The 57671-nt window shown below is 45.2% G+C and carries 39 protein-coding genes (1 of these 39 running past the window's edge); 22 read left to right on the forward strand and 17 right to left on the reverse strand.

Annotated features, from left to right (window positions below; all coding sequences use genetic code 11):
* The 5 genes from ONB37_15210 to ONB37_15230 all read left to right on the forward strand — a co-directional run.
* Nucleotides 1-529, forward strand: a 529-nt coding sequence (locus ONB37_15210; protein MDZ7401503.1) for an NPCBM/NEW2 domain-containing protein, incomplete at its 5' end; no start/stop codon positions are given.
* Nucleotides 530-987: 458 nt separating this feature from the next.
* A complete protein-coding gene (locus ONB37_15215) occupies nucleotides 988-2034 on the forward strand; it encodes a uroporphyrinogen decarboxylase family protein (protein ID MDZ7401504.1) in 1047 nt (348 codons plus the stop codon).
* 111 nt (nucleotides 2035-2145) lie between these two features.
* Entirely contained in the window at nucleotides 2146-2457 is a 312-nt protein-coding gene (locus ONB37_15220; GenBank protein MDZ7401505.1) for a thioredoxin family protein, read from the forward strand.
* Nucleotides 2458-2547: 90 nt separating this feature from the next.
* Nucleotides 2548-3402, forward strand: coding sequence for a T9SS type A sorting domain-containing protein (locus ONB37_15225; GenBank protein ID MDZ7401506.1), 855 nt, complete (start codon nucleotides 2548-2550; stop codon nucleotides 3400-3402).
* A gap of 449 nt (nucleotides 3403-3851) precedes the next feature.
* The gene (locus ONB37_15230) at nucleotides 3852-4814 is read left to right on the forward strand and encodes a sigma 54-interacting transcriptional regulator (GenBank protein MDZ7401507.1); all 963 of its coding nucleotides are present in this window, start codon (nucleotides 3852-3854) and stop codon (nucleotides 4812-4814) included.
* Between the two features lie 414 nt (nucleotides 4815-5228).
* On the opposite strand, the gene ONB37_15235 is transcribed toward ONB37_15230, so the two are convergent.
* Nucleotides 5229-6635: an MBL fold metallo-hydrolase gene (locus tag ONB37_15235; protein ID MDZ7401508.1), complete on the reverse strand. Its 1407-nt coding sequence runs from the start codon at nucleotides 6633-6635 to the stop codon at nucleotides 5229-5231.
* A 518-nt stretch (nucleotides 6636-7153) separates the two neighbouring features.
* On the opposite strand from ONB37_15235, the gene ONB37_15240 reads away from it, so the two are divergent.
* The 3 genes from ONB37_15240 to ONB37_15250 all read left to right on the forward strand — a co-directional run bounded on the left by ONB37_15240 (nucleotide 7154) and on the right by ONB37_15250 (nucleotide 13926).
* Nucleotides 7154-8626, forward strand: a complete 1473-nt coding sequence (locus tag ONB37_15240) for a sodium/proline symporter (protein ID MDZ7401509.1) — start codon at nucleotides 7154-7156, stop codon at nucleotides 8624-8626.
* Between the two features lie 53 nt (nucleotides 8627-8679).
* Nucleotides 8680-10692: a cellulase family glycosylhydrolase gene (locus ONB37_15245; protein ID MDZ7401510.1), complete on the forward strand. Its 2013-nt coding sequence runs from the start codon at nucleotides 8680-8682 to the stop codon at nucleotides 10690-10692.
* Between the two features lie 150 nt (nucleotides 10693-10842).
* Entirely contained in the window at nucleotides 10843-13926 is a 3084-nt protein-coding gene (locus ONB37_15250) for a CotH kinase family protein (GenBank protein MDZ7401511.1), read from the forward strand.
* 176 nt (nucleotides 13927-14102) lie between these two features.
* On the opposite strand, the gene ONB37_15255 is transcribed toward ONB37_15250, so the two are convergent.
* Nucleotides 14103-15131 (reverse strand): hypothetical protein, encoded by a 1029-nt coding sequence (locus tag ONB37_15255; GenBank protein ID MDZ7401512.1) that lies wholly within the window; start codon nucleotides 15129-15131, stop codon nucleotides 14103-14105.
* Between the two features lie 990 nt (nucleotides 15132-16121).
* On the opposite strand from ONB37_15255, the gene ONB37_15260 reads away from it, so the two are divergent.
* The 10 genes from ONB37_15260 to ONB37_15305 all read left to right on the forward strand — a co-directional run bounded on the left by ONB37_15260 (nucleotide 16122) and on the right by ONB37_15305 (nucleotide 34925).
* Nucleotides 16122-19046, forward strand: coding sequence for a PEGA domain-containing protein (locus ONB37_15260; GenBank protein MDZ7401513.1), 2925 nt, complete (start codon nucleotides 16122-16124; stop codon nucleotides 19044-19046).
* 24 nt (nucleotides 19047-19070) lie between these two features.
* Nucleotides 19071-21515, forward strand: coding sequence for an FHA domain-containing protein (locus ONB37_15265; protein ID MDZ7401514.1), 2445 nt, complete (start codon nucleotides 19071-19073; stop codon nucleotides 21513-21515).
* A gap of 130 nt (nucleotides 21516-21645) precedes the next feature.
* The gene (locus tag ONB37_15270; protein MDZ7401515.1) at nucleotides 21646-23166 is read left to right on the forward strand and encodes a protein phosphatase 2C domain-containing protein; all 1521 of its coding nucleotides are present in this window, start codon (nucleotides 21646-21648) and stop codon (nucleotides 23164-23166) included.
* 64 nt (nucleotides 23167-23230) lie between these two features.
* Nucleotides 23231-23809: a hypothetical protein gene (locus ONB37_15275; protein MDZ7401516.1), complete on the forward strand. Its 579-nt coding sequence runs from the start codon at nucleotides 23231-23233 to the stop codon at nucleotides 23807-23809.
* A gap of 230 nt (nucleotides 23810-24039) precedes the next feature.
* Nucleotides 24040-25836, forward strand: coding sequence for a tetratricopeptide repeat protein (locus ONB37_15280; GenBank protein ID MDZ7401517.1), 1797 nt, complete (start codon nucleotides 24040-24042; stop codon nucleotides 25834-25836).
* A gap of 12 nt (nucleotides 25837-25848) precedes the next feature.
* The gene (locus tag ONB37_15285; GenBank protein ID MDZ7401518.1) at nucleotides 25849-28188 is read left to right on the forward strand and encodes a protein kinase; all 2340 of its coding nucleotides are present in this window, start codon (nucleotides 25849-25851) and stop codon (nucleotides 28186-28188) included.
* 803 nt (nucleotides 28189-28991) lie between these two features.
* Nucleotides 28992-30740 (forward strand): ABC transporter ATP-binding protein/permease, encoded by a 1749-nt coding sequence (locus ONB37_15290; protein ID MDZ7401519.1) that lies wholly within the window; start codon nucleotides 28992-28994, stop codon nucleotides 30738-30740.
* 187 nt (nucleotides 30741-30927) lie between these two features.
* Nucleotides 30928-32733: an ABC transporter ATP-binding protein/permease gene (locus ONB37_15295; GenBank protein ID MDZ7401520.1), complete on the forward strand. Its 1806-nt coding sequence runs from the start codon at nucleotides 30928-30930 to the stop codon at nucleotides 32731-32733.
* Nucleotides 32734-32827: 94 nt separating this feature from the next.
* A complete protein-coding gene (locus tag ONB37_15300) occupies nucleotides 32828-33487 on the forward strand; it encodes a hypothetical protein (protein ID MDZ7401521.1) in 660 nt (219 codons plus the stop codon).
* Between the two features lie 289 nt (nucleotides 33488-33776).
* The gene (locus tag ONB37_15305) at nucleotides 33777-34925 is read left to right on the forward strand and encodes a hypothetical protein (GenBank protein MDZ7401522.1); all 1149 of its coding nucleotides are present in this window, start codon (nucleotides 33777-33779) and stop codon (nucleotides 34923-34925) included.
* A 351-nt stretch (nucleotides 34926-35276) separates the two neighbouring features.
* Here ONB37_15305 and ONB37_15310 read toward each other — a convergent pair whose 3' ends face one another.
* Nucleotides 35277-36596, reverse strand: coding sequence for a DUF4876 domain-containing protein (locus ONB37_15310; protein ID MDZ7401523.1), 1320 nt, complete (start codon nucleotides 36594-36596; stop codon nucleotides 35277-35279).
* On the reverse strand, nucleotides 36593-39277 hold the full coding sequence (locus ONB37_15315; GenBank protein MDZ7401524.1) for a TonB-dependent receptor: 2685 nt from the start codon (nucleotides 39275-39277) through the stop codon (nucleotides 36593-36595). Before ONB37_15315 ends, ONB37_15310 begins: the two co-directional genes overlap by 4 nt.
* Before the next feature lie 259 nt (nucleotides 39278-39536).
* On the opposite strand from ONB37_15315, the gene ONB37_15320 reads away from it, so the two are divergent.
* Nucleotides 39537-40523, forward strand: coding sequence for a threonine/serine dehydratase (locus tag ONB37_15320; protein ID MDZ7401525.1), 987 nt, complete (start codon nucleotides 39537-39539; stop codon nucleotides 40521-40523).
* 2 nt (nucleotides 40524-40525) lie between these two features.
* Here ONB37_15320 and ONB37_15325 read toward each other — a convergent pair whose 3' ends face one another.
* The 5 genes from ONB37_15325 to ONB37_15345 all read right to left on the reverse strand — a co-directional run bounded on the left by ONB37_15325 (nucleotide 40526) and on the right by ONB37_15345 (nucleotide 48787).
* The gene (locus ONB37_15325) at nucleotides 40526-41197 is read right to left on the reverse strand and encodes a DUF4390 domain-containing protein (protein MDZ7401526.1); all 672 of its coding nucleotides are present in this window, start codon (nucleotides 41195-41197) and stop codon (nucleotides 40526-40528) included.
* Between the two features lie 417 nt (nucleotides 41198-41614).
* The gene (gene prmA, locus ONB37_15330) at nucleotides 41615-42481 is read right to left on the reverse strand and encodes a 50S ribosomal protein L11 methyltransferase (GenBank protein MDZ7401527.1); all 867 of its coding nucleotides are present in this window, start codon (nucleotides 42479-42481) and stop codon (nucleotides 41615-41617) included.
* Between the two features lie 387 nt (nucleotides 42482-42868).
* A complete protein-coding gene (locus ONB37_15335) occupies nucleotides 42869-44569 on the reverse strand; it encodes a hypothetical protein (GenBank protein MDZ7401528.1) in 1701 nt (566 codons plus the stop codon).
* Nucleotides 44570-47584 carry a tetratricopeptide repeat protein gene (locus ONB37_15340; protein MDZ7401529.1) on the reverse strand — a complete coding sequence of 1005 codons (3015 nt, stop codon included), beginning with the start codon at nucleotides 47582-47584 and terminating at the stop codon, nucleotides 44570-44572.
* Nucleotides 47585-47890: 306 nt separating this feature from the next.
* The gene (locus ONB37_15345) at nucleotides 47891-48787 is read right to left on the reverse strand and encodes a diacylglycerol kinase family lipid kinase (GenBank protein ID MDZ7401530.1); all 897 of its coding nucleotides are present in this window, start codon (nucleotides 48785-48787) and stop codon (nucleotides 47891-47893) included.
* 244 nt (nucleotides 48788-49031) lie between these two features.
* Between ONB37_15345 and ONB37_15350 the strand changes: the two genes are divergently transcribed.
* Entirely contained in the window at nucleotides 49032-49319 is a 288-nt protein-coding gene (locus tag ONB37_15350; protein ID MDZ7401531.1) for a hypothetical protein, read from the forward strand.
* A gap of 52 nt (nucleotides 49320-49371) precedes the next feature.
* Here ONB37_15350 and ONB37_15355 read toward each other — a convergent pair whose 3' ends face one another.
* The 8 genes from ONB37_15355 to phoU all read right to left on the reverse strand — a co-directional run bounded on the left by ONB37_15355 (nucleotide 49372) and on the right by phoU (nucleotide 56679).
* On the reverse strand, nucleotides 49372-49746 hold the full coding sequence (locus ONB37_15355) for a DUF1893 domain-containing protein (GenBank protein MDZ7401532.1): 375 nt from the start codon (nucleotides 49744-49746) through the stop codon (nucleotides 49372-49374).
* 164 nt (nucleotides 49747-49910) lie between these two features.
* The gene (locus tag ONB37_15360) at nucleotides 49911-50636 is read right to left on the reverse strand and encodes a DUF169 domain-containing protein (GenBank protein MDZ7401533.1); all 726 of its coding nucleotides are present in this window, start codon (nucleotides 50634-50636) and stop codon (nucleotides 49911-49913) included.
* Nucleotides 50637-50714: 78 nt separating this feature from the next.
* Nucleotides 50715-51488, reverse strand: a complete 774-nt coding sequence (locus ONB37_15365; GenBank protein MDZ7401534.1) for a phosphate ABC transporter ATP-binding protein — start codon at nucleotides 51486-51488, stop codon at nucleotides 50715-50717.
* A complete protein-coding gene (locus ONB37_15370) occupies nucleotides 51485-52249 on the reverse strand; it encodes a phosphate ABC transporter ATP-binding protein (GenBank protein MDZ7401535.1) in 765 nt (254 codons plus the stop codon). The genes ONB37_15365 and ONB37_15370 overlap by 4 nt, the downstream gene beginning before the upstream one ends.
* The gene (pstA, locus tag ONB37_15375; GenBank protein MDZ7401536.1) at nucleotides 52243-53127 is read right to left on the reverse strand and encodes a phosphate ABC transporter permease PstA; all 885 of its coding nucleotides are present in this window, start codon (nucleotides 53125-53127) and stop codon (nucleotides 52243-52245) included. Before pstA ends, ONB37_15370 begins: the two co-directional genes overlap by 7 nt.
* 563 nt (nucleotides 53128-53690) lie before the next feature.
* Complete coding sequence (pstC, locus tag ONB37_15380; GenBank protein MDZ7401537.1) at nucleotides 53691-54584, reverse strand: phosphate ABC transporter permease subunit PstC; 894 nt, start codon at nucleotides 54582-54584, stop codon at nucleotides 53691-53693.
* Nucleotides 54585-54593: 9 nt separating this feature from the next.
* Nucleotides 54594-55565 carry a phosphate ABC transporter substrate-binding protein gene (locus ONB37_15385; GenBank protein MDZ7401538.1) on the reverse strand — a complete coding sequence of 324 codons (972 nt, stop codon included), beginning with the start codon at nucleotides 55563-55565 and terminating at the stop codon, nucleotides 54594-54596.
* Nucleotides 55546-56679: a phosphate signaling complex protein PhoU gene (gene phoU / locus ONB37_15390; protein ID MDZ7401539.1), complete on the reverse strand. Its 1134-nt coding sequence runs from the start codon at nucleotides 56677-56679 to the stop codon at nucleotides 55546-55548. Before phoU ends, ONB37_15385 begins: the two co-directional genes overlap by 20 nt.
* A gap of 391 nt (nucleotides 56680-57070) precedes the next feature.
* Between phoU and rpsU the strand changes: the two genes are divergently transcribed.
* A complete protein-coding gene (gene rpsU / locus ONB37_15395; protein ID MDZ7401540.1) occupies nucleotides 57071-57268 on the forward strand; it encodes a 30S ribosomal protein S21 in 198 nt (65 codons plus the stop codon).
* Between the two features lie 78 nt (nucleotides 57269-57346).
* Nucleotides 57347-57671: the 5' portion of a GatB/YqeY domain-containing protein gene (locus ONB37_15400; protein MDZ7401541.1), read on the forward strand. It continues 119 nt past the right edge of the window; only the first 325 of its 444 coding nucleotides appear in the window; its start codon is at nucleotides 57347-57349; its stop codon lies beyond the right edge, outside the window.

The following is a 57671-nucleotide window of genomic DNA, read 5'->3' on the forward strand; positions in this document are numbered from 1 at the left end:
ATACCAATGGGCGGTAGATCAGCGGGTGAGGGATAAAATCAAGCCTCGCCAGCTATCGCAACAGGCCTTGTCTGAAGCAAAAGATGCCTCGGTCTATTTGAGTGACTTCCAGCCCGATTCAGTGAATCAGTGGACGGGCGTTCCCGAGCTGGATCGAAATTTCTGGGGACGGCCATTTCGAATCCAAGGGAAAGAGTTCAAAAAAGGGATCGGCGTTTTCCCCAATTCTGAATTGATCTATCGGCTCGATGGCCAATGGAAAATGTTTTCCGCTATCGTTTCAGCGGATTTGAATCCCTATTGCAATTTGAAAAAGGGAGATTATCGAGGCGGGAAAATCCAATTTGGCGTTTACGGTGATGGCGATGAACTTTTCGCCAGTCGGGTCATTGATGCGAATTCCGAGCCCCAGGAAATTGAAATTCCCGTTGCGGGGATTCAGACTTTGAAATTGGTGGTCCGCACGCAGGACTGGCTGCCCTATTTTGGGCAGTGTGGGAATTGGGTTCGAGCGAAGGCGGTTAGGTAACTGGCATCTGAACACGAAAAGTCTTGCTCAGTAGGCAAAAATATTTTGACCGCTAATTTCACGAATTTTCCAAATTGCGCCAATTTATACAAATTTGGCCAACTGATCAAACGGGTCATTTCGATCCGCCTAGATTTGTGCAAGATGACCTGCCTTATTAAAATGCAAAAGATACGGCCTATGGCACAAACTATGATAGCGACCTATGCCATTTTTCATTTTTTTCTCATGCCTTATGGCGGTATCAAGTGGCGGAGAGAAATCTTTCTTGTGAACATCTTATATGATTCGGCGGTCTTTTGCGAGCAAAGATTCCTCTCCATCAACTGGCGTGGCGGAATGACAGAATCTCGCTCAGAAGGCTAAATTTTTGCGCTAATAACAAATTAGCGCAATTGGCTTAATTAGCGAAATTAGCGGTCTGGGTTTTTGTTGATGGTCTGAAATAATGGTATTACATGAAATCAAAAGAACGAATTTTACGGACGCTGGAACTACAGCCGATCGATCGGGTTGGCTGGGTGCCGTGGGTAGGCGCTCATGCGGCGCATTTATTGGGGGTGAATGCGAAGCGGCTGTTCACTGAAGCCGATGTGCTGGTCGAAGGAGTTTTGAAGGGCTACGAGCTGTATCAGCCCGACGGCCTGCCGACGCTGTTCGATGTGCAATTGGAAGCCGAGGCACTGGGCTGTGACATCGCCTGGTCCGATGAAAATCCCCCCGCTGTCGTGGGGCATGTGCTGGAAAAAGTCGAACTGAGCGAGCTGAAAATTCCTACTCCTGATCAAGGCCGATATCCGATGGCGCTGGGGGCGGCTCGAAGGATCGTTCGGGAATTGGGCGATCGCATCGCCATTTTTGCGCTAATCACGGGCCCGTTCACGCTGACGCTGCATCTGGCGGGGGTGAAGATTTTCACCGACATGTACGACCATCCCGATGAGGTCAAGAAGATTTTATCCTTTGCCAGCCAGGTCTGCGAGGCCACGGCTCGCTATTACGCCGAGACAGGCGTGGATGTGATCACCGTGGTGGATTCCTTGACCTCCCAGATTTCCGCCGAACATTTCAAGACATTCGTCACCCCGTTTCATCAGCCCATTCTGGAGACGATTCACCGCCTGGGCAAAAAATCGGGCTTCTTTGCCTGCGGCGATGCCACTCGGAATGTGGAGCAGATGGCGGCCATCGGCGCTCATTATTTCGGCGTTGATGAGAATGTCGATCTCCATTTCGCCCGAGAGGTCGCATTGAAACACAACGTGGCATTCGCTGGCAATTTGCCACTGGCATCGGTAATGCTGTTCGGCACGCCTGAGGATAATTATCAAGCCGCTCTGGACTGTCTCAAAGCAGGTGGGAAAAAGGGGTTCTTCCTCTGCCCTGGTTGCGATATTCCCTTTGCCACGCCGATCGAGAATGTGCAGGCGATTACTCGTGCGGTTCGTTCTAACGAGGTAGAAAGGCTGAAAGGGAATCAGTGGTCAGTGATCAGTGATCAGTGATCAGTGATCAGTGGGCAATGAGTTTCTTTTGCCATTTGGCGTTTTAGCGAAATTGGGATAATTAGCGGAATTAGCGGTTCATAGAGAAGCTATCAAAAAGAAGTCAGATTTATGTCAAAAAAAATATTCATTGAGATTGTAACGCTGGATTCGAGGGCGTGTTCGCCCTGTCAGTATATGGTCGAAATGGTCAAGAAGGTGGCGCTGCTGTTTCCTGGCCAGATTGAATGGAAGGAAAGCTTGATTAAAACGAAGGAAGGGATGCAGCGGATGAAGGAACTGGGGGTAAGCAAATTACCGACGATTTTGATCAACGATGTTCCCGAGTTTGTCAGCATCATTCCATCGGAGCATCAGTTGAAAGCGGCGATTGAAAAATATTTGCCCAGCAATCCAAGTTCGGAGGAGGTGATCGGAACATAACCATCAAATAAAAATAATTAAACTCACCAATTAAACCCTTTGATGCACAGCTAAAATGAACCAATGATTTTCAAAATTAGGAGATCAGAAATGAATCGAATTTCTACAAAATGGAGTCTTGTAACTTTTTTTGCCATTATGCTGCCATTGTTGAGCGCTTGTTTTACAATATTGGAAGTCGATCAACCTATAACAGTAGCGGTAAACGCACCGATAGAGGTGACGTTACAGGTTCGCACTGAAGGTACGGATGCCAACGCGCATTATGGGATTTTGGGGCTGCTAATACCCAACGATTGGAAGGTAGAATTGGTTACCTACTCGGGCGATTTTGGTCCAGATACTTGTAGCTTCCTCCACCCAGATAGTGTTGATGGTGATCCAGGCGGTCAAGTCGATTTTTGGACCGATTCGCTTGAAACTCGCTTTCCCAGCGGAGAAGATATGATGTGGGTGGTTTATCAAGCTAATACTCCATACGCCTCTAATCTTGACACTGGGTATGTGGACGTCGTCATTAAAATGACCACTGGTGCAACTACGGGAAATTTTAATCTCGGCTACTTTGTGACCAATGCCGCGCTTGACTTCACGGATACTACTTATTATGATGTTAAACTCGATAATCCCATTCAAGTTGGCGGCACAGGGGTAGCAAATCGCTCCGATGACATGATTCCCCAGTCGTTCCAATTGAAGCAGAACTTTCCGAATCCATTCAACGCTGCGACTCAGATCAAATTCGATCTGCCGCAAGCTGGCTGGACTGAGCTAAAGATATACAATCTGCTCGGTGACGAGGTTAAGACAATTTTAAGCGAGCCAATGAATGTCGGATCTCATGTGATTCATTTTAGCGCTGGAGAACTGGAATCTGGAATTTATTATTATCGGCTCAGATCAGGAAAGTTCTCTGCCGTCAAAAAAATGGTTTTGATCAAATGACGGCTTAGTTGAAATTCCAGAGCTATTTCATAAATTCAGCGCCTCAGCGCTCTGACATTTTTGATATTGAGTGCCCGAATACCAAAGTGAAGCTGTCGAGTTTTCTCTGAAGCTATCTGAATTACGATCATCGTTTCCGAATTAATCAGCGAATCAAAATAGAACCAAAAATTGTCATTCAAAAGTATGCGGTCAAATAAGTAATAAACCCGCCCATGTTCACCAGGTGGATGTGGGCGGATACCCTTGATATTTCGCCTAGCGTTTTCGCATTGCCAGTTTACGTCTCTTATTCATCGCAAATTATGCGGAATCGATTGAATAGGCTATTTCAATAAAAATTTATTTTAAATAAAAAAAATGTTTGACTTTTATTTTTATTTGTGTATATTATCATAACTAAAATTGCGAACATTAACTTTCGAATCAAATAATCAAGGGTGATTAAGATGGCTGAAAAAAAGTTGAATTCTATAAAAACAGAACCGATCCTAGGCACAAGCCCAATGGCGAAAAGTTTGAATCGGGCTGTTGCAAAGTTAGCGGAAAATGATAATAACATTTTTATTTTTGGAGAGAAAGGTACAGGAAAAGAATTTGTAGCTCGGCAGATTTATTTGCAAAGTGCACGTCGCAAGCATGAGTTTGTTGTAATTGACTGCGCCGCCTTAGGCAAAACAATTGCCAGCAAAGAACTCTACGGCGTTGCAGGACAAGTAAATGAAGCTGGAGAACCAGTCGTTGGTTTGCTCGAACAAGCAGATCATGGGGTTCTTTTTCTCAAGAATCTTGATCACATGAGCTCTGAATATCAGGAAGAATTTCTGAGGATCATTCGTGATAAGACGATACGACGCCTAAATAGCGAAGAGAATATCACTCTGGATCTCAGAATTTTCGCTGCCTCCGATCGAGAATTGAAGCACGATATGGAAATGGGTCGATTTAAAAAAGAGCTGTATTATTTGCTCAACACATTCACATTATATATTCCTCCGCTTCGGGAGCGGAAACAGGACATCCCAGAGCTATTTGCCTACTTCATGAAAAAGACATGCGCCGAACTGGGACGAGAGGAACCAGCCGTGCCTTCGGAGATTTTCGAATCACTGCTCGATTATGAATGGAAGGGAAACATTGGTGAATTAGAGAGCACGGTCCAAACGCTGGTGCAAATGTCACCGAAAGATCGGCTTTCCCCAGAATTTTTGCCCTTCCGAATTCGTAAGCACCCGTTGGATATCCTGGAGCCGATTAATCTTAAAGGAATTATCTCTGACATTGAGACATTCTTAATCAAAAAAGCTTTGCGCAAATTTGACGGCAACCAGGTTAAAGCTGCTAAATTGCTCGGCGTTCCAGAAGCTACATTGCGCTTTAAAATGAAGAAACATTCTATTTCAAGCCGCTAGCTCGTACTCGGTTCATGTTTGAAGATGGTTAACACCAGTTATACGAGGTAGTGATTAGCTGATTTGGTTTCCGAAATTATCGAATTTTTATAAAACAGGCGATCTGAAATGATCGCCTATTTTTTTATTTCATTTTTAGTATCTACACGCACACTTCAAATGAGAGTCATCAGCATATCCCAAGCTCACAAACTTTTGCTTGACACGGTACGAATCGATTACTGCACATGCAGAACCAATTCACAGAATAATACTGCGTGATAATTTTTTTAAAAAAGGTGTACACTGGTCATTGCGCGGATGGTAAGGAATGAAGCATCGTTACATTTTTCAGATGGACATTTTGAAAGAAAGCAGAATCTACCTATTAAAAAATTGATTCAATTTCCCATGAGCATAACAGATTTGCGACAATTATGTTAGCACGACTCTGGTTTGGTATTCGGGGACTGAGACGTTCCATCCTTTTTGTTGTCTGATCAAATCAGCGAATTGTTGGGCGACTTCGGGCTCACCATGAGTCACAAACAGTTGTCTCGGAGCGTTTTGAAATCCAGCAAGCCATCGAAGTAGTTCATCCCGATCTGCGTGGGCAGAAAAGCCAGTGATCTGAGCGATTCTGGCGCGAACGCGATAAAATTGCCCCAAGATCCGAACTTCCTCATTGCCGTCAACGATCTGACGGCCTAAAGTACCCATTGCTTGATACCCGACAAACAGCACCGTGCTTTCGTAGCGCTCAATATTTTTGGTCAAATGATGCTTTATTCGGCCTGCCGTGCACATACCCGATCCAGCAATGATGATGACCGTGCCGCGAATATGATTGATTGCCTTGGACTCATCGATGGTTTCGATCATTTTCAACCCTTTAAAAGCAAATGGGGACTCGTTCCGATGCAATAGTCGCAGCATGTCATTGTCAAATAGCTCGGGATGCATTTGAAACACCTGGGTCACGCGAATCGCCATTGGGCTATCCATGAAAACAGCCAAATGTGGAATACGATCACGGATCAGTAATTGATTGAGATAGTAGAGCACCTCCTGTGCACGCTCTACCGCGAAACTCGGAATGAGAAGATTCCCACCAGCTTTGTAGGTCGAAAGAATGATCTCCTCTAATTGATCAGCAATGTGATCCCTATTCCCGTGCAAACGATCCCCGTAAGTCGACTCCATGATTACATAATCTGCCTCATTGAAAATTGTTGGATCCAAAAGGATGGGCGTTTCCCATCTCCCGATATCGCCCGAAAAAAGAATAGTTCGGCTTTCACCGTCCTGCTGAACTCGAAATATCACATTGGAAGAGCCGAGGATGTGCCCAGCCTCATAAAAACAAGCTTCGATCCCATCCGCGATCGTTATCGGATTTTTGTATGCGACTGGCTGAAAAAACGGTAAAGTTGCCTCGGCATCGGCAATGGTATAGAGCGGCTTGACGGGTCGCGGCCCAGTCCGACCTTCCCGCTGATGACGTCTGATTTTAAAAGCGGCATCTTCTTCTTGAATTTTTGCGGCATCCAATAGAACGATTTTGGCGATCTCACTGGTGGCTTGCGTGCAATAAATTTTCCCTTTAAAACCTTCTCTGACCAATTTGGGCAATAAGCCGCAGTGATCCAGATGGGCATGGGTAAGCAAGACACCGTCCAATGTTTCTGGAGGGACATAGAATGAGTCCCAATTTCGCGTCAGGTAAGGTCGTTCTTGATACAAACCACAATCGATCAAAAACCGACTGCCATTGGCTTCAAGCAAATAACAAGAACCAGTGACGTTTTGAGCGGCACCAAGAAATGTGATCGCTATGTTCATTGTGCGTTCCTAATATCCTCTTTCATGCGCTTCATTTTTGAACAACCATTTTCAACTCATCTTCATCGAAATTCGATGATGATCGTCAATTCAAATATATCAAATTTAATTTTGTTTTACAAGCAATTTTTGAGAAGTACTACTCCTTCATTTTTTGTTGCACTTTAAGAGCAGATAAAAGCGATGCTACCAATGAAGTCAACGACTAGTTTTTCATTCAAATTTTTGCAATATTGTTCAGATGAAAAGCGCAATGGATCAATCAAAGTACTTTGCGCCGCCAAACTTTATTTCTCGATAGAATTTTATTGAAACTTTAATTAAAAAAGTTTATCTTTTCCCGTCGTTGGGGAATCATCGATTCAAAATTAGACCGATTTATGCGAGCCACTGAACCTGAATGGAAGTTTTCAGGGGCATAATGACTCTCTGCCTCGTGGGTAGAGGGTAGCCAACGGATATGATCAGTTCAATTTAGGCGGTAGAAGCGCAGAGATAGATTTCGAATGGAGGGAAGAATGGCACATCAAACCCAGATTCTGATTGTGGTCGTTGGTTATTTAACCCTGCTGATTGGCTGGGGAATCTATCAAGGTCGAAAGGTCAAAACTGATGTGGATTTCACGATCGCGAGTCGCAAGCTGCCAGGATGGGCGGCAGCACTATCTGAGCGAGCAACTGGAGAGTCATCCTGGTGTTTGTTGGGTTTGCCCGGAGCTGCCTATGCCACAGGCTTAACCGAAATCTGGACAGCGATCGGATGTGTCGTTGGCATCATCACTGCTTGGGCTCTAATTGCCTGGCGGCTGCGCGATGAAGCTGAGAAATATAACGCTACCACCTTTATTGATTATTTGGCAAAAAGGCATGGCGAGCTCGGTCGATCTATTCAAATTGTAGCAAGCTTCATCATCGTGTTCTTTTTCTTCTTTTATGTTGGCGCCCAATTCATCGGCGGCGGCAAGACGCTCTTCACCATGTTTAGAATTGATCCAATCCATGGAATGTTTTTGACCGCCCTGATCATCATCCCTTATACGATTTACGGCGGTTTTCGAAGCGTTGTTTATACCGATGTGATCCAGGCGATCTTAATGATTACCACTTTGATTGTTGCGCCGATAGTCGGTATCTTTTACTTAGCCAGCCACAATCCCGCTGACCTATTCGCCACAAGCATCCCTACTGCCCTGCACAAGGCTGGATCGCAATATGCCTCACTCACTGGTGCTGCATCTGGTTTTTCTGCTGGACTCATCATGATGACTGGTTTTTCTTGGTTTTTCGGCTATCTTGGTGGGCAGCCGCAATTGAGCATGCGGTTCATGGCGATCCGGAATCCAGCTCAGGCTAAGAAAGGCCGCAATATTGGCATCGCCTGGACCGTGGCTGCCTATATCGGTGCCTTATCTATTGGCTGGATCGGGCTTGCCATTTTTGGCCCTAATGGCCTTGCAGATCGTGAATATGTAATGCCATCGGTCATGCTAAAAGTGTTTCCACCTGCTATCGCGGCGGTTCTCATAACTGGCGCCATTGCTGCCATGATTTCCACAGCAGATTCGTTGTTGATCCTCTCTGCCTCAGAACTTTGGGAGAATCTGATTAAGCCACTGATCAAGCTTGACCAATCATCGGAAAAAGTCAATCTCTATCTGTCACGAATCCTAACAGCGCTTTTGGCGAGCGTCGCTCTCAATTTGGCATTTATCTCCCCAACGAAATTAATTTTCACCATCGTTGGTTATGTGTGGGCTGGCGTCGGAGGCACGTTCTCCGTAGTGATTCTGGCAACTTTGTTCTGGAAAAAATTTCACAGCAAAGCCGCACTTATCACCATGATCTTCGGAATGCTATTCACAATTGTTTGGATCAGCACTGGCCTCGACGCCAAACTGATGACCGCCCGCGTGATGACTTTCGTTGTCGCAGGGTTCGTCGCCATTATTGCCACCCTGGCTTTGGCACCGAATAGAACGACAAAGAATTGATTGTCAAAAAAAGCAGTAGAAGTTCAATTGCATTTCGAATAGAAGGAACCAATATGAAATCATCCAAGCTGACAATACTTGCCTTATTCTGGTTGTTGTTATTATCCCGAAATTCCGATGCCTTTTTAAAGACGCAGGGCAGAGAAATTGTCGACTCTTACGGACAAAAAGTTTTGCTGCGCGGATTTGGTTTGGGCGGCTGGCTGGTACAGGAAGGATATCAATTGCATATTCCAGGATTCGGTTCGCCCAGTTCAATTCGAAAACAGATCGTCGATCTCGTCGGTGCAGCCAATGCGGAGCAATTCTATCAGCGGTACATTGAAAATTACGTCATGGAACAAGACATTGCGCAAATCGCCTCCTGGGGGTTCAACTCAGTACGACTGCCCTTCAATTATCGGCTTCTGACTCCAGAGGATCAACCGGGAGTCTATTTGGAAGAGGGATTTCAAATTATTGATCGGCTGCTGAGCTGGTGCGAAAAATACGGGATCTACTTGATTTTGGACATGCACTGCGCGCCTGGCGGACAGAATAAGGACAATATCAGCGATTCCGATGGGATCGAAGCGCGACTTTGGACCGATCCAGCCAATCAGGAACGCACCATAGCGATCTGGCGCAAAATTGCCGAGCGCTATACCACAGCACAATGGATCGCTGGATATGATCTGCTGAATGAACCAGTTATACCAGGGGGTTATACCAATAATGATCTTCGTTCGCTCTATATTCGGATCGCACGGGCGATTCGTGAAGTGGACAATAATCATATTCTTTTCATTGAAGGAAATTGGTACGCCACAGATTTTAATTTGCTCACCCCACCTTTCGATGTCAATATGGTTTATAGCTTCCACAAATATTGGAATGAAAATACACAAACTTCAATCCAAAAATACCTGAATATCCGCAATCAAACGAATTGCCCGCTGTGGTTGGGCGAGTCAGGCGAAAACTCCAACACCTGGTTCTACGATTGCATCGAATTGATGGAACAAAATAACATTGGCTGGAACTGGTGGACTCATAAGAAGATCGAAACTACTACCAGTCCTTACTCTGTCCCAATTTCGCCGAATTATCAGCGTTTGATCGATTATTGGAATGGGAAAATGGAAAAGCCATCATCTCAGTTTGCCATGACTGCGTTGTTGGAAATGGCCGACTGGTTGAAGTTAGAAAATTGCGAATTTCATCCCGATGTTCTCGATGCCTTACTCCGATCCGATTTCGGGCGACAGCCAATACCATTCAAAAATCATGTCCTGCCGGATACGATTTTTTGCGTTGATTATGATATGGGTCGAGAGTCGATTGCGTATCACGATGCAGATTATCAAGTGACTCACGGCCTGGGAAGCGAGGAATATAATCGCGGTCGAAATTATCGCAACGACGGAGTGGATATTGAATCAAGCGACGATCCGCAGGGAGCGAAATTTAGCGTGGGATGGACAGAACCTGGAGAATGGCTTTTGTTCACATTAACCATCAACGATTCCGGCAGCTATAGGATATCATTGCGAGTAGCTTCGTCACAAGAAAGTGGGAGACTCCAGCTTCTGTTGGACAATCGCCCACTCACTGATGCGATTCCAATCCCCAAGACTGGTGGCTGGAAAAACTGGCAAACATTGACCCTACGAGAAAGTTATCCCCTGCCATCAGGAACCCATCGGTTGAAAGTGCTTTGTATTGAAGCGGGCTTCAATATCAATTACATTTTATTCAACCTTGAAGCTTGGACGCCCCCCGAGGGTCGACATTTTGATCCAATTTCAAATAAAATTTATTGGGCGCAAAATTATCCCAATCCCTTTCAGCAATCGACTACCATACCAATTATGTTTCTGGATCAACAAACAATCAGTTTAAAAATTTTTAATCTGAACGGCGCAATTGTGAAAAATCTGTTCAACGGTCCCGTGTCACCCGGCTACCAAACGTTCATCTGGAATGGGACCAACAGTCAGGACCAAGCGGTTGCACCAGGATTGTATTTCTGCCAGCTTCATACGAATGGAGTGCAAAAGACCCGGCCGATTATCTTGTTGAGATGAATTCTGATATTATAGCGATTTAGCCAATCAATCGAAGTAATTTCGATTTGAGCTTTGCCGCTTTGTTTTGAAATAGCCCAGACATTCAACAAGCTGAACAATGCAAATCGTATCATTCAATTGAAGATCAAAAAGGAAAAGTAATTCATTATGAAATCGATCCAACAATTTTTTTTAATAATCATCCTCATAGTCGTCTTCTCAAAAAACGATACCTTGTTCGGCCAATCGCTTGTGATCAACGAAGTGATGGCGTCCAATGGCGCCACAATTCGTGATGAAGATGGCGATACACCCGATTGGATCGAACTTTATAATCGCGGTCAGCAGCCGATTGATCTGAACGGCTTCGGGCTCTCGGATGACGCAACCGCCCCGTATAAATGGACTTTTCCCGCCATATCCTTGCCTCCAAATCAGTTCCTTTTAGTATTCGCATCGAACAAAGATCGGCGTAACTGGCTGAATTGGGAGACCATAATTGATAAAGGGGATCAGTGGCGCTATCGCCTGGGAACATCAGAGCCACCCCCCAATTGGCGCGCCCGAGAATTTGATGATTCGAATTGGTATTTGGGTCCTAGTGGCTTCGGCTACGGCGACAATGACGATGCGACGACGGTCCCGCAAGTGATGTCCGTTTATGTTCGAAAAAGCTTTTTCATCGCAGATAAAAACCAGATCGTTCGGGCGCTGCTTCATGTGGATTTTGATGATGGCTTTGTAGCCTATCTCAATGACAGAGAGATCGCCCGCTCGAATATCGGCACTTACGGCGATCATCCTGCTTATAATCAAACAGCCTGGACCTATCGGGAAGCGCAAATGTATCAGGGCGGGACACCAGAGGAATACGAATTGTTAAATCCTCCCGCAGTTTTTGAAACGGGGAAAAATGTTTTAGCCATCCAGGTTCACAATTCCGGACCCGAGTCATCTGACCTTAGCCTGATCCCGTTTTTGACTATCGGTTCCAGCGCTCCGATTACAGGCAATCCCCGCGGAGTCTCCCGCTTTTTAAATCTGAAACCCGATTATTTGCATACCAACTTTAAGATCAATGCGTCTGGTGAGATCATTTCGCTGCATGACGCTCATGGCCATTTAATAGACCAAATTGAATTAGGCCCCTTGCCGACTGATGTGTCCTTTGGTCGCCAACCAGATGCCGGCAGCAATTGGTTCTATTTTTTACAACCGACTCCAAAAACCTCAAACACGACTGTTGGTTATCGAAATCTACCAGGAGAGCCAGCCTTTTCACATGCGAGTGGTTTTTATACGACCAGTTTGCTCATTTCCATTTCTGCCAGTGATCCGCAAAATGAAATCTACTACACATTAGATGGCTCGGTCCCTTCGAAGAATTCGCAGCGCTATCTCTCCCCTATCTCTATCTCCAAAACGACAGTGGTAAGAGCCCGTGAATTCAGCCCAGACGGCTCTGCCAGCGCTACCGTGACGCGAAATTATTTAATCAACGAGACCATCCGATTGCCAGTCGTTTGTCTTACGACTGATCCATACAATTTATGGGATCCAGATTCTGGCATTTATGTTTTAGGAAAAAATTATGACCCGAGCCCGCCGCATTATGGGGCGAACTTTTGGCAAGATTGGGAGCGACCAGTCCATGTCGATTTTTTTGAACCTGGCGGTGCTTTGGGTTTTAGTTTGAACGCAGGGATGAAAATCTTTGGGGGCTGGACTCGAGATTTTGCCCAAAAATCCCTCGCCATTTTCGCTCGAAGCCGATATGGCACGAGTGAAATCCAATATCAGCTTTTTCCTGATAAGCCGATCGATCACTTTGAGTCTTTCGTTTTGCGCAACTCTGGAAACGATTGGTCGTCCACCATGTTTCGCGATGGCATGATGCAAAATCTGCTCAATGGGACAGATCTGGACCTGGTAGCTTACCGCCCCGCCGTGGTTTTTCTCAATGGCCAGTATTGGGGCATCTTGAATATCCGCGAAAAAATTAATGAACATTATCTGGCCGCCAATCGCCATGTTGATCCCGATGAGCTAGATCTTTTGGAAAACAACATCCAGTTGATTCATGGAGATGCCACTCATTATCAGACAATGCTGAACTATATGACGACTCACGATATCCGGCTCAGCACTGTTTATGATAGCGTCAAAAAAATGATGGATATAGCCAATTTCATGGATTATCAAATTGCCCAGATCTACTTTGACAATAGGGACTGGCCAGGGAACAATGTCAAATATTGGCGACCTCGAACTTCAGAGGGTCGTTGGAAATGGATCGTTTTTGACACCGATTTCGGCTTTGGCCTATGGAACGCCGCTGCCTATCGTGATAACACCCTCGAATTCGCTACGGAGGCGAATGGCCCGGATTGGCCAAACCCGCCATGGTCCACATTTTTGCTGCGACGCCTGCTCGAAAATCCTCAGTTTAAGAACGATTTCATCAACCGATTTGCTGATCATCTCAATGCGACCTTTGAGCCCAAACGGGTCATTCAAAAAATCGATAGTATCAAGACAATTCTGCAATTAGAAATTCCACGGCATCAATTGCGCTGGCGTGACTCGGCCCGAAATTGGGCACAAAATGTCCAGAACCTGAAGCAGTTCGCCACCTATCGCCCCAATTTTGTCAGAACGCATTTGATCGGCAAATTCAATCTGAATGGGATTGCGCGCGTGTCGCTTCAAGTCATCCCTCCGAACTCAGGGATCGTTCGTTTGAACTCATTGCGATTAACCAATTTTCCATGGCAGGGCGATTACTTTCAGAAAGTTCCGATTCAAATTACGGCTATCCCAAATCCTGGATTCCGATTCGTCGGCTGGTCCGATACATCGTTGAGCAATCATGAACAGATCATTTTGAATCTTTCTCAAGATCTGTCTTTGATCGCTAAGTTCGAGCCAATTGACATCACCCCGGTTGTTCAAAGCGAAAATCCAAGACGAGTATGCCAGCTCAAACAAAACTATCCTAATCCATTCAATGCTGCCACAATCATAGAGTTCGAGCTGGCACAGGGTGGTTTGGTTACCCTTGAAATTTTCAACCTATCTGGCCAAAAGGTCGCAACCTTTGTGAATAAAGAATTGTCCCATGGTCACTATCAGTTCGAGTGGCAACCACAGTCCAATACAATGCTCTCTAGTGCGATTTATCTAGCAAAAATCAAAGTGATTTCTCACACGGCTCGCTACGAGGAGACAAAAAAGCTGATTTATTTAAAATAGCCCTTAACGGTCAATTTGCTGTGTAGATTATTGCTGTCAATCCTAGCGTGAAAAATAGAGAAAAATTAGGGTAGAAATGGTAATATTTGCAGATCGACCGTCGTCAAAAAACAAAACGTGAGACGCTGGTTCGTTTCAAAGCCAGACAAGTCTCACGTTTTGTGTCATGGTGGATACTAACTTTTTCGTTGCCATTTTCCGTGGAAGAAGCCGCGTTCTGAACTTTTGGTGCTAACCTTCCAATAGCCAGATATGGTTCCGATTGTGGTTAAAGATCGATTCACCCAGCGGCCTTTGAACCAGCCATTCGTTTCGTTGGAATCGTCATTTCCCCAATTTCCGGCCAGTATCCCTCCGAATTGTCCGTTCAGTGAGATATATTTGCCAAAGAACACTTTCTCACCCAGGCGATTGATCCCCCAGATGCCTTTTATATGCCCTACACGGGTCCCGATTTCATCAATCCAGCGCCCCCGAAAAACGCCACCGTGTTCTCTTGTTTTGAGCCATTTTCCCTCCACAAAACCTCCGCCGAGACGGATGATTTGCTTGCTATACGCCTGGATTGACACTTGGTGCCCTTGCGGTGTGACCGTTTCAACCAGTTGTAACGAATCCAGTTCGTCAAAGCTGAAGGTCTTGGAATACAAAGAAGTGGTAAAAGTAAATGCCCCTGGAACGTTCAGCGTATCCTTGTCCACGATGACCAGCAAAATACCGTCGAGATGCGTGACAGTATTTGAAACCCACTGCACGGTGCGACGATCGGATCGCGGCAAGACAATGTGGTCGTTCTGGTTCCGCTCAAATAAGATGGTCTTCATAATCCCCAACTTACCCCGCGTAATTGTGGCTGATCCACCCCAATTCACCACGTCCGTGGCAGTCGAATCACCTTGGAGCAATCCCCAAGCGATCCGAACATAATAAACTTTAGTGGCATTTGATGCCAGATCGTTAGCAAATGAAGGATCGGTGCTGATGATATCATTGACGATCTCATCATCGCCAAAATCAGCTTCAATCGAAGCATCTCCAAACGCAGGCAATTCATCCGAGGTAGTGAACCCACCATAGGGCTGATCCAGCTCGGTTCCTTCACCAATTTGATCTGGTTCAGTAGGTGAATTTTTTGAGCAACCACCGGTAATTACAGCTGCTGCTAGAAAGATCATCAGGATGAAAAGCGAAATTGAGTTTTTCATAGCTCATTCTCCTTATGTTAGGATAATGCAAAAATGGTTGATTAATTCTGAGGACTTCAATTTACGTTTTCGATTAAATGAAACGCAAACAGTAGACCATCAGCCCTTCACTGCTGGAACATGGACCATAACCTCTTAGAACATAGAATAATAGCCTCCTCTTGGAACTGGTATCCAACTTTTCAAATTTTGTACTTGAAACAGCAAAAGCTTTAAAAAATAGTACCAATAGGTACAGCAATAGCCTGACGGAAATTGAAACTTTGGCTCAGTTTATCCTCTGATGCGCAACTCATATCTTGTTTAGTGATCCTTCCACTTTTTTGAAATCCGTCGACATCGTAGCCATTGAGCTGGTAGTTTGTTGTTACCTAATCCGTAACATTTTTGATAATCCCGATCCAAAGTGAGGCCATAATTTTTAATTGAATAGAAATCTTTAGGCTGGCGAATTTCAATCTATGAACCAGCATGAAAATTAATCATGTGATAAAATAATCAAAATAGAATCTGAACATGCTGCTCAAGAACTGGTCAATTACGTTCCTGTCCTGGTTTGTAACAATGTATCAAGGTGTATCAAAATAATATTTAGGGATTAACATTGATAGAATGATTAACTTTTGAATTTAATAAGTCTATCAAAGTCATTTAGCTATTATTCTGATGGCATGTTATTTGTAATGGAATTCATCTATATGCTATGCGAGATAATAACTTAGCGTTTGTCAAATTAAACGAAAAATTAATTTATTGGATTGTGAACGGGCCAGCCCTGGAACGAAACGTGCATCATCCCTCCCATAACTGTTCTTCCGCCAATCTGGATGATTTCGATGATCATTCGCATGGGCTTGTACAACCATCGAATGAATTGCACTAGCTAACACTTACGATCGTGGCTTCTATGCCCGGAACCGCAATCAGATCAGGCATAACTTGTCAATAAATAAAATTACAAAATGAATCGCTCAAATTTGAGGTAATGATATGAACCAGGAAGAGAAGCGACTTATACAGAACAAATATGAGATCGTTTCTAAAATTAAGCAAGGGGGCTTTGGAATTGTTTATAAAGGTTATGATCATGTATTCGAGAAACCAGTTGCCATCAAGGCAATTGAGCCGAGTCTATTGCGTGAGGCAAGATATATTGATTTATTTCTGGAAGAAGCGAAAAATGCTGGCAAGCTAAGCCACAATAATATTGTGCATATCTATAACTTAGTACGAGATGAAAATGGACAATTTTTCATCATCATGGAATATATCGATGGGGTGGATCTTGGCAAAATTTTGCGTTGGTGTCAAAAACGCAACATGACGATCCCACATCACCTGAGCGTGTTTATTGTTAAGGAAATATGCAAAGCGCTGGAGTATGCTCATAATAAACGAGATTTAATGACCGATAAACCTTTGCGTCTAGTTCATCAAGATATTTCCCCTTCCAATATTATGGCGTCCTCATCGGGGCATGTAAAATTGATCGATTTCGGTTTGGCGAAGATTCGATTTCAAACCGATAGCTCGGATCAGATCGTGCTATCTGGCAAATTGCCGTATATGGCCCCAGAGCAGGTTAATGGAGGGGTTATAGATCGACGAACTGATATCTTTTCCCTCGGTGCAGTGTTTTACGAAATGCTGACAGGCGAGAGGTTATTTCCGCTGGATGATCCATATCAAACCATTGAACTCATCAAGAAATGCAAGATCGATGCTTCGGTGCTTGAACGACATCATATTGATGTATCGCTGCAACAAATTGTTTTAAAAATGCTGCAGCGGGACTCAGATCAACGCTACCAAGGTGCGAACGGGGTTTATCTTGATCTAGTGGAATACTTGATGGCGACTGCCCGTTCAGTTGATTTTGCGGAGGAGCTTGGCGATTTTGTGGCGCAGGTGATGGAATCGAACGGCAGAGCGGAGGAGTCATTGCCAGATGGCAAAGCCAATGTAACGCCGACTCCAGCTCCAGCTTTCGATCAATTTAAAATGAAAGAACCCAAGATAGTTATAGATGCCTCATATGGCCTATCAAGCTCCGAAGAGGTGAGCGATCTCCCAGCTGGTGGATCAGCATCTTTTGCTTCGGAAGAATTGCAATCGAGTTCCGATCTAAAAGGAGAGCAGTCGATAGCTGAATCGATTGAGGGTATTATCGAAGATCAAGCAAGCCAAACGACGCCTGCTGAGCCAGTAACGGGTGAGCCGAACAGCGATGCTGTTACAATTGTGTTGGACGGGAAATCCATCAATGATGATGGAGATTCCAAGATTTTAGGTCAACCCTATTCAGAATTGGAAGACATAAACGTTGGGTCGGTGAGGCATCGCTGGTCGAGTGATCAAGCTCATGAAAAAAATCAAGGCGAAATTTTCATTGACGAGCTTGGGAAAAGCGACAATGCCTCAGAGTCTGTATTGGAGTCACGCGATGGCCTGGCGCGATCAGCCGCTGTTCGGGGAAAAACTGTGACACCATCCCGAGATGTGTCCGTCGCAAGTGAGGAGGAAGGCGAGGACGACCTAAAAACCGTAATTGATGTCATTCGGTTATCTACGGATCGCCATAAAAAAGTATTCACCCGAATTGGGATCGGTTTCGCAACGGCTGCAATCTTGTTTTTTGTGCTCGATTTGGTCTTACAACTAACTCCGATCGGTTCTGCTATTTATGATCGGTTGTTCCCCCCGGCCATTCGAATTTCATCGCTGCCCGTTGGCGCAACCGTATATCTTGACAATAAACCGATAAACGGAAAAACACCACTTTCAATCGCTAAAATTTCGCCAGGCGTCCATGAGCTGAGGTTGACTGCTCCAGGATTTAGTCCACTGATTAAATCGATCCATGTCCCAAGCAAGGGACAGGTAAAGGTAGCTGGAGAGAAAGTCCGCAAAGGATATGATCCCTATCTATTCCGTTTCAAATCGCCTATTGAGATCACCTCAGAGCCAAAAGGCGCAACAATTTATATTAATCAGTTGCTCTACCCCCAGAAAACTCCAACGACCGTCGAATGGGAAGCTGGTATCCCGTTCTCATTGGAAATGGAACAAGAAAATTTTCAAAGATTATCTGGCTTTAATCTGAATACGTTAGATGGGAGTGAGGAGATCGAAGATCGTCGGGTGTGGTCATTCAAAACGATTGACGGAGAACCGAAGCGATATGTGGTGGAGGGTATATTCAAGAAATTTATCTATGTTTCTTGCATTCCCTCTGGTGCAATTTTCTATATTGATGGTTCTCCAACGCCCTCGGGCCGAACCGACGTGTCCAGCACGATTGCCCTGACCATGGGTAAGCACGAAATTATTTTTCAAAAGGCAGGATTCAATTCTCGAACTATTACGGTGACAGTTGACAAAAATGGGCCTGAATCGATTTCTGTGATGCTAACCCGAAATGTGCGTTTCTTCGCTAAGGATATTAATGATTTGGGTAATAATGAGATCGGGGCGCGGATCGTGCGAATCATTCAAAATAATAAGGCCTATCCTCGAAATGATAGGACTCCCTGCGAGCTGAGTCTACCGCCTGTTGATCTGCAAGTTGTGTTGAGCAAGGAAGGTTATAAAGATGCTACTGTCACAGTGACGACTCGGGACAAGGACGTGGTCGTAAAGATGGAGCCAGCAATAGCATTGGTAGAAGTAATAGTGACTGATGGGCTCACCGGTTTACCGCTCAAAGATGCACAAATTAGCTATCGGCCTTTGAGTGGCACTCAGACCAGCGAGACCTATTTTGGGGCTACCGATGAAAATGGTCGCTGCACCAATAAAGTTGGTCCAGGCGAATATAGTTTTAGAGTGAAAAAATTTGGCTATTTTGAGAAATATGCCATTTTGAACACCAAATCAGGAAATAGCAAACTGGAATTTAAGTTAATCATCCAATAAAAACTTAGAATGGAGAGATAACCTATGCCGAAAATCGTTGTCAAGCGGAAGGCTGAAGTTTACAAGGAATTTTCCATTCGGCCATTCCAGAGCAGAATCACTATTGGTTCAGAGGGGGACAACGATCTGATTATTGCAGATAAAAAGGTTTCAATGCATCATTTGGTCATTGAAAAAGAAGGAACTCGATATTTCGTTAGGGATACTCAAAGCGCTTTTGGAAGCTATTTAAATGGAGAACTGATTACCGATCGAATGCCACTATCCAGTGGTGATGAAATTAAAATCGGTGATCATACATTGATATTTGAGAATGTGTTATTTGAAAAGAGTGCGAGCGATTTTGAAGAAATACCGCATTTGGATTTAGCTGCACCAACACCTGGCCCCAGTTCTCCAAAGGCTCCGGCACTGGATACCGGAGGGGAGATCGCGGAAACAGGTGATGGGGTAGCAACCATGGTGGTAGAGTCTGAGGAAGTCAGCAAAGGCACGACTGCGTTTGCACCTCCGGCTTCAGAAAAACTGATTCCCCATTACCTGCTGGCCATTTATGGACCTTACTTGGGCAAGATTTACCGTCTCAACTATGGTGTGACGAAAATCGGTCGGGATAGTACCTTAAACGACATTGTCATTCGGGAGAATGAGAAAAACGAAGTGGATCCAAGTATCTCCCGGCGACATGCGACCATATTTATGGAGAACGGCAAATATTATATCATGGATAAGCGGAGCAAAACCAGAACTCGAGTCAATCGCAAACAATTGGGCGAAGAGGATGTGGTCCAGCTTTATCCGAATGATGAAATTGAAATTGTTAGTGACCAGAAGAGCACTATTTTTCGTTTCGTGCCGGAGGTCATGATGGATTTTTCGCCCCCCAAAAGATGCGGTTCATGGTGGGTACGGAATTCTAATTGGGTGGTGCAAATTGGTACGGCAATCGGAGTAGTACTGCTGTTATTGTTGATCATCAATTCGATCTCCCGACTAAGGGTCATCAACCAGAAGCCTGAGACGCTTCAGTTGACAGAAATCCCGTTTATCGCATTACCAGAATTGACGACACCTCTGCTGCCGGTCAACCAGGTACTTGCTAACATGGCGGGTTTAGCTCCAGCTATTGGGGATTTCAACGGCGATGGCTATGTGGATGTAGCATATGCAGATCAGAAAGGCTATTTGATCGTTATCAATGGACGATCGATGAAGCCCCTATGGAACCGTCCAGTGGCTCAACAACTGCAATCGGGAGTTAGTTTAGTCATCACAGACTTAAACAACAATCGCTTGCCAGATTTATTGATCCCTGCAAACAACTCAACTCTCTACGCCATCGAAGGTAGTAGCGGGAATGAGATCTGGACCAGTCCCCTGTTGGGTGGTCTGTTTTCAGGCAGCCCAGTGGTGGCGGATTTAAACGGCGATGGATTCCAAGATGTCTTTATTGCGAGCCAAACAGGCCAGGTCCATATCGGTTATGGCTCAGTGGGCAATCCGCAATGGACATCGCTCCAGGTCGAAGCGGAGATTCGCTGCACTCCTTCTGCTGGCGATGTCGATCGCGATGGTCTGCCCGAGGTGATATTGGGGACTGAAAATGGCAAATTGCTCATTTTCGACGGCACAAGTGGAAACTTCAGTCATATCTTCGATGTCAACGAAGAATTTCAAAAGGCGAAAGGTTCGTTCTTTGAGGATCATCCGATCCGACAACGCGTCGCAATCGGAGATTTAGATCATGACGCTTACGACGACTGTGTGCTATTGACTGAGGAAAATCATGTGTTGGCTTTAAGCGGTAATGGTCTGAAACGTCTATGGCATGACCAACTCGATGCGGGTTCCTTGCGCGGTGCTATTGCACCTCCAATGATCGCTGATTTAAACGATGACGGTCGTTTAGATGTTGTAATTCTGACTAGCAATAACGCGCTCATCGCATACGACGGTCTTGGCAAGGGGGCGGGTCAAAAGAAAATCCTTTGGGGTTACCTTCCTGAAAACCAAGAGCAATTCGCAAGTTACCCTGTATTGATCGACATTAATAAAGACCGAATAATAGATGTCTTGGTCGCTGGTTTTTGGCGAGGCCTCTATATTTTCAATGGCAAAGATGGTAAGCTTCTCAGAGAAAACACCCCGATCGAAAATGTTGAACAGGCAATTATTGGCACTCCGACGGTGGCTGATTTTAAAAGAGACAAAAAGCTTGAGATTCTTTTAAGAAAGAACAATGATAATTTCAGCCTCCTTCAAACCAATGCGCAAATTATGCCAGGAGAAATTTTATGGGGCCAGCTCAATTTCGATGCACACCATTCTGGGTGCAATCGACTGGCAAAGCTGTCACCATCGCGCTACTATGTAATAATTCTGTTCTCGTTCCTATTAAGCGGCGTTGCTATTGGTTACAATATTTATTCGCCTCTAAAACGTAAAAAACTTTTTCTGAAAACGCCATGACATGACGGTATATCACTTGAAGGGACGACGTTCGGATCGTCAAAAGCCATCGGTTTCGGCTGGAATGGAGCGATAGCATCTGATGCAGGAATGATTGGTCGATACAACAGCTATCTTAAACGGTGGAGCGATGAAATTACGAATGCTGGCTGGGAGTGATACTGGCATTGCCAGAGCGGTCAATGAAGACTTTTGTGGGATTTTTGAAGAGCAAGGATTGGCCATTGTCTGTGACGGCATGGGAGGCCACAACGCTGGAGCCAATGCAAGCCGGCTTGCAGTAATGACGATCCGCTATATGTATTTATTTTTGGATCCGTCGTTGCACCAACAGATCACCAAAGATCTAGAGATGCATCATCTGGAGATGGCATCTCGTTTGATCGGTTCAATTCGGTTGACCAATCGCAATATATATCATAAATCCCTCCAAAACCCAGAATGGAGCGGAATGGGGACCACAGTCTCCGCCCTACTATTGCAGCACAATCTGGCCATCATCGCGCATGTGGGCGATAGTCGGATTTATCGGATCCGGGGATCAACGATCACTCGTCTCACTCAGGATCATACCTGGGTTAATGAATTGATTCAAGATCAGGAGATCGACAGCGAAGCGGCGCAGAAATTTGAAAAGAAAAATGTGATTACTCGGGCGCTGGGACTGAGCGGTACGATTAAGATAGATGCAGGCATCGAACCGGTTCAAGCTGGCGACCTATTTTTGATTTGCACGGATGGCCTAACCAGAGCGCTTTCTGACGATGAGATTAAACGGATCGTCCTCTTCAATCAGGGCAATCTGGAGCACAGCCTAACCCACCTGATCGATACCGCGACAATGAAAGACGGTTCCGATAACATCACCGTGGCTTTAGTGGCCGTTGACGAAATAGAGACATCTTCCAATCACCAGTCATCGAGCTATGTGACGCTGAAGGAAGAGAACAAACAATTGACGATGATCGAAGATCGGATCTTGGACCGCGAGCTCTATCGGCGCACAGATAGCGAGGAGACAATTGTTCCGATTAAAAAAATTTGGCGTCAGCACCGAAACAAATTCGCAGTGTCTGCTGGCCTATTCGGAATTGGAATTATTCTGGTCTGGTTTTTCTGGTTTAATTATTGGGCACGCCCAAGCGCCGCCCCAATCCATGATTTAACTGCTGTCATTGAAACAACAAGTGCCCCAGTTGATACGATCAGGATAGCATCCACAGCGCTGCCCAAGCTCAATCCAACGATCAATCGTCATGGAATCGAGATTGAGAGCAAGACTATCCCCGATTCAGTCATAAAAAAAATGAACAATCCATCCAAGGGCAGTCAAACCGAGCTGCCGCTGGTGACAAAAATTCAAAGCTGGTCGCTCCAGAGAAATCTTGGCGATCAGGGAAAAATTTTTATTACTGGCTTGGAAAAGATCAACCTGCAAGGTGATGCAGATGTCTTCATAAATAATAATTTTTGGGGCAAGTCAAGCTATTTATCGCTAAGGGGCGTATCATTGAAACCAGGAACCTATACTATCACGATTCGCGATTCAACGGATCGGGTATTATTTCATCAGGAGAACATAACCGTATCGGCTGGCGACATCAAGGCGATCGAAATCAAAAGCAAACGAAATGATTCGGTATCGAATTAGACTTTTCATAATCCTTCTCTTCGGACTGATCTTGTGCCGTTCGGCGCTCGGCTCTGGGCGTCAAATGGCCGGTTTCCAATTTGGGATTTGGAATAGCAAAAATAGTCCGTATCTGGTGGTGGATGATATTATCGTCCCAAAAGGCCTGGTATTGAAAATTGAACCCGGAGTAGTGGTACAATTTGCTGGTCAGTATCAAATCATCGTGGAGGGATCGCTCATCGCGAAAGGGAGTGAGGCGCGTCCCATCATTTTTACCTCCCTTCATGATCCCCAACTGGCCAATCCATCATTAGGATCATTTAGGTCGGCGCGGCCATCTGATTGGCGAGGGATTGAATTTCGCGATAGCTGTGATGATTATCTCACAGCACTTGATCATTGCATCATCCGATTCAGTGAATGGGGCATTCGGTGTGTAGAAAGTTACCCGTTATTGACAAATCTGATATTGCAACACAACGAACATTTGACGTTGACCATTAATGGCCAAGACGTTCCTTATCTGCCTGGCCGTGGCATTAGCCCGATTTCGTCACAAACAAAACCCCGGATCGCGCCTCTACCAGAACCGCAATCAATTATTCCTGATGGTGCGATCGAAAAGACCAATCAAATGAAAAAGGTTCAGCAAAAAAAGTGACATCTTGGTTCGTCGCAAAGTCACAATTAGCTCAGAAATAATACTCTGATTTCTGTTTGACCGAAAATTTGACGCCTTGCTCGCATCATGCGACAAAATTTGGATAAATTTTTGAACTTTCTGTCCAGGATGCTCGCAGCAGAAATTCATGGTAGATTGTTTAGATCACTAAAGCAAGAAAATCACCAGAGATATAGAACTGATTGACCAACTTTGATAAGGGGCGTGCCATGAGAAAAAATTATCTTTTGTTGATCGGATTATTGCTCATTTTGAGCGTCACCCGAGAATTGCTTGCCGGAAATCCACAAGATATTGGAGCTGCATATTGGTTTAGAAAAGCAGTCAGCGAAAAAGATACAGATAAAAAGATTGAGTTTTATCTCAAAGCGATCCAGGAGAATCCAGCGTTTGCTGAAGCGCATTATAACTTAGCGCTCCTCTACATTGGTAAAAAAGAGATCGGTAAAGCGGTGGATCATCTAAATCAAGCGTTGACGTCGGATCCAAATCCTTCGTTAAAGAGCAATGTGCTCAGCCGATTGGGAGCCAGTTATCGCAAATTGGGGCAATTGGTTGAAGCTGAAAAGGCGTTTAACGAAGCGATGAAATTGAGCAAGGACACCCAGTTCAAGAACCTCATGCTATATGAATTGGGGCAGACCAAAATTTCCCAAGGTCGATACGCTGAAGCGATCGAGTATTTTCGGAAAGGGCTTCTCAATTCGCCAGAGAATCGGAGCTCTTTTGAGCTTGGGATTCAGATGGCGCGGGAGCAGCAGAAGGTCGCTGAGTTGTATGAGCAAGGATTAGCCCTGATCAAAAACAATAAGCTCACCGATGCCAAAGAAGTTTTTCGCCAGCTATTGCAGATGGATTCCAGCCACGCAGGTGCAAAAGAGCAGTTGGAAAAGATCGCTGATTTAATGGCCCAAAAAGTGGATCCGCGCGATCAACAAATTCAACCATTGTACATTCAGGCATTGGCGGATATGAATCAAGGCAAATGGTCGGAGGCGATCAAAAATCTGGAAAAAATTAAGAGTCTGAGACCTAATAATGCTGAGATAGCCAAGCTATTGGCGGAGGCTCAGGAGAAACAAAATGAGCAGATCCTCAATGAGCAGAAGATCGAAAATTTTTATACCATGGGAGTTGAAAATTTCACGAAAGGCAATTACACCCTGGCATTGGCCAATTTCGAGAAAGTGGCTGAGCTCAATCCCAACTATAAAGATATCGACTCGCGGATTCAGGCAACGCGAAAAGAGGTTAATCGGATCAATGAGCTAATGAGCCGAATGCCCACGCGGGATGAAGTGGTGGTTTCTGAACCTGTTGAATCCTACGCAATGGAATCGAATTTTAGCCCAGGAAACAACGCTGGTGCGATGCGCTCGTCAAGCGAATCCGGCATGAAAAGCGATGCCGACATCGATCAGGAACTGGCGCAGACTTATTATCAGCAGGCCCTCGACCTCATGCGCCAGCAAGATTGGCAACGTGCCATGATCTTATTAGAAAAGATTAAGCTCATCAAACCGGGCTATCGAAATACGGAGTTTTTGTTGAGCCAGGCACGCCAGAATATTGAATCAACCATGGGCTTATCCCAAGATGCCACTTCTGGCAGAACAGCCGGGAATAAGCTCATTTTAGCGCTGATCATCGGCTTTGTAAGCCTTCCGTTGGCAATCCTATATCTCTTGCCAACAACTCGCGCCCGCTATTACATTTTGCTGAAAAGATATGATAAAGCCCGGGCGATTTATGAGCGACTGTTATCGAAAAAACCGAACAATATCAAACTCTATATCACCCTTGCCAATATTTACATCAATGAGAACCGGATCGATGAGGTCGCGATCCGCGTATTTGAACGCGCGATTCAATATAACGATCATTTGAAATTGCAATTGGAACCGATCGTTTCGCGATATTATTTACAAAAGTCCAAAGTTTCCGATTCCCCCAAGAAGTTGATCGATGGGATATTGGCTGAGGAACTCAATCGGATGGGTAAATAGGTGGTGAAACAGGTGACTGAAAAAGATCAAACCAACTCCAAGATCATTGAACTGCTAATTGAATTAGGAAAGACATATTTAGAGCGGGGGGATTATGGACAAGCGATCGAAAAATTTAAAACAGCCATTGATCTGGGTGCGAACGACGCGAAAGTTTTTCTGAATTTGAGCAAAGCTTATATTCTGAAAGAGCAGTTCGATCAAGAAGCGCAACGCGTGTTTGAAAAATCCCTGGAATTTGAGCCAGAAAATGCGGTGCTCAATGTGATCCTGAGCCAAATTTATCTCAAGATAGATCGCAGAGATGATCTGGCAATGCGGGTTTTTTTAACTGCGTTAAAATACAATCCCAACAACGCTGATCAAATTCGCCTGACCCTCATCAAAAATAGCTTTGAAAAGGGAAATATTGAGCTGGCACGAGAGCTGATGGGGCAATTTCAGTCCGATCCAGATCAGGCTGGCCAGCTCTTGCCCTTTTATATCGCCCTTGAATGGAAACATCAGGGTTTTGACAGAGTCACCCATTATTTGAAGCAGCTCATCAAGGTACAAACCAATGATGCGTTTTACCGGTGGCTATTGATCAACTTCTTACAAGCCCAGCGCCAAACATCCGAGCATTTCCAATTGTCGATTGAAGATCTCAAACTTTGCCTGGAGTTTCTCGAGAGACTGCCGTCGTTAGATCGGCTCGTGGATATTTATCTCTACCCGGCGATTAAGCAGATGCTGGCTGAACAGTCAACAAAACTGGCTGTTCCTCAGCCACGTCCGATTGATGAATTTGAGATTTTTCTTTCTGAAAATGCCCTTAACACCATTTGGGAAAAAGGATTGAACCGGGAAGAGTCGCCGCAATTGCCAAACCTCTCCACCATCGGAGAAATCTGGAACAAGATGACCCCCTGGGATGGTGCATCTGTTTTGGCCTCTTTGCCTGGAAATCAATTGGAACTAATGCACCACGAAGCGTCTGTTTTACAAGTGCTAAAATTGACAGATATCCCTCCGCAACAGGTGAATCAGCGGTTATCTGAGACCCTGAATTCTATAAGCCAAACTTCCAATAGTTTTTTAGGTGGATTCGCCGCTCAGGATGGTTATATTTTATTCTGGAAAGAACCTCTTTCTCCAGTAAAATTGGCGGTCAATTTTGTTCAAGAAATCGATTCCCTATCTGCTACTGAAACGCTGCAAGGACAGATCCAGTGCCTCATCCATTCTCGCACAGCACAGCAAAGCAAAGATCGATCTTCATTGGTGCGCGAAATTCAATTGGCATTAGCTCCATTACAATTGGAGAGGGAGCTATTTGCAATGACGAATCACACCAATATGAAACCAGATCATCCGCGCATTCAGATTTTGATCACAAGTCCGCTCAAAGAAAAACTGGATCAACAGGCAAATTATCAGCTTGAGCCAATAACATTACCGATCACTGAATCTTTTGATGGAACACCGCTCCAAGTCTTTGAATTGCGTTGGAACGATTCATTTGCGAAAATTCGGCAAGGGAAAATCCAACAAATCGGCCGATTCAAGCTATTGAATGAACTGAACCATAATCCAGTATTTCTCTGTTTTAAAGCAGCAGACGTACTGCTCGATCGGTTGGTGGTGCTAAAATTGCTTAATTCAGAGTACAATCGCAATTCCCAACAGGAGGAGACGCTTGCGCTGTTCCTCAGCCAAGCCAAAGCTCTGGGGAAAATCGCCCACCCCAAGATCGCGATGATCTATGACATTGGCTTGGATCAAAATTTTTGTTTTCTGGCTCGCGAATATGTAGAAGGCATCCCGTTGGGTGTCCAACGATCCATGAATAAAAAAATTAATATTCGAAGAACCTTAGAAATTTGTCTTCAGATCTGTCAAGCGCTTCAGTTCGTCCATCAAAAGGGGGTCGCTCATGGCAGGCTTCAACCGAATAATATATTTTTGATCGGAGGGGATGAAATAAAAATAACAGACTTCCAATTGCCATCATTAGCGCGGCCGCTGGTCGATTATGCCATGAGCTCTTTACAATCGGCAAGCTATGGCGCCCCAGAACAGATCGATTCAATCGGATTTGATGCCCTTTGCGATGTCTTTTCGTTCGGCGTCATCATGTATGAATTGTTCACCAATCAACATCCGTTCTATGATCCAGATCAAAGCAAAACTTTAGAACGGATTCGAAATATAGATCCGCAACCACCTTCCGAAATCAACGCCGATCTTTCGCCAGAGCTCGATGCGATCATCTTCAAAGCTATCGAAAAAGCACCTCAGCATCGTTATCAAACGATGGCTGCCATTGAACAAGAATTATCTAAATTGCTCAGCAGCTTTCGTTCTAATTAGTCACTGAACGAGAGATATTGACTTTGGAGCAAAAATGTCATTCCGAACAAAGTGAGGAATCTGCTATTTGCACAAATATTGGATTAACAGATTTCTCCCTGCGGTCGAAATGACAGAAAGATGGGTTATTGTTCAGTCACTAAGCAGTCAGATGAACCGAGTGGAAAGACAGTTGCCACATTCTGGCTGACATTTTAAAAAGGATTTGCCTTGTCCGATTCCTTCCACTCCGAGCGGTGGAATCTGTTTTTTCCCATTTGCTAAGTTTTGGCCAAATCGCCACGCAATTTTGATCGATTAAAATTCTCGATGAGCTTTATCTTTTAGATCATCACATTTCCATCACTCTTTAGCTGTCTAATTTAGCATCTGAAGCCTTTCGAAATTAATTTGGCGGCAAAATTAGCCCTCCTTCGCCATCAGTCTGAAACTTTTGTGTTAAACAAAAGAAATTACCTCCAAGAATTCAAACCAAATTGGGGGTGCCTTTATATGCTGACTCATTCGATCATTCAATGTTATTGTGATGGATTCATCAGGTGGAAGATCGATGCACCTCATTTTTAGCCTCCATATGCTTAAAATTCGGGGATTATTTTGTTGACTTTTGTATGAAATAAGACTATATTTTTGTGCGAAAAAAGCCTTCGCGATCTATGCAGGCTAAATTCCGCTGATCGGCCAGAATTTGCAATGGACAAGGCTATTGAAAGCGAGTTGCATTTTGATCCCTCGGTACAGAGATTTATTTAGATTTCATTTGGATCAACTTTATCAATCGCCACAAAGTTTGTGGAACCAGTATGTCTTTGCTAAAACCTCTTCTTCGGTTGAAAAAGTATCTAAGGCAGTATCGGAGTGAGCTTGCCATCTCTGGAATTCTCATCATTATCTCAAACGGTCTGTATGCGATAATACCCAAAATCCTGCAACGTACCATCGATGCCATCGGAGGCCAGCTCTCACTGACTCGTTTGGCTGGTCATGTGGGGATTTTATTAGCGGCGACCACCCTGTATGCCGTAATTCGATTTTTCATTCGAAAAGCCATGATCGGCGTATCCCGTAAGATTGAATATCAGCTTCGCAATGACTATTTCGGACATTTGCAACGACTATCCCAGCAATTTTTCATCAAATACAAAACCGGTGATCTCATGGCCCGCGCCACCAACGACATCGGTGCTGTCACAATGACCATTGGAATGGGCGCAATGTTTGCGATTACAAATACATTGGTCTTCATTTTCGTGGTCGCCATGATGCTCAGCACCAATGCAAAGTTGGCTGTTTTAGCACTAATCCCCTTCCCGCTCATTTTGTTCGTCATGTATGTGAGCTTCGGATTCTTTTATAAAATTTACGAACAAGTTCAAGGGATCTATTCGGGCATCACCTCCCATGTTCAGGAGACCATTGCGGGCATTCGAGTGGTTCAGGCTTATGTCCAAGAGCCAAACGAAATCCGCCAATTCGCACAGGTTAATCAACGCTACCTGAAGGAAAACTTGGCATTGGCGCGAGCGCGAGGGATCATGTGGTCGTTGATGATGCTGCTGTTCGGTTTGTCGTTGGTGATTTTGCTCTGGTTCGGTGGAAACGCTGTGATGGCGAATCGAATCAGCCTTGGTGATCTGGTGGCGTTTACAGCATGGGTTGGCATGTTGAGTTGGCCGATGATCTCTCTGGGCTGGGTATTGAATCTGATCCAACGCGCCTCCGCCTCGATGAATCGGATTAATGAAATCATGGACACGGAACCGCTCATTGCCGATGGGGTGAACACGGATTATCAGATCAAAACATTGCGCGGGGAGATCGAGTTTCGAAACGTTAGCTTTGCATATAATGGCAAGCCGGTGCTAAAAAATATTTCGTTAACAATCCCGGCTGGTAGCACATTAGCCATCATCGGCCCGACTGGAAGCGGCAAATCCACCCTTGTCCATTTGATTCCTCGGCTTATTGATGTCAGTTCAGGGGAACTATTGATAGATGCCACGGAAATCCATAAGATTCCGTTAAAGGTTTTGAGGAGCCATATTGGCATGGTTCCCCAGGAAGCTTTTCTTTTTTCCGAAACGCTTGCGGATAACATCAGCTTCGGCTTAGAGCACGCCCATCCAGATGAAATCGAGCGCGTAGCCGCCATTTCAACCATTCGTGATGATCTGGAGAGTTTTCCAGACAAATACCAAACCCTGATTGGTGAGCGGGGGATCAATCTCTCGGGCGGTCAAAAACAACGCACCGCCATTTCCCGCGCCCTGCTGCGAAAACCCAAGATCCTCATCCTGGATGATGCCCTTTCATCAGTAGACACTTATACGGAAAAAAAGATCTTAGCTGCCTTGCAAGAAAATTACTTTCAACAAACAACCATTATGATCTCGCATCGCATCTCAACCATTAAGCACGCAGATCTGATCATCGTATTAAATGATGGTGAAATCATCGAACAAGGCAATCACGAACAATTATTAGCAAAAAAGGGCTTCTATGCCTCGCTTTATCAGCGACAATTGTTAGAGCAAGCGTTGGAGGAGATTTAGCTGTCTTGATCAACGGGCTTGTGGCAAAAGTAGCAAACCCAACGCGCCAGTGAAAAATTACGCTCCAACCAATTTTGTGAAAAGCCCTATTTGGAAGCGTCAAGCTGCATGTATTTATCGCTCATAGAGTCACATGAGATTATAATCTTGAGATGGAGCGAATTAAAATCACGATAGATGGCGGTCAATGATGAATCAGTATCATGAAGAAGAAGTCTTAGGGAGGGCCTATGACAGCCGGCTTTTGAAACGGCTGCTAAGATATTTAAAGCCATTTTGGTTTCAGGTTATACTGGCAGTGGCAATTTTGCTGTCGGTCACCGCTTTAGAACTGGCTGGCCCTTACCTGATTAAGATCGCGATCGATCGACATATTGTGACTCGGATCTCGCAAGGCTTTATCACAATTGTCTTGCTCTATTTGGCTGTACTCGCGCTGCATTTCGTCTTTCTTTTTCTTCAAACATACGTGATGCAATGGATTGGACAACAAGTCATTTATAATATCCGATTAGAGCTATTTCGACACCTGTTGCAATTATCCCTATCTTTTTTCGATCGGAATCCGGTGGGACGATTGGTCACCCGATTGACGAGCGATGTGGAGGCGCTCAACGAATGGTTTTCTGCTGGTATCGTTTCGGTGTTTGGCGACCTTTTCTTGTTGATCGGCATTATTATCGTCATGATCAGCGTCCATTGGAAATTGGCTCTGATCACGTTTGCCGTATTGCCTTTATTAGCCTATGTGCTCTTTTTCATTCGAAGCCGCATCCGCGATGCATATCGCGACATTCGGGTCCGGATTGCACGGATCAATGCTTATTTGCAAGAAAATATTACTGGCATGATGGTGGTCCAGATTTTCAACCGTGAACGTCGCAACTTCAATCAATTCGACCAACTCAATCGGAACCATCTTGAAGCTCAATTGCGCTCCGTCTTCTACTTTTCATTACTGTGGCCCTCGATCGATGTTATCGAATCATTGGCATTGGCGCTCATTCTGTGGTTCGGCGCCCTTTGGAAATACCAGGGAGCGGTGACATTTGGGACGCTGGTACTATTCATCGAATACTCCCGACGGTTCTTTCGGCCTATTTCTGATCTGACAGATAAATACAACATCTTGCAATCGGCCATGGCCTCTTCTGAGCGCATTTTCCTCCTGCTGGATCAGCAGCCCGAAATTGTCAATCCGCGAAATCCAATTCGGATTCGCCAATTCCGTGGCGCGATCGAATTCCGTAATGTCTGGTTCGCCTACAAATCCAACCGCGACCAATCACCGGAATGGGTGCTGAAGGACATCTCGTTCCGAGTGAATCCCGGAGAAAAAATCGCCATTGTTGGGGCAACTGGAGCAGGAAAAAGTTCGATCATCAATCTGCTGTGCCGTTTCTATGATGTGCATCAGGGTGAGATTTTGCTTGATGGCATCAATATCAAAGATTTGGACCTGCCAGATCTCCGAAGCCGCATTGGGCTGGTCTTGCAGGATGTTTTTTTGTTCGCTGGCACAGTAGCCGACAATATCCGCCTTAAAAACGAAACCATTTCTGCCGCAGCAATTTCTGATGCAGCTCGTGACGCCAATGCTCTACCGTTCATTGAAAAACTCCCGGATCAATTTAACTATCAGGTAATGGAGCGCGGGGCCTCGCTTTCGACCGGCCAGAAACAATTGCTCGCGTTTGCTCGGGCATTGGCCTTTAATCCCCAAATCCTCATCCTGGATGAAGCAACATCCAGTGTCGACACTGAATCAGAACTGCTCATTCAACAGGCACTCAAGAAACTGATGAACAATCGGACCTCGATTTGCATCGCCCATCGGCTCTCAACCATTCAAAATTGCGATCGGATCATCGTCCTGCACAAGGGTACGATTCGCGAAGAAGGCACTCATCAAGAACTGTTACGATTGAAAGGCATCTATTATCGGCTCTATCGATTACAATTTATGGATCGGAACTTCAGTGAAGCTGCTTAATGCAAAGGGATAAAACACAGGACGGATTTTCAAGGCCAAATCTCAAAGCTCAGCGCCACATGCGCAAGGCGAGAAACAAATTCGGAGGGATAAAATGAACAAAGATATTTTGGGACTCATCCTGTCTTTCGCTTTCGTCTTTCTAATGATTTTTCTAGCTACGCTGATTCAGAAGCTATTTAAGCTCAGCAATGAGTTCAGTCGCAAAATCATACACATTGCGGTGGGCAATTGGGTTTTCATTGCCCTGTACTTTTTCGACGATTGGTATATCGCCCTCATCGGGCCGGTGGCGTTTATCTTGATCAATTTTCTCTCTTACAAATTTACGATCTTCAAGGCGATGGAGCTTGAGGAAAAAAATCCGGGAACGATCTATTACCCCATCTCGCTGGCAATATGCACGTTGCTCACTTATTCTCAGCATCCGCTTCTCATCTTGCCCTATGTGGGCATCATGGCGATGACCTGGGGAGATGGCATGGCGGCTGTTATCGGGCAACAATGGCCAATTCGGCAATTGCGTCCGCGAAAGTCGCTGGCCGGATCCATTTCGTTTTTCATTTTCACGTTAGCCTCCTGTTTGATTTATCTGGCTATCGAGGCAAAGCATCTTTCATCCACTGAAGTTCTGCTTTTCTCACTTTTTGCCGCTTTGATCGGAATGATCATCGAGCTGTTTTCGCCCAAGAATCTCGACAATTTGACCGTGCCGATTCTGTTGGGATTGATCGGATACTTGATCGGGAGATGAGAATTTTGAGCTTTGTGGTGGCAAAACTGTTCTCAATTGATCGAAATAACCCAATTGATGATTTGCAGCACCGCAGATGTTAAAACAAACGCTGATCTTTTCTATTGTTAATTATCAGATAATCTGTGGGGAAAACTTGCCAAAGATCAACACAACCCTGTTATTTTCCGCCCTCCAGATTATAAGATGAACTCCGATTTTTTTATCCGAGGTCGTTCTCTCATCTGCGGTGAAATCAAGGTGAACTCTCAATCTGTAACGACTGTCGAACCTTGTTCATGAAGAAAATATGAAAATGAAAAAAAGCTTCACATTCGCATTGATTACTTTGTCAATTGCCCTGGAATGCGTGGCTCAAACATGGGACCATCGGGGACAGCTTTCTGGTTGGACCACGATCAATGGCAAGCAAATTGACAGATCAGAGGTGGGACTGCGTTACCTGCCTGAACTTTCAATAGAGCGATCGTTATCTTGCAGTTTCTCATTCAGCTCAGATATGGCGCTTAACGTTTTTGGATCAGGCAGATTTGAAGGCTGGAATAAATTTAACACAAGCTTGAGGATTAAACCCTATCGGCTCTGGCTGCGGTTCGCTTCGCACCAATTTGAAGGTCGGATCGGACTTCAAAAGATCAATTTCGGCTCAGCCACGCTGATTCGTCCATTAATGTGGTTTGATCAAGTGGACCCGCGCGATCCACTCCAGCTCACCGATGGCGTATATGCCCTGCTGCTGCGATATTATTTTTTGAATAATGTCAATTGCTGGTTCTGGGCGCTTTATGGCAATGCTGAGACCAAGGGCTGGGAGCTCATCGCTTCAGATCGCAAAAAAATCGAGCTCGGAGGTCGTTGGCAGTTGCCCATTTATAAGGGAGAAATGGGGCTCAGTTTTCATCATCGCCAGCTCGATTTAAAAAAAGTTCAATTAATAAGAGGAATACCTTTGAGGACTAAATCCATCCCCGAATATCGGCTGGGAGTCGATGGCAAATGGGATGCAGGAATCGGAATATGGCTCGAAGCAGCCTTGATCTATCAAAAAATCGATCTCCCTGACATGAAATACCAGCGATCGATGACAATCGGATTAGATTATACTTTCAATCTGGGAAATGGACTTCATGGAATCCTAGAGAATTTTGCTTACGAAACAGCAGACCAGGCATTTGGCAGTGGCGAGACCTTAAAGCTTTCAGCACTCTCGCTGGGCTATCCCATCAGCCTGCTGGACCGAATTACGGGCATGATTTACTATGATTGGAAAAATGAGACTTGGTATCGCTTCATCAGTTGGCAGCGTAGCTACGATCGCTGGCAGTTCTTCCTGATCGGCTTCTGGAATCCTGAAAGGTTTCAAATTTATCAGCACCGCAGCGGAGAAAATTTGTTCGCTGGGAAAGGAGCGCGGATGATGTTTATTTTTACTCATTGAATATCAGCTGCCCTAATATCTCACTAAATGATTGCTATTATAAAAATCGAATTCCAATTGTCCTTGCGAGGCGCACAGCGACGAAGCAATCTTTCTTAACATAATTTTTGGTAAAAATCGGATTTTAATATGATAATTTTAATTGGGCAAGTTAGAAATTGTGATTTCAAGGAGTCACTGAACTGCGAACATAAAAGATGCCTGCTCAAGCAGGCATAATTATTTTTCAACTCTAAAAACTTCCAGCAGACGGATTAACTGAGAAAAATGGGGCATCAAGAAGCGAATCAGATCTTACCCCGAATGATTAGGCAGGCAAACAGAAATAAAACATCTTTGATTATCCTTCAGTTACTTGATGACCAGATTGATCCCTTTAAATTTTGTATTATGGAATGGGTGATCACTGGCGATGTCAAATTGGCTCTGTTGATATTGAACATCGATATGATATATTTTATTTTTATCGAAATGTCTGTGAAGTTTGACAGTACCGTTGGGCAAATAGATATCCGCATTTCCGTGTTGCCAACCTGGCGTTGGCCGATTCAAAGACTTGAAGTCGAAACTGCTATTATTAGTATCGAACCCGGGTCCTCCGGTTAAGGGATGATGTCGTTCGATCGAATGTCCAGTATATCGCTCAATCCCCAGTCCAGCGTAGCCAGCATCGATACGGACATCAAACGCTTTTTTGAACTCTTCGGAAGGGTCGGCGCTATACTCAACGCCATCAATTACCTGATCAACGCGAAATATTCGATATGGAGTGGGCTTGCCTTTTTCAACATAATATTGTACAGGTTCAGCGTCGTCCACTCGGATTAACGCGACCTCATCGTTGCTCTGATTGATATGGAAATCTTCGCTGATTCGCGCTGGAGCACAATTTTCAAGATTCGGGACATTGGGATTATCGCCGTCAAGAGTGAGTTTGTTATAGAATTCCCAATTTGCTTGAGAAAGATCGATGCTCGTTTGGATACCACCCTCTGTTACATGATTGATGGCATCTCGAGCAACCACAATAAATTGTCGGGGCGCGACAGGAAAATCGCTTCCTGAACCAGGGAACCGATAATATTCGATCGCAACGATCTGATTCCCCTCGTTCTTCTCCCCGCTAATCCGGCAAAGAAACAGCCCATCCAGATATTGAATTTGCGAAGATGCATTATAAAGCTCGATATATTGATCGTGATAGTAGTTGTTACTTTGAGGAGCCCCTGTGTAGTAAATCTCATTGATGACCAGCCCTGCTGCAGGCATCACCCCCATTTTCAGTGTGTCCAGGTCACGATGCGGCCTTTTGGGTGAAAAATCTTTCCGCAACGTTCCCGTAAGCAATAATGTGGTGGTCTGATGAGGTAAATTTCGAACGATGTATTTAAAAGCAGCAATCTGATAATAAGTGCCCAATAGGTGGGACAATTCAAAGTACCCATGGTTATCCGTTTTATCTTGAATAAACAAATTGTACTCGGAGGAAAGAATGTAGATCGTGGCATTGGGTACTGGGATGGCCTTTCCGGGCAATATCACTCCGGACGTATCAATTGCCATCAACTTAATGGCTAATGTTCCATCAACAGCAGTGGGTTTATCTAACGAACAATAAAACGTCCCGATGGACATTGCGCCAATAATAATCGTGGTCAAAATCACTTTCATTTGGGCCTCCGATGAAACAACCGATCGATGACCATACTAAATTCAATCCCATAGAAAATTTCCGGATTGCCAGCATAGTAGCGCTCGGGGTTATCAGGGTCCCTATAATAGGCGCGATTATTGAAGAGGTTGTTGACATAAAAGGAAAGCTCAGCGCCGTGGAACAGCGATTTGCTAATGCGAAAATTGATCAGCCATTTACTAGGATAACGGTGGGCTTGATAAGCGCGGGGGTTCTTGCTAAGTCGATAGCGCTGATAAGCCACATTGCCTCGCTCCGATTCTGGGATCAGGATGGTCTGATTGCTCGGCCCGTGATAATAAGCTATTGCCAGCGAATCTGCATAGCCAAATCGACGCGTTCGATAATAAGGCATCTGTTGCGCCAGCAACGACATCCAGATGCCCAGCGCGCGAGAGATGTAATTGAATTGATATGTGATTAGTGCTTTTTGAACTTGGAACACCGACGATGGATATTTCGGAATAGTAAAATCGGGAAACGGTATTCCCCAGTCAAGAACCGTGACTCCGCTTTTGGCGCGATGAAAGCTGATCATAATGGTGCCATCGAGATTAAGTTTGGGATGACGCTGGCTTTTAATGACCAAATCGACCCCATCGAACCTTGACCAGCCTGCATTGATATTCGTGAGATAATGGTTCATGAGCGTGTCGATCACGGCCTGGCCTGAGATCTCACCCACTCCCAATCGCAAATATTTATGGTAAATGACCGGTACTGTTTCGGCATGAAATTCGCCATCGCGCTTGGAGCAAAATCCAGTGAATGAAAAACCGATGCCACCAAGCTGCTGATCCCAACTGAGTTCTAGCTTTCTCTCCCGAATTCCTTTTAAATTCCGATTCGCACCATCAAAAACATATGTGGTGATCAAACTGTCACGGATGAAGAGCGTGTCGTTTCCGATGACTCTGGTTGCAATATCCAGCACATCGAAATAAGTGGGGTCAGGGAAGCAATAGCTCAGCCCCGGTGCTTTGGTAAATTGACCATAACCCAATCGCACTTGAGTTTTACTGGTGAAATAATAAGCGAAATTGATCCTGGGGTTCAGAAAAATTCCATGTTTTGATTTGAAGAAGTGGATATGAGGCCAGTGATCTGAGGTATAGCGCTCGAGGCGTAGGCCCAGGTCCAGGGTAAACTCTTTTCCCAATCGCCCGGTAAGTTGATCATTCAGATAAAAAGCCTGCTGAAATAGGCCGGGGATCGCATCAAATTTGCGAGGGCGATGGCCGATGTAATCTGGTTTGAGCACATCGAACTTTCGGCCCTGCCCAAAATTTTCGTCAAATTGGAATTGATGGCCAAATTTGATCGCGTGGAACCATTTGCCAGCAAATGTTTCCAGCCGCCATTGAACATCGTGTCCCAAGCTGAGTTCATCCCCAAGGGTGGTGCATTGAAATAGATAAGTGTAAGGGACTTTAACGCCGATTGCAGTGCCAGGGCTCATGAGTGGAGAAGCCACCTGATTGTCCGCGACAATTCGATATTGTTTATAGGAATCGTGCCGCCGATAATTGATAAAAAGGTTTGAGGAAAAGCGTTGGCCTGATGAGATTCGGGAGCTAAATCGATTGCCGTAAGCGAATCGGAAGCCTCGATCGATGCTTTCCATGGCATCGGGGTCAATGGGATTGACACGGACCGCTTCGATGAGCTTGGAGTAGCTAATCAGTTGCTGGTTGAATCGATGATTCTCGGGAGATTGGCGGACCAATTTGATCTGGCCAGAGATCCGCTGGGTATTATCATAATCTTTGCGCAGATCGCGCTGGCTGTAAGCCCAGTTCAAATTATAATTGGCGATGCTTTTTCCCAGGATAAGGTTGCCCTCCCAATTTATCTCTTTGGTATCGGGATTGTTCTTTGCTTTAATGCGCTGACGAGGCGCCAGGCTGGAGCGGGTCGTCACTTTAATCGCCCCTCCGGCAAAATCACCGTGCTCGACCGGGGCAATGCCGCGAATCACCTCGATGGCCTCGATGTGATCAGCAGGGATCTCCCGCAGATCCACACCATTCCCCATCCCCGTATAGACGCCGCTCAGTAATGGTCCTTGCAAATTTGAATTATTGGAATAAGGAACCCCATCGATGATGATTTTGGTTCCAAAGGCGGACATTACATTGGCAGGTCGGGGGTCTCGTAACTGAGCGGTTCGCGGGGACTTGAGATGCGGCTGATTTCTGAGTTCCATCCCTGGGACGAGGTCCAGCGCGTCGGCCAGACTGGTGGCCTGAATATGCTCCAGATCGCTGGAATGGATCAGCGTGGTGGTCTCGAGATGTTCGGGCAGCAGTTCCTTGTTCGCCAGAATTTGAATACCTCCAATTTGGATGACATCGCCAGTCATTCCCTGGCTCGGCACCAATTCCACTTGGAGCGTGTGAATCTCTCCAACGCGAATCTTTTGACGCAGGTAAATTGCGTTGAGGTAACCAGGTTTGATGAATTGGATTTCGTACTCGTCGGGTGGCAAATGAGATAACCAGAAAGCGCCGTTATTTCTTGTGAAGGTAACGAACGCTCCAGGGTTCAACTGGACCAAGACCTGCTTGATCGGCTGGTGCGTGCGCGCATCCAATACAATGCCCTGAATTGCACCAGCGGTTTTCTGACCCCATGCCAAGGCGACCATTATGCAAGACAAATTAGCCGCCATAAGCCATAGCGTTACTAGAGCAATTTTCCATCGGGTTCTTTTTGGTCGTGAGATTACCATCCCAGCTGTGCGATTCGACATGGCAGACCTATGCGTTCTTTTACGGTTCTGCAATGCAAAAATATAGAGACAAAAATTTTGATTGTCAACAAGAATTTTGCTTGACATTTTGAGCCGATTTTTTTATCATAGCCCAAATTTAATTTAGTTCTAATAAAAATGATGCCTGAACCGTCAAGAGGTAAAAATGTCGGCTTACTCTCCCCAGAATATTTCAGCAAAAAAAGCATATCGATTGATCAAAAAATATATTCGAGAAACTCCTTTGGAGCCATGCGGACTATTATCTCAACTTACCCGAGGTCGGGTGTTTTTAAAAATGGAGCATTGGCAAAAAACTGGCTCATTTAAGTTGCGAGGTGCGCTCACTCGGTTATTGACCTTATCGCCAGAGCAAAAGGAGCGAGGGGTAATTGCCGCCTCCGCAGGCAATCATGGACTTGGCCTGGCAATGGCAGGTGCCATCACTGGAGTTAAATCCCGAATTGTTTTACCAGTCAATGCTGCGCGGACCAAAGTCCAAATGCTCGGACAGTTTGGCATCGAAATCATACAGGCTGGCCGGGATTATGACGAGGCCGAGGATGTGGCCATGCAAATCGCGCGGGATTGCCAATTAACTTTCATTTCAGGATTCGATGATCCCATCGTGATCTCAGGCCAGGGGACCATTGCCATCGAAATCTTTCGCGAATTGCCCCAGCCCGATGTGATCTTGGTGCCCGTTGGAGGAGGGGGATTGATCTCGGGGATTGCGATCACTGCCAAACAGTTTCACCCAGCGACCAGCATTATTGGGGTCCAGAGCGAAGCTTCACCTGCGATGTACCGCGCTCTCCAATTGAACATGGTCGTGGAAACCCCCATCGAAGAAACCATCGCTGATGGGCTGGCTGGCCGATTGGTGAGCCCTACGATTTTCGCTACAATTCAGCATTACGTAGATGATATGATCCTGGTCAGCGAGCAGGAGATCGTTTCCGCCATCCTGTGGTTGCTCCAATATCATCATACGCTGGTGGAAGGAGCTGCCGCAGTGGGTGTGGCGGCATTGCTATCAGGCAAAATTAATATCGAAGGGAAAAATTGTGTGGCCATTCTCACCGGGCGCAACATCGACATCGATCGGGTGAAAACCATTTTGAATCGAACGGCTCCAGATGGAGCTGAATAATCTTATTGCTTTTCCCAGTGAATCGTTCGATCTTCTACGACAAAATATGGGCTTCTTCCTGAAATCACCCGATCGCCAAAACCGGTCAGCGCTAAAAATAGTCGGAACAGGCTGCGTTTAAATTGTTGCTCTTGTTTTTGGGTATCGTCCAGATCATTGAGTTTGAACTCCTTCGCTTTGCCACTGAGCCAATGTTTGATCTCTTGATAATTTTCCAGCGAGAGCGGCCTCAAAATCATTTTCACTTCAATGTAATAGCGATGCCTGGAGTTCAATTGGTCGATTGGCAAGAGCTCAAAATTCTCCATCGTTGAGCACTTTTGTCTCACTGTTTCTATAGAACTGGTGAGACGCTTCTCATCAGCACTCATGATCACGTATTTGTGCTCCCACGGATCGTAAAAGACCTTCATCCGGATCGAGCGCTGTCCCACCAAATGGTTGATTAGTTTCCCCCGTTTCTCCCACAACTCGATTTGATATTCAACGGTGCTGGTGAGGCCCCTTTGCAATCCCTCGATGACCTTTTCATCCAGAAGATCATCTGCATGAAAATCAATGCACAATCGTTCCGAATTGACTGTCACCGAATCGATCACCAGACGTTTTCCAGCCGCTTCATCAATCCGGATGAAAAATAGCACAAGCAGGATTGTCAAAAAATATTTTCTCATGCGGTCCTGAGTTTTCTACCAACGACCTGGATGCCAATATTTGGCACTAAAGCTCAGTGCTAATAGAGCAATATCATGTTAAAAAACGAGAAAGCGGGTGTCGAGATCTTTTGTTGAAAAATGATAATATCCAGATTTTGAAAAAATTTCCAAGCATGCTATGGCTCTTGGCAATGAAAAATTTTTTTGATAAATGCATCGCCTCTTTGGACATTCACCGTGGACAACGATAGAAAGGATGATTCAAACGTTAGCGACGAAAACTCAAATTGGAAAAAAATCATTTGAAATAAATAGCAAAAAATGGTGTCAAATACTAGATCCTACCGATCGATTTTTCTCACCATTAACCGCCCATGAAATAGCTCGATTACTGATCAATTCATAAACGTCGATCTCGTTCAGTGGCCAAAACGCTCAATCGCTCGAAAAAGTGGCAACCAGGGCCGTCCACTCTTCCTGGTCAGCTTCGTCGATCATGCGAAAACCGTGTTGGATGAGCGCTCGTTCGACCATCTCTTTCTCATCGGTAAGAATTCCCGAAAAAATTGCCCGTCCAGTCTGCGTTAAAAGACGCGAAATTTGTGGTAAAGATTCAATGATAATAGACCGATTGATATTGGCTAACAACAAATCGAATTGGATTGGCTTTAACGCATCAATTGTGCCGCAGAAGACCAGAATCTTATCAGCGACATCATTGATGCGGCAATTGTTCATGGCCGTTGCAGTTGCGATAGGGTCATTATCAAAAGCGACGATCGTTGCCGAGCATAATTTGGCGCAGGCAATAGCCAAAATACCAGTTCCTGTGCCCATATCCAAAATTCGACGTGGGGAATGAAGATGCGAAATCAAAAGGCGCAACATCAATTGGGTGGTGGCATGATAACCAGTCCCGAACGCCATTTGGGGATCAATTTCAATAATATGTGCTGCTGGCCCGGCTGTCACATCGACCCAGGTCGGTTTGATGATAAACTTCTCTTCAATCGTGATGGGGTGCAGGTTCTTCTTCCACGTGGCGTTCCAATCTCGATCTTCGATTTGTTCGATCCGAAGCGAATCTGGATCCACCGAAAATTGAAGCTCTGATAGTTGTTGCAAATAAGTGCGCAATTGCTCGGCTTTGATTGAATTCCAATCGGGTGATGCAAAATAAGCATAAAGCCGGAGTTCTTGTTGATAACATCCCTGCGCACCTTGCTCAAAGAGAAAATTAGTAATGGCTTCCTCGGTTTCTGGGGTCACTGAAAGGCTAATTGCTATCCAAAATTTATTCATTTGTGCTACCAATTCATCAAAATGCCTTAGTAATGAAGGTATTCTTCATTTCGAGCATAATAGAGACTCCGAAGGGCCTTCAATTTTATGATTGCTCCATGTCTGCCAATTGGTGAATCGAAGAACTGACCTTTTTGGTACTATGCTAGAGGTTTCTCCCATTTGCCTCATCAGCAAAACGAACGACCATATCTTGATCTCTTGATTGCTGGAGAGAAAGCTCATAGCAATTTGTAACCGAATGAGGGCACAAGGACCACCCTTTTAGGGTTGTCATTTCGAATACTTCTCGTTTATGGGTTCACTGTGACGGACTTCCACAATTATGCTGCGATCTAGTTGGGAAACCAAATAGCCCCAGAGCAAGCTTTATAACCAAAGGTGAAATTACCAATTGCCCTTCAGACCGATCTCGAAGTAAAAACCCAAAGCAGGATATTTCTCCCACAACTGGTATTTTTGATTGAGCAAATTATTGATTTCTGCATAAGCAGCGATGTTTTTCATCAATTGGCGAACGCCCCGAGCAGAAATCAATACAAATCCATCCAGTCGCTTCATATTGTTTCGATCGGCATAGCGTGGCCCAACCATTGTCAGCGATATAGAAGTTTGCGTGGCTCGGTCAATTTGATAGTCAAAATTTATCGGCAATCGGAGTCTTTCTAAATAGGGCACGCGGTCACCATGAAGATTGGTCGAATCTCGCTGAATCTGGTCAAATTGCCATTGGAGGGCTGTTTCCAGGTTGGCGCGTGGCGAGAGCCGATATCGGGTTAACAGTCTCAACGTTAACAACCGCACTTTATCGATCTCGCCGAGCTCCAATAATCCCAGTTCAGTGTCACGAACCCAGTAGCCGAAAGAGCGCCAGGTTTGACGAATCAATTCAAAGTTTAGGGAGAAATATGACGATGGCGTGTATTCTCCTGACAATCGCAACTCCAGTTCATTGCGGATGGGGACGAAAATAGTTTTGAGCGAGAGGAAGGGATTTTTCTCGATTAGCTCGACATAATTAGAGGGGGACAGTTCTTTGCTCAATCTCAATTTTAAACCCAATTGTTTAACTGGGGTGGTGATCAGCTCGATGGATGGCCAAAGTTGATACGCGGAGAGCGAATCGTTGACATCGAGGTTTTCGAACAAAATACTGGGTTGAATGGTGATATGGCTTTTAATGACAAATGAGGAGCTCGCCCCTAAGTAGAGATAATTTTTTGCATTGGTCGAATCACTATCGTTGCGGCTTAAAGCCTGATATTCGTATCCCGCTCGCCATTGGATTGGGAGATTCCAATAGCTCGTTTGATAAGCAGCGGCCAACCCCACATGGCGAAGCAGCCCTTTCTGACGAAAATCATTGCCATCATTATCGTAAAAATTTGTCTGCTGATACGTGAGTCCAAAATTGGCCGATTGCTCGGTATCGATGATCCACTGCGAATCAAGTTTCAAATCTCCTCCCCTTTTGCGGCGATGCAATTGCTCAATGGGGGAGCCGTATAGGCCGTAATTTGCCCAATGGAAATCAAGTTGACTGGAAAAGTTGATCTGAGGGATAGGAGGAAAACTGAACTGCCCCTGGAGCGCGCCTTGAGAGAACTGGCTATTTTCGTATTGGCCACTGCTCCGATTGTAGAACCCATGAAGACCAAAATAGTAATCGCTGATTCTCTGCCAATGACCGACAGCAAAATTGAATTTTTCGAACCGGCCGACATCGACCTGGCCCAGCGTGCGGGATTTAGGGGGTTTGGCTTGGTTCAAGAGGCGGCGATTTTTATTCACAAGATCGAGTTCATCTGCCATTGGACGATAGCTGATTTTGGGGGCAATCGCTTTGGCATCATCCCAGGGCTGAGCTAATTTATCGCCACTGATACGCAAAGATCGGTCACTGCCATAAATCAGCACATCAGGCAGTTGTAACTGCGCTGGCTCGACAGATGGCAGCAATTTTTGATCGACTTCTTTGGTAGTATCTACCTGAGTAGATCGTTCTTGGGCAATCGTGTTAGTATGATTCCAACAAGTGAAGCAAGCCATGACAAGAACGAAACCGATTCGAAAGATCGCTCTGTTCATTTATCTCCCAGCGATTTCTTGTAATTTGCGATGCGCTTTTTGTTGATATTCTTTATCCTGATATTGCTCGATGATGGTACGGTACAACAACCGAGCTTCACCGAATCGCCCCTGTTGCTCGTTGGCAATCCCTGCCTGAAAAATCCCACGCAACACCCATTGCTGCTGCGTTGGAAAAAGATACTTGACCTTGAGGTACTCAATGGCTGCTTTCGAATAATCGCGCTGCCTAAAATAGAGCTCGCCTATCCAATATTGAGCTTCAGCAGATAGTTCAGGGATTTGATAGTCGACAACCTGTTGCAGCAAGCTCCTCGCAAGATCATATTTCCCCTGATTCAGGTGAGCTTTGCCCGATTCCAATTTAGCCCAATAACTGAGTTCCGTTGCCGGATATTGTTCGATCAACTGCTCAAAGATCGCCAGCGCACTTTCAAAACGATTCAAAGCGGCGTAGCAACGCCCTATTTCCAGTCTGGCCTTCCCCGCATGCTCGGTCCCAGCATAGACCGACTCCATCTGCTGATAATTCATGATCGCTCGTTCATAGTCCTGCTGATGCTGATATAATTCCCCGATTTTCATAAAAGCGAGAGGCGAGATTGGGTCCCGAGGATACAGACTCACTTGTTTTTGATATGCAGTCAAAGCCCGCGTCGCATCTTCCAACTTCATATAGCTCTGGCCGATCCAATACCAGGCCGCACCAGATGGCTCGGACGTTGGATACTCCTTCAGCAATTTTTGATACTGCTCGATCGCTTGTTCAAATTGGTTCAAATTGAACAATAGCTCTGCACGTCGGTTCTGGAGCTCTGCCGCCAATTTGGTGCCTGGGTATTTTTTGATATAGTCCTCGGCGACTTGCACCGCAGCCTCTGTCTTCCCTTGTTGCAATAATGACCATTGAATTCCGCTGACCGCATCATCGACAAGATCACCATTGGGAAATCGATCGATGACCCGACGATAATGCTCGATGGCTTTATCATAATGTCCCATATTATAATAACAGTCCGCTTGCCCATAGATAGCATCGGCGACAAATGGGCTATTGGGGAATTGATCGATCATTTTTTGAAAATGAGCAATGGCTGATGCATAATCACCAGCTCGGAAGAACGAATTTCCGACCATATATTTCGCCTCAGCCGCCCAGCGACTGGTGGGATAAATTTCCAATACTTTTTGAAATTCTAAAGCGCTGGCACGATAATCATTTTGTCGGAGATAGCATTGGCCAATCTGGAATTGCGCCTCAGCACGATCATCGATCGAAATATTATAACCTTGCACGCTGCGATAGCGTTCGACTGCTTTGTCGTACTGCTTTAAGTTAAAGTAACCGTCGCCACTTCGCAACACTGCATCTGCTCTGATGGTCACATCGGTAGCCAGTTGCTGGGCTTGATCGAACGCTGCGATTGCCTCAGCAAAATTGTGACGCTTGAGCTGACACCATCCCAAACCATAATAGCTCTCTGCCAATTTGCTGGAGGTTGGATATGTTGCAATGATCATCTCATAAGCGCTGCTGGCTTCGATATATCGATTCAAATGGAAAAGCGCTTCCCCTTTCCAGAACCAGCCGAGATCCGCAATCTCATGATCAGGAAATTGGTTCAATAATTTTTCCAAATGAACCAGCGCGGATTCGTACCGCTGCTGTTGAATCAGACACCAAGCGAGCTTTTGTAATGTATTCGGGATGGCATTGGATGTGGCATACTGGCTCAGCACCAATTCATAGGCTTGAATGGCGGCATCCAACTGTTTGGTTGCCCGAAAGCACTCTCCCACCATGAAGGCGGCTTCCCCAGCGACGCGACTTTGAGGAAATAACTTTAAAATTTCTTCAAACAATTGGCGGGCTTCTGCATATCGATCTTCGCTGAAATCGATGACAGCGATTTCATAATAAGCCTCGGCGGCCTTATCATGATTGGGATATTTTTCAAGCAAAGTTTTGAACATTGCTCGGCCAGATCGGGATTGCCCCTGGAGCGTGTAGCATCGGCCTTGGTGATATAACGCGCTTGGAACAAGCGGGCTCTGCGGATGATTGCGCAGTAGTGACTCAAAAGCAGAGATCGCTTGATCATATTTTTGTTGCTGCAAATACGCCCACCCAATCCCATAGTAGCAATCGTCAATGAATTCAGTAGCCGTTTTCTGTGTGATCAGTTGCTGATATTGTTGAATCGCTTGATCAAATTTTCCCAAATTCAGATAGGCCTCACCGATCAAAAACGCTGCCCGGTCGCGATACTGATCATTGGGATACTTTTCGATGGCAGTGGACAACAACCGCACGGCGAGCTCCCATTCGCCGTTGTTCATCGCAGCGAATCCGATCCGATAGATCACAACAGCATGAAGCTTACTATTCGGATAATCCGACAATAATTTTTTATAGGCTGTCAGCGCCTGATTGAACTGTTTTTCCGATTCGTAAATAAAGCCAATGGAGTAAAGCGCATAATCCGCCATACCGCCTTGAGGAAAACGGTCGACAATGGATTGATAGAGCTTCAATGCCTCGGATAGATTCCCCATGCGATATTCGGATTCCGCCAACCAATACAACGCATCGTCCTCTAACTCTGGGTTTTTATAACTGATAAGAAATTGATTAAGAATCTCTCGAGCGCGTCCAAATTGATTGAGATGGAAATAGCTTTCGCCGATGCGAACCATGGCGGGCTGTCGATATTGGATAGCCGGTGTACCCATTATCAGCTTCTGATAGTATTCGATAGATTTTTTATAATCGGATGTCTGAAAAAAGGATTCTGCTAACATGAAAGTGGCAGTAGTGGCATAAGGGCTATTAGGATAACGCGCCAAAAAATCAGTCAATTGGGAAATGGCCATCTTGTACAGTCGGTCCTGATAGGCGCTCCGGGCTGCCGTGAATAGCCGTTCCTCGGAAATCGGACTAACCTGGGACCAACCGCTGCTCATAATCAGACATAAATAAATTGCCTCACCGAGGAGAATGATCTTTTTTTTCATGATGCAATGAACCTGCTGGTGAAAGATACGAACTCGAACTATCGTGTTTTTTATTTCACAATAAGACTCGCAAATATATTTCCAAAATCATGGCCCTGCATGTCATAACACTCATTAAGGGCGTCTGCAAAATTTAACATTTCAACCCATCAGATTTTTGGGAGCTTTCTGGCTTATTAATTCTGCACCAATTTATCCGACTTCCCCATTTGCTCGCGAGTAATTCGATCCGGTTAAGAAGAAGATGAAATTATATTTCTATGAATCTAAAATCCAATTTGCTCAGCGTCAGTCATTAGCTTGAAATTAGAAATAAGGGTCGCTGACCACTACTTTCAAGGCGCGGGGAAGCATCGAAATCGATAGATTTTTTTTCCCTTCGAAGACCTCGCCATCCAAGGTATAGGGAGCTGGGAACTCTCGGATGATTCGGAATTTGGTCGCACGGTAGATGCGAGTGAATGGCGCGCGATCAATATGGCCAGTAAAAAGCGTTGGCAAATAGTATACGGCTGAGACCAAACTGGTTGGTTCAATTATGGCAAGGTCGAGCAGCCCATCATCCGGTCGCGCTTTGGGAGCAATGATGGCATTATTGCCATATTGTTTCGTATTCGCGACCGCCACAACCAGTGCTCGGGTTCGAATCGTCTGTCCCTCAAATTGAATCACGTATTCTGGTTCTCGATAGCGAAAGAACTCACGAACGCCAGCAATATAATAAGGCGCTGGCCCTCGAATCTTTCCTTCTTCAAATCGTTTGCCGATCATCGCATCCAACCCGAGACCAGCAATCACAAAAAAGTAACGATCTTCAGCGAGCCCCACATCAATGCTTCGGATCGATCCCCGAGTGATGACCTTTGCCGCGCGACGGAGACTGACAGGAATCCCCAAGCCTCGAGCCAATCCATTCCCAGATCCGTTCGGCATAATTCCCAGCGCAGTTTCTGAATTGACCAGCCCGGAAGCAGTCTCATTCACCGTCCCATCACCGCCAATTGCAACCACAATGTCGTCCCCTTCCTGTGCGGCTTTTCGGGAAATTTCATAAGCATGCCCTTTTCCTTCAGTCACAAAAAACTCGTAACTGCAGAGATTCCTCGGAAAATAATAATCAATCACTCGCCTCACATACTGCTCTGGATGAATAAATCCAGAATGTGGATTGTAAATAAATTTGATTCTTTTTCCTCGCTCCATTCATTCGTCCGTATTACTTACTGGTTTCTATTACTCATCCTCTTTTGATAACTGGGATGAAAAATAAAGAATTCGTTTTCAAAAATCAAGCAAAATAAAAAAATAAAAATGCCAAAAATTATACTTGACATGTCAATGAAAGTTTAATATATTTTGTGTTTTTTAAATGGCAATGGTTTTCGTTTTCATACCAGCCTTTGGCTTTTCATGAATTGATAACATCATTGTTTAAGGAGGAACAACAATGGTCTTGGAGGAATTAAGAAAACAGGTATTGGAGATCCTTCAACAAAAGGATGTTACGGGCAAAGAGCTGATCAAAACCATCATTAATGAAAACAAGGAAAAAATAAAATCGCTTGGATTGCCCAAATACGATGTCGAAAACCCTGCGGCGATGGGAAATTTCATCGCAAAGGAGATCATCCCCCATTTAGGGGTTCCAGTTTATAAAGAAAAAATCAATATTCGGGGCAAGAAGCGCACATTATACAGTCTAAATCAGAATGAAAAACGTGTCCCGGTTGTTTAAAACAAAATCGATATAATTTATCCGACAAAGCATGAATCGGTGGTCATAATGATCACCGATTTTTTTTGTATGCCAGCTGATAAATTAGCTGGTAGGCTCGATCCGGGTCATATTCATTTTTTAGCAATTCTTCTGTCCGACATTGGATGCGATCCACTAATTGTTCGAATTGATAATTGACATGAAAATGATTGAACAACTCCAGTGCCAATCGGCTCATTAACGTAGCGCGAACAGTTCTGATGCCAAAATGTAATTGGATAAGTGCTGCAGCGCGACCAACAATCTTATCAACGACCAGCAATCGGCTGGGATCGATCTGATGTTGATCGATGAATTCCTCTAACTCAAATAGCGGGTACAACCATTTACCATCGCTATAAAAAACGATTTCTCCATCCAAATATGCTTCTAATGTATGCTGCATGACTTGGCCTTCCGATTTCAAGATATGATTGATGTGATTGATCAAATGAACCATCCGAATCGAATGTGCAACTTGACTGTGATTCGCGCCCCAGTGGGGAAAGCTCTGTCATAAGAGAATAGGCTCAGCAAAAGGGCTCCTCGATATCAATTCAGTTTAGCCAATTAGGATTGCGATTGACTTCGCGCGGCTCTGAGCCGCTGCCAAAACGGTTTAAACAGAAAACTTCTGTCGTCCAATCGGCAGAGACGCTCAAACATCGGACGGGTCACGGTAAATGCGAGCAAATTTGCTGGCAGATATTGTCGCATCGCGATGTCGGTCCCACCGATGATCGCCCGAGGTATCGTGATATCTGGAAACAGTGGAGCCAATTGCGAGCATCCAGACCCGAATGGCGCAATCACGGGCGATGGGTCTTCGGGCGCACTCTCATATTGTGCGCCGATCATCAGTAAGCTGAGCTGATCGGGATTGACAAAAAAGGTAACTGTCTTGAGAAACTGATAGAGCGCTGGCTTGAGCGGGCCGATCAAAAGGTTCGGATGGTCTGGTTGATAGGGCTTCGCCTGTTCGATCCACTTGCCCATGAGCGAATGCGATGCCTTTAATCCCTCTTCATCGACCAAAAATTTGATAAAATCTTGGCGGTTCCTCGTCTCCTGACCGAACAGCCAGCGACCAGCACCCCCACAGCCGAAGTTATCGCTCGTGAGATGGAGGGTGTATCCCTCAAGCCAGCGATGAAAGAACGCGAACACGCAATTGCGCGTTTTCGGCTGAGGCGCGATCAGCGGCGCAAATGGAGCTGCATCGGGCGCGTCGTAAAAGCCGATCAGCGGTAACGATATTCCGCTGCGTCGGATTAATAAATCAGGATTGGATTGCATATTGAGTTCCTTTTTAAACGGAGGTCATCATTCCAATGATGCGTTTATGAGTAATCATGATTCGTGCTGGCAGGTTGATTAGCCATAGCGCCCTTCAATGTAATCGGCCGTGCGAGGATCCATGGGATTGATGAACAGATCCTCGGTGCGTCGGTGTTCGATCAGCTCTCCAAGCAACATGAAAATGCATTCATCACTGACGCGGCGCGCCTGAGCCATGTTATGAGTGACGATCACAATTGTATACTTCCCCGCCAATTGGAACATGAGTTCCTCGATGTTCCGCGTCGCCTCGACATCCAATGCTGAGCAGGGTTCATCCATGAGGATAATCTGGGGCTTTAAAGGCAAGAGCCGAGCAATGCAGAGCTTCTGCTGCTGCTCCAATTGAAGACTGGTGGCTTTAACGTGGAGTTTATCTTTCAATTCATGCCATAAGCCAACAGCTTCCAGCGCTGAGTGCACCGCTTCATCAGCCATGGCTTTGGTGTAATCGTTGCGGCGTTGATGGATGCGATAGCCGAAAATGACATTTTCATATACAGAAAGCGGCAGTGGATTGGGCCGTTGAAAAACCATGCCGACGTTTTTTCGCAATTCGATGAGCGAGACATCCGGGTCGTAGATATTTTTGCCCCAAATTTTGATTTCACCGGTCGTTGTCACATTACCATAGCGCTCATTAACGCGATTGAAGCAACGCAATAGCGTCGTTTTTCCGCATCCTGACGGGCCGATCAGCGCTGTGATCTTGCCTTGAACAATCCGGGTATTGATATTAATTAGCGCCTGAAAATCGCCATACCAGAGATTCAAGTCCTTAGTTTCTATGCAATATTGTAATTGACTCATCCAAAGATTCCGTTCACATAATCATAAGTTCTCTGATCTGCGGGATGTTCGGAGAAAATAACTTCGCTGCGATCCACTTCAATCAACTCACCGGCCAGAAAAAAAGCGGTTCGATCAGCAAGACGACGAGCTTGTTGGACAAGATTTGTCACTAGAATGATTGTCATTTGGGTTCGCAACGATTTCAACACATCCTCGATCCGCATGGTGGTAACTGGATCAATGGCGATGGAGAACTCATCCAAGCATAAAATCTGGGGCTGATGCGATAAGGCTCGGGCAATGGTCAGGCGTTGCTGTTGTCCACCTGAAAGTCTGGTGCCGAGGGTATTGAGCCGATCCTTCACCTCATCCCACAGCGCAGCCTGAACAAGACATCGTTCCACGATTTCATCCAATTGTCGTTTATCGCGAACCCCAGCCATCCTCGGTGCAAACGCGACATTATCATAAATGGACAATGGCAATCCCACTGGGAGTGGGGATACCATGCCAACTTGCCGCCTCAATTCATAGACGTTTCTTTGTTTGTAAATATCGCGACCATCGATCTTCACCGTCCCAGAGATCTGAGCCGATGGAATAAATTCTACGGTTCGATTAATTGTTTTGAGGAATGTGCTTTTGCCAGATTGGGCTGGACCGATAATCCCCAAAATTTCATGGTCAAAAACATCCAATGAGATATTATGAAGCGCCGTCTTTTGGCCGTAGCGAACCGTCAAATTTGAAATCTCTATTTTTTTGGAATTGGTTACCATTTCTTTCTCAATCTGAGATAAATCCTGAAAATAATCGCCATGGCATTGACCATTAAGACGGTCCCCAACAAGACAACCGCAGTTCCGTATGGCAAAGCTTCTGGGACGTTTGGCACTTGGGTAGAGATAGTGAACAAATGCATTGACAATGCCATACATTGATCAAAAAGCCCATAGGCGAAAATATCGCCCTCACGGATCGCCTTGAAAAACACTGCGCCAGTGAACATAATTGGTGCGGTTTCGCCCGCCGCTCGAGACACCTGAAGAATGATCCCAGTCAGAATTCCGCTAATGGAATTGGGCAAGACGACATGTCGAATCGTCTGCCAACGAGTCGCACCCAAATTCCAACAAGCTTCTCGGAACGCGCGGGGTACAGAAGCCAGCGCCTCTTTAGTACTGGCAATAATAACTGGCAGAGTCATGATCGCCAGAGTAAGGGATGCAGCCAAAATCGAGCGACCGATTCCCATGAAAATCACGAAAGCCCCTAATCCGAACAGCGCATGAACAATACTGGGCACTCCTGCCAGGTTCACCACAGCAAGATTTATCATCCGGGTAAACCATGACTCTCTGGCGTATTCATTTAGGTAAACCGCGGCCAAAACCCCCACTGGCGCAGCAATCACCAACGAAATTACAATCAAATACAAAGTCCCTAAAAATGGTGCCCAAATTCCGCCAGCGCGCATCCCCTTGGTTGGATTTTTTAATATGAAATCTAACGATAAGATGGGATACGCTTTGTAGAATAAATATCCAACGATGATCACTAGGGGAAGGATCATGAGGAGCATCATGACAAAAAACAGACTTCTCGCAACCAATTCAGTTGTACGTTTTTTCCGATCAAAATCAGTCTCTTTGAACATAAACTCCAATACAGCTCTCCATTGAAATTTTTTCGTTCTGTCAAACGCTATCCAGTGTTCGATAAAGTCCTAATGACCACTGGTCATTCCGATACCTCATAATTTGCAAAAAATTCAGGTTTGAATTTTAACAGGTTCTTGAATGAAAGATCATGTTTCTTTATTTTGCCCCTAGGGAGAAATCTGTTAATCTAACCATCTCAATGTAACCAGCTTCCGCACTTCGTTCGGAATGATATTTAGAATTCAAATAAAGGGTTTTCGTTCAGCACTAATTAGATTCTTGACCGCTTGAATCATTAATTTTGCTCGTGGCATTCTGTGTATGCTTCCGAATCAAATGAATGAAAATTCAGCTTTCTCTGTGACAACATAGATTTGATATTCTCCCTCATCCAGAACATCGCTGGATCTATCCATTTAGCGATGGTTAGCGGCTTCCTGCTTTGAGGGTTTAACCATGACCCAATAGCCGTTTGTCTTTTTAAAAAAGCCGTCATCATTAACTGATATTTCTTGTGCCACGATCCGATCATAAAACTCGACCGAATGCTTTATTGGAGCTAACGATTTCGAATCCCTTTAATGATCAGATCCGCGGTCAAATTAATAATAAAAGTGATAGAGAACAGCAAAATACCGATGATGAACAATACTTGATAATGCTCCGAATGGACAGGAGCTTCTCCTAACTCAGCGGCAATCGTAGCCGTTAGCGTCCTAACAGAATCCAGAATGCTTGTCGGAATTCTCACAGAGTGTCCAGTAGCCATGAGCACAGCCATCGTTTCACCGACAGCTCGTCCAACGCCCAGCAAAGCCGCAGCCAATAGCCCATTTCGAGCAGCGGGCAAGAGCACACGATAGATCAATTGCCAGCGGGTTGCCCCCAAGGCAATGCCAGCTTCGCGATAATCGTCTGGAACTGCTTTCAGGGCATCTTCGCCAATAGAGACGATAATCGGGACGCTCATCAGAGCCAGGATTACACCACCGTTGAGCACTGTAAGCCCTATGGGTGCATGAAATAGTTTGATAATGATTGGGTTCATCACCGTCAGTCCAATAAAGCCCCACACGACAGACGGGATGGCAGCCAGTAATTCAATAATGATTTTCAACGATTCCCTCAGTCTCGGTGAGCAGAATTCAGATATAAAAATAGCGGTTCCTAAACCAAAGGGAACCGCTATGATCATCGCCAATGCGGTGACACTAACAGTGCCTGCGATGAGTGCCAGCACACCATATCGAACGTTGGTTTGCGACGTGGGGTACCACTCGGGGCTGGTGAAGAATTCGATCGGATCAAATCCATGGAAGAGAAAACCTGCCCCTTCTCGAAACACAAAGAAAAAAATCCCAAACACAAAGAGTATCGCACTCACCCCACACAGCCAGATGATGCGCTCGATTGCGAATTCAAGAATATGCTCAAAGCGACGCCAAATTATCATCGATTGATTTCACCTGCTTGTTTCAGTTTGACCCCCTTCTGAATAAAGAACTAAAGGAACAAAGCCGTTTTCAACCACTACTTTTTGTCCCTGAGGAGAAAGAATCCAATCAATGTATTGTTTGACCGCTCCAGTTGGGGGCCCCAATGTATACATGAACAACGGTCGTGCGATCGGATATTGCTGAGATATGGTATTTTCAATGGTAGGAGCGTAGGCTGGGTCGCCAGCTCGCTTGGCGATTTTCAGCATTTTAACGTTTGGGGTCGCATATCCCATGCCGCTGTAACCAATGGCACCGGGAGTTCTGGAGATCAATTCGACCACGTCCTTGGAGCCATGCAGATCCAGTGTGCCGAGCCGAAAGTCACCTTTCCGTCCCAAAACCGCTTCGCGAAAATAATGATATGTACCTGAGTTCGATTGACGGCTCACCAGAATGATTTTATCCTTCCCGCCTTTCGGCAATGTGACAGACAATTGTGACCAACGAGTGATCCTGCCATGTTCCCCATAGATATCCGCCAATTGTTCAATGGTGAGCTGCTCTAGCGGATTGTCTTTGTGCACATAAACGGCCAGCGCATCGTAAGCGACAATAAATTCCACAGGCTCTTTTCCCGTATTTTGCCTCGCCTTTTCCAATTCCTGCGGCTCGATCTTGCGGCTGCAGTTGGCGATATCAACTGTCCCACTAATCAATGCTGCGATTCCGGTTCCAGAGCCTCCGCCAGAAACTTCCACAGATACGGTTGGCTCAATCTCAGCGTATGCTTCTGCCCACGCTTGCGCTAAATTCACCATGGTGTCAGAACCAGTATTCTGGATCACCGCTTTGTGATCCCCTGTTCCTTGATTCGACGGCCTGGCACAGCTAAAGAAAAATAGCATGGCCACTGTAACACAGCAAGATATCGAGTCAATGGTGGGCAGAGGTAAGAAACAATAAGCAGTAAATGACCTAGTTCTTGGGCAAAACATCGTTTTCTCCGACCATCACATGAACCAGTTCTTCTATTTGGTCTTTCAAGTACTGAAACGACCTCTCAAATTGACAGATGATCCTTCGATCGTCCAAACTTGATTTGTGAGTCGCGGTGACTGGCCAAAAGAGCTTGATCGTTCGGGTGGCCGTAGGAGGTAGAATGTCATGAATATCGGGTGTTAGGGCAATCATGACCTCATAATATTCGATACTAGGGATATCAGCTATGGTTTTTGAAGTTTGATGGGAGATATCGATGCCCTTTTCAGCCATGAACTGGATTAAGCGAGCGTCAATCGGCTTCGCCTGTTTGTAAGCAACGCTGCTAAAGCTGAAATTGGGCAATTTCAGGGATCTAGCAATTCCTTCCGCCATTTGACTATAGCAGCTATTATCCTCATCCACAAATAGGATTCTGAATTGATCAGCTCCCAAATGTTTGACTACCTCCCCAGTCGTCATGTAGACTATTTCCTCGCAAATATTTTTTGCTTGATCGGTAGTGCGCTCCAATCTCCGGGCGATGGTAAGCAGCGAGTTTAATGCCTCCAACGGAATTTCGCCTTGCTGCTCCAACTCTAATAACAGCGAATTGATTGCGGAGCGAATTGCATCGGCCTGACTTTCAAATGCCATCATTTTCCGCGCCAGTTGCGCGTCGCGTTGCTCGTAGGCCTGAATCGACTGCTGTAACATGGGAACACAAAGATTCACCAACTCAAAAAATTTATCAATGTATTTTTCGTTTTTTGGTAATGGCTCAATCGAGCTAAGAAATACTGCTTGCCGAGCGATGCTCTCCGCATAGTCACCGATCCGTTCCAAATCATTGACGATTTTAATGGTCGAAAAAACGAACCGCAAATGCCCAGCGACCGGCTGATGCCGGACGATAAACTCCAGGCAGAGTCGATCCAGCTCGGTCTCTAACTCATCGATCAACCGATCTCGGAAAATCACAGCATAGGCCAGTTTGCGATCGTATTTCATCAGCGCACTCATGGCATCTTGGATGGCCTTTTCGTCCCGTCTCGCCATCTCGATCACTTTTTCAGAAATACGGGAAATATCCCGTTGCAATGATTCCTCAAAACGCTTGTAATCGGGCAATTTCTTTTCCTCGTTTCTACAATGAGATAGATGTTCCACAGGAATTCGTTTGTGGAATGCTATTCTGCACCATCGCTCTGGTAATGGTGCCAATTGTATAGCGATATTGCAATATAAGATTAATTCATAAAAATGTCAATAATTAATTTTCAAAACAAAATGGGCTTGATCATGACTCAGGATCAGTTTTTTTCTCAACTTGGAAGGTTTGATTCTAAATCAAATGGGACTTTGAGCCTTTGGTATCGGTAAATCTCAAATTAATTATCAAGAGTGAAAGAATTTGAGCAAAATTGTCATGAAAAAAAACTTGATTTTAACCAATTATTTTTTTATATTGCGCAATTCAAAAACTATAACCCAAAAAACAACGAGAGGAGGTTAGGAGTGAATGCCTAGCGTCAAGGTAAGAGACAATGAAAATTTCGAAAAAGCATTTCGACGATTTACCAAGGCATGCGAGAAGGCTGGATTGATGTCCGAGATAAAAAAGCATCAGCATTTTGAGAAGCCGAGCGAGCGTCGCAAGCGCAAAATGAACGCTGCAAAGCGCAAGATGCGCAAGATGCAAATGATGGAAAATTATTAAACAAAACTGCTCTGCCCGTCTCTCTGTTGCTAGAATCAATTCTCAGGGTAAGGCGATAAAAAAATGGGAGGTCGATAAATGTCGTTACTAGAACAACTGACCGAGGATATGAAACAGGCCTTGAAAGCTCAGGACAAGTTGAAGTTAAGCACGGTCAGAATGCTTATTTCACAATTAAAGAATGAGCGTATTGATTCTGGAGCGGAGCTGACGGGAGACCAGGAACTGCAGGTACTGATGAATGCTGCGAAAAAGCGGAAAGAGGCCATCGACGCTTATCAGAAGGCTAACCGGTCAGATCTTGCTGAAAAAGAACAACAGGAATTAGCCATTATTCAGCAGTACCTGCCAGCACAATTATCCGATGAGCAGATTGCTGCCAAGATTGATGAGATCATCGCTG

Source organism: candidate division KSB1 bacterium (assembly GCA_034506395.1).
Lineage (GTDB): Bacteria > Zhuqueibacterota > Zhuqueibacteria > Thermofontimicrobiales > Thermofontimicrobiaceae > Thermofontimicrobium.

Excerpts from the sequence above, each read along its gene's own strand:
- ONB37_15265 (MDZ7401514.1), top strand. The coding sequence starts at position 19,071 with ATGCCGAAAATCGTTGTCAAGCGGAAGGCTGAAGTTTACAAGGAATTT.
- ONB37_15320 (MDZ7401525.1), top strand. The coding sequence starts at position 39,537 with ATGTCGGCTTACTCTCCCCAGAATATTTCAGCAAAAAAAGCATATCGA.
- ONB37_15280 (MDZ7401517.1), top strand. The coding sequence starts at position 24,040 with ATGAGAAAAAATTATCTTTTGTTGATCGGATTATTGCTCATTTTGAGC.
- ONB37_15355 (MDZ7401532.1), bottom strand. The coding sequence starts at position 49,746 with ATGCAGCATACATTAGAAGCATATTTGGATGGAGAAATCGTTTTTTAT.
- ONB37_15245 (MDZ7401510.1), top strand. The coding sequence starts at position 8,680 with ATGAAATCATCCAAGCTGACAATACTTGCCTTATTCTGGTTGTTGTTA.
- ONB37_15385 (MDZ7401538.1), bottom strand. The coding sequence starts at position 55,565 with ATGTTTTGCCCAAGAACTAGGTCATTTACTGCTTATTGTTTCTTACCT.
- rpsU (MDZ7401540.1), top strand. The coding sequence starts at position 57,071 with ATGCCTAGCGTCAAGGTAAGAGACAATGAAAATTTCGAAAAAGCATTT.
- ONB37_15225 (MDZ7401506.1), top strand. The coding sequence starts at position 2,548 with ATGAATCGAATTTCTACAAAATGGAGTCTTGTAACTTTTTTTGCCATT.
- ONB37_15365 (MDZ7401534.1), bottom strand. The coding sequence starts at position 51,488 with ATGAGTCAATTACAATATTGCATAGAAACTAAGGACTTGAATCTCTGG.
- prmA (MDZ7401527.1), bottom strand. The coding sequence starts at position 42,481 with ATGAATAAATTTTGGATAGCAATTAGCCTTTCAGTGACCCCAGAAACC.
- ONB37_15275 (MDZ7401516.1), top strand. The coding sequence starts at position 23,231 with ATGGCCGGTTTCCAATTTGGGATTTGGAATAGCAAAAATAGTCCGTAT.
- pstA (MDZ7401536.1), bottom strand. The coding sequence starts at position 53,127 with ATGTTCAAAGAGACTGATTTTGATCGGAAAAAACGTACAACTGAATTG.
- ONB37_15215 (MDZ7401504.1), top strand. The coding sequence starts at position 988 with ATGAAATCAAAAGAACGAATTTTACGGACGCTGGAACTACAGCCGATC.
- ONB37_15250 (MDZ7401511.1), top strand. The coding sequence starts at position 10,843 with ATGAAATCGATCCAACAATTTTTTTTAATAATCATCCTCATAGTCGTC.
- ONB37_15345 (MDZ7401530.1), bottom strand. The coding sequence starts at position 48,787 with ATGGAGCGAGGAAAAAGAATCAAATTTATTTACAATCCACATTCTGGA.
- ONB37_15235 (MDZ7401508.1), bottom strand. The coding sequence starts at position 6,635 with ATGAACATAGCGATCACATTTCTTGGTGCCGCTCAAAACGTCACTGGT.
- ONB37_15305 (MDZ7401522.1), top strand. The coding sequence starts at position 33,777 with ATGAAAATGAAAAAAAGCTTCACATTCGCATTGATTACTTTGTCAATT.
- ONB37_15240 (MDZ7401509.1), top strand. The coding sequence starts at position 7,154 with ATGGCACATCAAACCCAGATTCTGATTGTGGTCGTTGGTTATTTAACC.
- ONB37_15335 (MDZ7401528.1), bottom strand. The coding sequence starts at position 44,569 with ATGAACAGAGCGATCTTTCGAATCGGTTTCGTTCTTGTCATGGCTTGC.
- ONB37_15360 (MDZ7401533.1), bottom strand. The coding sequence starts at position 50,636 with ATGCAATCCAATCCTGATTTATTAATCCGACGCAGCGGAATATCGTTA.
- ONB37_15370 (MDZ7401535.1), bottom strand. The coding sequence starts at position 52,249 with ATGGTAACCAATTCCAAAAAAATAGAGATTTCAAATTTGACGGTTCGC.
- pstC (MDZ7401537.1), bottom strand. The coding sequence starts at position 54,584 with ATGATAATTTGGCGTCGCTTTGAGCATATTCTTGAATTCGCAATCGAG.
- ONB37_15325 (MDZ7401526.1), bottom strand. The coding sequence starts at position 41,197 with ATGAGAAAATATTTTTTGACAATCCTGCTTGTGCTATTTTTCATCCGG.
- ONB37_15300 (MDZ7401521.1), top strand. The coding sequence starts at position 32,828 with ATGAACAAAGATATTTTGGGACTCATCCTGTCTTTCGCTTTCGTCTTT.
- ONB37_15350 (MDZ7401531.1), top strand. The coding sequence starts at position 49,032 with ATGGTCTTGGAGGAATTAAGAAAACAGGTATTGGAGATCCTTCAACAA.
- ONB37_15310 (MDZ7401523.1), bottom strand. The coding sequence starts at position 36,596 with ATGAAAGTGATTTTGACCACGATTATTATTGGCGCAATGTCCATCGGG.
- ONB37_15270 (MDZ7401515.1), top strand. The coding sequence starts at position 21,646 with ATGAAATTACGAATGCTGGCTGGGAGTGATACTGGCATTGCCAGAGCG.
- ONB37_15260 (MDZ7401513.1), top strand. The coding sequence starts at position 16,122 with ATGAACCAGGAAGAGAAGCGACTTATACAGAACAAATATGAGATCGTT.
- ONB37_15295 (MDZ7401520.1), top strand. The coding sequence starts at position 30,928 with ATGATGAATCAGTATCATGAAGAAGAAGTCTTAGGGAGGGCCTATGAC.
- ONB37_15290 (MDZ7401519.1), top strand. The coding sequence starts at position 28,992 with ATGTCTTTGCTAAAACCTCTTCTTCGGTTGAAAAAGTATCTAAGGCAG.
- ONB37_15255 (MDZ7401512.1), bottom strand. The coding sequence starts at position 15,131 with ATGAAAAACTCAATTTCGCTTTTCATCCTGATGATCTTTCTAGCAGCA.
- ONB37_15230 (MDZ7401507.1), top strand. The coding sequence starts at position 3,852 with ATGGCTGAAAAAAAGTTGAATTCTATAAAAACAGAACCGATCCTAGGC.
- ONB37_15340 (MDZ7401529.1), bottom strand. The coding sequence starts at position 47,584 with ATGAAAAAAAAGATCATTCTCCTCGGTGAGGCAATTTATTTATGTCTG.
- ONB37_15220 (MDZ7401505.1), top strand. The coding sequence starts at position 2,146 with ATGTCAAAAAAAATATTCATTGAGATTGTAACGCTGGATTCGAGGGCG.